Source organism: Rhizobium sp. 01T437 (assembly GCF_056398505.1).
The window spans coordinates 1-43,198 of the sequence record NZ_JBFTPM010000032.1 but is presented as its reverse complement, the minus strand read 5'-3'; the positions used below and the strand labels follow the sequence as shown (position 1 = coordinate 43,198).

Here is a 43,198-nt window from a genome sequence, read left to right as displayed (position 1 = left end):
GAGTTGACGTTCTTGATTTCGCAACGCGTGCCGAAGGGCTCGCCCGGACGGCGCACGGAGACGTTGACGTCGGCGCGCATGGAGCCTTCGTCCATGTTGCCGTCGCAGGTGCCGAGGTAGCGTACGATGGAGCGCAGCTTCGTCATGTAGGCCTTGGCCTCATCGGAGGTGCGCATATCCGGCTTGGAGACGATTTCCATCAGCGCGACGCCGGAACGGTTCAGGTCCACATAGGACATCGTCGGATGCTGGTCGTGCATCGACTTGCCGGCGTCCTGTTCCAGGTGCAGGCGCTCGATGCCGATCTCGATGTCCTCGAACTGGCCCTGACGGTCCGGGCCGAGGGAGATGACGATCTTGCCCTCGCCGACGATCGGGTCCTTGTACTGGGAGATTTGATAGCCCTGCGGCAGATCTGGATAGAAATAGTTCTTGCGGTCGAAGAGCGAGCGCTTGTTGATCGCAGCCTTCAGGCCGAGGCCGGTGCGCACCGCCTGCTTGACGCATTCCTCGTTGATGACGGGCAGCATGCCGGGCATGGCCGCATCGACGAGCGAGACGTTCGAATTCTGCGGCTTGCCGAACTCCGTCGAAGCGCCGGAGAAAAGCTTGGAATTGGAGAGCACCTGGGCATGGACTTCCAAGCCGATGATGACTTCCCAATCGCCGGTGGCGCCGGGGATATAACGTTTCGGATCAGGCGTGCGAACGTCGACAATGGTCATGAGATGCTCTTCGAAGGCTGTTCTTTTCAACAGGTGAGGTAAAGGAAATGGCCTGCCGGTGCAAGGCTTTCGGCAGCCTAGAAACCCGGGCCGTAGCCTTCCGGCTCCTGCGGGCCGAGATGCTTGCTGAGACCGACTGATGGCACGTCGCGGTCGAGCTTCGGATTATAAGCAACCGAAAGCCAGTGGATCGCGTAGCCATGCTTCTGGAAGAAGGAGATCGCCTCTGTATTTCCAGAATGGGTCTGCATCGCCGCCTCCTCGAAGCCCTGCTCGAAAATATCAGACTCGATATGCTCCAGAAGTGCGGTGCCGAGCCCCTGACGATTGAAGCTCGGATCGATCCAGAAGTCAGAAATGGTCTCGTCCAGTCCTTCGCGCGCGGCCCAGCCGGCAACCTGCCCATTCTGTTCGACGACAGTAATGGTGAGCCAGTTATTATCCACGAACGTTCGGAAGGCGGTGCGGGCTCCATCCGTCATGGCGTCCGATTCGCCGATCAATGCCATCGCTCTTTGCCAGGCTCGCAAGCCGATTTCGCTCAAGAGCGCCGTGTCGCCTTCGCGGGCATTGCGAATGTGGATCAATGGCACCTCCGCGTTACTACAGAGTAGTAGACCATTGAGTCGGGCAATTTTCCAGTCCCTGCAATGAGATGAAGAAGCGAAAGCAATATTATTGGCGGCTTTTTTGTTCCGCTACGCCTGCTTGACCGGATTGTGGTTGCTGATAAAAAGCCCGTCAGAGGTGTTTTATGTCTAACTTGCCTGAGACCCGGTAAAGGCCCCTGCCCGCAAGCACAGCCTCGCGCGCATGGGCCCGAAAAACGAAGCCGCGGCGTATCGGCTAAACCCGAACGCCAAATCGTTTTCGTGCGCCTTCCTGAAGGCGCGTTTCCGGATCAACAGCAATGGACATCTCGCGCGCAGAACAGCGCATCCTGCACCTTATGGCCCAGGGCGGCCGTATCGAAATCACCCGAGACGACAATAAAAAAATCGAAACGGTAAGTTGCTTCACTCGCGACGGCTGGGTCTATCCCGGCTTCGGCATGGAGCTTTTTCGCAAGCTGAAACGGCTGAAGGCAATCAAATCTTCCACCGGCCAGCCCTATCGGATCACCGAAAGAGGACTGAAGCTCGTCAGGTCGCAGCTCGATAACAGATAGGTCTGACAAAGCCTGGCCGTGCGGCGCCGTCGTCGCGCGGCCAGGAACGTTTCAGAGCTTTTCAGAAAGCTCCGGGCGCATTGCCGCCCATTCTTCGGCAATCGTGCCTGCTCCAATCGTCTTGCCGGCGCGGCGATACCAGTAACCGGCGTTCCAATCGTCGCCTTCGACGCGGTGGCAAAGGGCATGGCCCCAGTCGAAAACCTGTTCACCCTCGTGGTTCTGGCAGATTTCGTGAACCGCCTCCCACTCTGCGCCCAATTTAAAGCCGCTGGCAGCGAGGCGATCAAAGGCCCCGATCAACCGCGCAAGATCCTGTTTCGGCATGAGGCCCTCCTCGCAAAGACCTCCCTCTATAACAGGCGCCGCCTCGAAATCCGAGACGGCGCCTGCCTTTCTTCAGGCTTGTCGCACTAGTCCTCGGCTAGTTGCTTCTGCAAATGTACCTTTTCGAGCGGGACGCCCATGCTCTTTGCAAACTCGATACCGTGCCAGATGATCTTGAAACCGCAGCGCTCGTAAAGACGGATTGCACCACTGTTCTTCGCATGCGTGTCAACCCGCGCCGTTTCCAGGCCGTCGCCTTTCATCAGCTCGCAGAGATGAAGCAGCAGCGCTTTGCCGATGCCTTTGCCCTGATGATCGGGATGCACCCAAAGGTCGGAAATATAGTTTGGCGCGTTCGCCCGTGCGCCCCAGCCGACGATTCCTCCGTCAAGCTCAGCAACAAAGATCTCGCCCGTCGTCTCATCCGGAAAAATCGCGAATTCCTGCTTCACCCGATTGATGACAGCGGGATCCCGATAGCTGTCTTCAAAGGCATTGCTTGCCGCCCATGCGGCAAAACCAACAACGCCGACCATTTTGTGGTCGGCGTCTGCAATCTTTCGTATCGTTAGACCGATTACCACCACTTGGCTGGCGTGAACTTACCGGCGGCCTGTTCGATGACATGGGCGGTCTTGAAGAGGGTTTCCTCGTCGAAGGCCTTGCCGATGAGCTGCAGGCCGAGTGGCAGGCCCTTGTGGTCGAGGCCGGCGGGAACGGCGATGCCCGGCAGGCCGGCCATGTTTACCGTTACCGTGAAGATGTCGTTCAGGTACATTTTGACCGGATCGGCAGCGAGGTTCTCGTCGGCAACGCCGAAGGCAGACGACGGGGTGGCCGGCGTCAGGATGGCGTCGACGCCGGCATCGAAGGCGAGTTCGAAGTCGCGCTTGATGAGCGTGCGGACCTTCTGGGCGCGCAGGTAGTAGGCGTCGTAATAACCGGCCGACAGCACGTAGGTGCCAATCATGATGCGGCGCTTGACTTCCTGGCCGAAGCCGGCGGCACGCGTCTTCTCGTACATGTCGAGGATATCCTTGCCGTCGACGCGCAGGCCGTAGCGTACGCCGTCGTAACGGGCGAGGTTCGAAGAGGCTTCAGCGGGTGCGACGATGTAATAGGCCGGCAGGGCGTATTTGGTATGGGGCAGCGAGATGTTGACGATCTCCGCACCTGCATCCTTCAGCCAGGAGATGCCCTGCTGCCAGATGGCTTCGATCTCGTCGGGCATGCCATCGACGCGATATTCGTTCGGAATGCCGATCTTCATGCCCTTCAGCGACTGGCCAATGGCAGCTTCGTAATCCGGCACCGGCAGGTCGACGGAAGTGGTGTCCTTGGCATCGACGCTTGCCATCGACTTCAGCAGGATCGCCGCATCGCGGACGTCGCGGGCGATCGGGCCGGCCTGATCGAGCGAAGAGGCAAAGGCAACCGTGCCCCAACGCGAGCAGCGACCGTAGGTCGGCTTGATGCCAACCGTGCCGGTGAAGGCTGCAGGCTGGCGGATCGAGCCGCCGGTGTCGGTTGCGGTAGCACCGGCGCAGAGATGCGCGGCAACCGCTGAAGCCGAACCGCCAGACGAGCCGCCCGGAACGAGCTGCTGGTTGGAGCCTGCAGCGCGCCAGGGATTGATGACTGCGCCATAATGCGAGGTCTCATTGGAGGAGCCCATCGCGAATTCGTCCATGTTGAGCTTGCCCAGCATGACGGCGCCATCATCCCAGAGGTTCTGGGTTACGGTCGATTCATAACGCGGCTCGAAACCGTCGAGAATATGGCTGCAGGCCTGCGTGTGCACGCCGACGGTCGCGAAGAGGTCCTTGATGCCGAGCGGAATGCCTTCGAGATCACCTGCCTTGCCGGCAGCGATGCGCTCGTCGGAATTCTTCGCCATGACACGGGCGAGATCCGGCGTGACCTTGATATAGGCATTGAGCTGGCCATTGGCCGCATCGATCGCCGTGATATAGGCCTCAGTCAGTTCGGTCGCGGTAATTTCCTTGGCGCGCAGCTTCTGGCGGGCTTCGGCAATGGTCAGGCTGGTGAGTTCGCTCATCGTGTTTTCGCTTCAGATCTGGAAATGGCAACAGGGTCGGAAAGAGGCGGTCAAAGCCTTATTCGACGACTTTCGGCACCAGGAAGAAATTGTGGTCGGTGATCGGCGCATTGGCAACGATATCGGCGGCCTTATTGCCGTCATTGACGACATCGGTGCGCTTCTTCATGTCCATCGGCGTCACCGAGGTCATGGCCTCGACGCCTTCGACGTCAACTTCGGAAAGCTGCTCGACGAAGCCGAGGATGCCATTCAATTCGCCGACCATGCGATTTGCCTCTTCTTCCGAGACGGCAATACGGGCAAGGCGCGCAACGCGCTTAACGGTGGCGAGATCGACGGACATGGCATTCTCCGGATAGGAATTTTCCTATCGCTATAAAGACCATGTCCGTCCTGTGCAACGGGTTTGCCTTTTCCGCAATGCAGAATTCCTGCCCTCAAACCCACCGGGATTTGAGGGCTTATGCATCAGAACGACAGGCTTTCGCCAGGCTTCGGCGCCTTCACTTGCGTCTTCGACGCTTCCATACCGGCAACGAATTTTTCCGGCGTCTGGTCGATGATCGGGAAGGTGCCGTAGTGGCAGGGAATGGCCGTCTTGAAGTTGAAGTAGCGCTGGCAGGCAAGAGCCGCCACCGCACCGCCCATGGTGAAGCGGTCGCCGATCGGCACGATACCGATATCCGGCTGATGCAGCTCGTTGATCAGCGCCATGTCGGAGAAGATATCCGTGTCGCCCATGTGGAAGAGGCTCGGCTCGTCGTCGAAATGCAGCATGAGGCCGTTCGCGCTGCCGAGCGAATGGGAAACGCCGTCTTCAGTGGTCTGTGCGGAAGAATGCAGCGCATTGGTGAAGGTGGCGGTGAAGCTGCCGAGCGGGACGGTGCCGCCGGTATTGCCCATTTCGAGTTTATCGACACCTTTGGTGCCGAGCCAGGAGGCAAGGTCTGCATTGGCGAGAACGATGGCGCCAGTTTCCTTGGCGATCTCTACGGTATCGCCGACATGGTCGCCATGGCCGTGGGTCAGCAGGATATGGGTGATGCCGTTGGTCACTTCCTTGATATCCTGTCCGGAGAAGGACGAATTATAAGTCAGGAAGGGATCGATCAGGATTTTGGCGGCTTTCGTCTCTATCCGGAAAGCAGAATGGCCGAGCCAGGTGATCTTCATGAAAAGTCTCCTTTATTACATGATGCAAAAGCGATTTCCGGACCAGAACGGTTTAAAGCAATTCCGGTCGGAAAACCGTTTCGCACTTTTTCTGGAATTGCTCTAAGGACATAGCCGATATGGCCGCAAAGAAAAGCGGTGGGAACTTCAATTTCTTTTGACAGGATGACACGGCAATGACGGTGCTTACGATCGAGGAACTGGCCGGAGCGCTCGGTCCCGGACAGGCAATCGCCGGCCTCGATCTCGGCACCAAGACGATCGGTCTTGCCATGTCCGATCTCGGACGCCGCTTTGCGACGCCGCGCCCGGTCCTCAAGCGTGAGAAATTTACCATCGACGCCGAGACGCTGCTGAGTTTCGCGGCAAAGGAGAAGGTCGCGGCTTTCGTCATCGGCCTGCCGATGAATATGGACGGATCGGCAGGACCGCGCGTGCAGGCTACGCGGGCTTTCGTGCGCAACATGGAGCAGAAGACCGCCATTCCCTTCGTTTATTGGGATGAGCGGCTATCGACGGTGGCTGCCGAACGTGCCCTGCTGGAAATGGATGTTTCGCGGGCAAAACGCGCCGAACGGATCGATTCGGCTGCGGCTAGCTTCATCCTTCAGGGAGCGCTCGACAGGCTTTCCTTGCTGGCGAGATCTGCCGACGATACGGAGGYGTGACGCGCCTTCCACCAGCCGGCGATCTGGCGGCGCTTGCGGAAGCCCATGATGGCGAAGACGACGAGACTATCGACGGCAATCGCGCGGGCGACGAGCGGAGGGATTTCCTGCGGCGGCAGGCCGAGCGCCTTGCCGTAAATCTGGAAGGTCAGGTCATGGACCTGCCGCGTCAGCATGAAGATGCCGAAGTTCAGATCGTAATAAGAAAGCCAGTACCATCCCGCCAGGAAGACGATCGGACCGGCCCAGAAGATCAGAAACCACTTCATGCGGCCTCTCCTTCGTGCTTGCGTAGGACCGGCATATCAAGGGAAACGAGCCAGACCGACGATGCCATGATGCAGAGTACGAGCGTGGGCACGGCAATATCCAGCGCCAGCACGGCGAAAAACATCATCGCCGCGACAAGCAACGCGGTTCTGGCTGCTCTGGTTCCCATCACTGAACTCGGGTCCACAATTGTTACATTTCTAATGTGGACCACACTGGCGGGTTAACCAGCGTCACGCAATGTAAACCAATTGTTAAGGTTAACGGCCGGGCGTGGGCTGTGGATTGTTCAGCCGTAGACGCCGCGCACCAGCCGCTTTAGCGCGGTGGCGGCCTTCTCCCAGTCCTTGCCGTTCTTCAAAACCAGACCTGCGCACTGACCGCCGGCGGCCGCCGACAGCACAAGATGCTGGATCGAGGCGAAGATCAGCGCATTGACGGCTGCCGTATCGATGCCCTTAGGCGGCGTCAGCGAGCCGCGCATGCGATCTAGCCACAGTCCGAGCGCCTTTGAGCGCGCCTCGGAAAGACGCCTTACCTGCTCGGTATTTTCCGAGATCTCCCAGGCGACGATGCGGCGCATCAAGGCATCGTTGCGCAGCGCTTCCAGGAAGAGCAGCGACAGCCGCTCCATGAGGTCACCATAGGTCAAGAGGAACATGCCGCCGGTATCTTCGGGGATGCGGTCCTTGACCCAGTTGCCGAGATCGGCGCCGATCGCCTCGACGAGGCCGTCGAGACCACCATAATAACGGTAGATGAGCTGCTTATCGCAGCCGGCGCGGCGGGCGACGGCATTGATGCCGAAATTCTGGAAACCCTCTTCGGCCAGCAGGTTTTTGGCGGCTTTCAGGATAGCGCGTTCCGTAGCGCTTCTGTCGCGGATACGTTTTTCAGGCTCGGTGGCACCCGTCTGTTCGAGCGCGGCCATGGCAGTTTCATTCAGCATTCGGTCAACCCCGGTCTGTCACCAATCGGTGAGTAACAGTGGAATTTTCCGTCTACAATCCTATCTTATTGAGAAGACTGTGGATATTGATGGTCCGCAGCTCTGCTGACGCTGGTGGGCGGGCCGGCGGCATTTTTTCACCCGGTACAACGCGCCCGAGAAATCTTGCCCATGCGGTTGATCGCGATGGACGAACCCGGCATAGCTGCATTATGAAAAGAGACGACAATTTCTGCTAAGGCCTTGCAATGGTGAATTATATCGAAGCCTCCTCCGCGCCGCCGAAGAATACCGGCGCCATCAGGCTTTATGGCCCTGAAGCATTCGAGGGAATGCGCAACGCGTGCCAGCTGACCGCGCGCTGCCTCGATGCGCTTGCCGATATCGTCAAGCCGGGCCTTGCAACCAATGAAATCGACCGCTTCGTTTTCGAATTCGGCATGGATAACGGCGCCTATCCGGCGACGCTGAACTATCGTGGCTATACAAAGTCCACCTGCACTTCGATCAATCATGTGGTCTGCCACGGCATTCCCGATGACAAGCCGCTGCGCGAAGGCGATATCGTCAATATCGACGTGACCTTCGTCGTCGACGGCTGGCATGGGGATTCGAGCCGCATGTATCCGGTCGGCCAGGTCAAGCGCGCCGCCGAGCGGCTGCTCGAAGTGACCTATGAGTCGCTGATGCGCGGCATCGCCGCCGTTCATCCCGGCGCGCGCACCGGCGCGATCGGCGAAGCGATCCAGACCTACGCCGAAGCCGAGCGCTGCTCCGTCGTGCGCGATTTCTGCGGCCATGGTGTCGGCCGCCTCTTCCACGATTCGCCGAACATCCTGCATTATGGCCGCGCCAATGAAGGGCCGGAACTGCGCGAGGGCATGATCTTCACCATCGAACCGATGATCAATCTCGGACGCCCGCATGTGAAGGTGTTGGCGGACGGCTGGACCGCCGTGACGCGCGACCGGTCGCTGTCAGCGCAGTACGAACACACGGTCGGCGTGACCGCCAATGGCTGCGAGATCTTCACGCTCTCGCCCGCCGGTCTCGACCGGCCGGGCCTGCCGCCGCTCAACGGGTAACGCTCGCCATGGCGAAAGGTCCCGTTCCGCAGGCTGGCGATGACGAACTGCCTTTCGACGTGGACGAGGATATCGCTGTGGACGAACGGGCGTTTTTCGGACAGCCGTCAAAGGCGGCAGCTTCCGCCAAAAAAGCCACGCTGCCCGCCAAGGAAGAGCATTATCACGGCCATCGCGAGAGGCTGCGCAATCGCTTCCACGACCATGGCGATACGGCGCTTGCCGATTATGAAATCCTTGAACTTCTGCTTTTCCGGCTGATCCCGCGCCGCGACACGAAACCTATCGCCAAGGCACTGATCGATCGCTTCGGGTCGCTTGCCGGCGTCTTCGGCGCACCGGCAGCACTGCTGCAGGAGGTCAAGGGCGTCGGAGAGGCGGTGGCGCTGGATCTGAAGCTGATATCCACCATTAGCCATCGCACGTTGAAGAGCGAACTCAAGGGCAAGCAGGTGCTTTCCTCGTGGTCGTCGGTCATCCAGTATTGTCATGCGGCCATGGCGCATGAGACGCGCGAGCAGTTCCGCATTCTCTTCCTCGACAAGCGCAATGCGCTGATTGCCGACGAGGTGCAGGGGCGCGGAACCGTGGACCACACACCTGTCTATCCGCGTGAGGTGGTGAGGCGGGCGCTCGAGCTTTCGGCAACGGCGCTTATTCTCGTGCACAATCATCCCTCGGGCGACCCGACACCATCGCGCGCGGATATCGACATGACGAAGATGATCATCGATGCTGCAAAGCCGCTCGGTATTGCCATCCACGATCACATCATCATCGGCAAAGACGGACAAGCAAGCCTCAAGGGCCTGCGCTTGATATAAGACTGCGGCTAAGGCATGAAAAAGCCATCTTGGCGTTCTCCAAGCTGAATGACTGTCAACAGGATGGGAATTATGGGCATTTCTCCTGGTCGCTTGTACGCGCCGCCGAGCCTTCGATCGCTGATACGGCTGACACTTCTGCTGTTTGTCGTAACCGGTCTCTATCTCGGATACCTGCAGCTTTCGACCAATGTTCATGCGGTCGTCGATGGCCAGGTCTASCGCTCCGCCCAGCCCTCCCCCGCGAAGCTTGGCGAACTCGTCAAGGAGTACGGCATCAAATCCGTACTGAACTTGCGCGGCGACAGCAGCGGCGAGGCCTGGTACGACAACGAAGTCGCCGCAGCAAAGGGCCTCAATGTCCAGCATATCGATTTCCGCATGTCGGCGACGAAGGAACTCTCCATCGAGGAAGGGCGCCAGCTGATGGCGATCATGGCCGCCGCGCCCAAGCCGATGCTCATCCACTGCAAGGCCGGCGCCGACCGTACGGGACTGGCTTCAGCCATCTACGTCGCCGGCGTTGCCAAGGAAGGAGAGATTGCGGCGGAGTCGCAGATCTCGCTGACATACGGCCATCTGTCGCTTTTCTTCATCGGCGCCTATGCGATGGACCGCACATTCGAGCGGCTTGAGCCAATGTTCGGCTTTTTGAACTCCTAAACTGCGCCGGAATACAAACTGTAACATTGACCGGCTACCGATGAACGCGCGACATTTCGCGTTGCAATATGATTCCAATTCCAGTTCGGGGCTAAAGATGTTCCAGTACGATCTCGTGGTAGTCGGCAGCGGTCCGGCAGGGCGCCGCGGCGCAATCCAGGCTGCAAAACTCGGCAAGAAAGTGCTGGTCATCGAGCAGGGAAAACGTGTCGGCGGCGTGTCCGTCCATACCGGCACGATCCCTTCCAAGACGTTGCGCGAAACCGCACTCAATCTTTCCGGCTGGCGCGAGCGCGGCTTTTACGGCCGCAGCTACCGCGTCAAGCAGGAGATCAGCGCTGAAGACCTGCGCCGTCGCCTGCTGATCACGCTGGATCATGAAGTGGAAGTGCTCGAACATCAGTTCGCCCGCAACCGCGTCCAGCACATCCGTGGCAAGGCAAGCTTCGTCGATACTAATACCCTGCAGATCATCAAGGACGACGGCGACACAATGACGGTGACTGGCGCCAGCGTCCTGCTCGCCGTGGGCACCAAGCCGTTTCGGCCTGATTACATGCCCTTCGACAACAAGACCGTGCTCGACAGCGACGAGCTGCTCGATATCGAGGAGCTGCCACGCAGCATGGTCGTCATCGGCGCCGGCGTCATCGGCATCGAATATGCAACGATCTTTTCGGCGCTGGATACGGCCGTGACCGTCATCGATCCAAAGTCGACCATGCTCGACTTCATCGACAAGGAAATCATCGAGGATTTCACCTATCAGCTGCGCGACCGCAATATGAAGCTGCTGCTCGGCGCGAAGGCCGAGAAGGTCGAGCGGCTTGAGACAGGCAAGGTGCAGCTGACACTCGACAGCGGCCGGCATCTCGTGACCGACATGGTGCTTTTTGCCGCCGGGCGCATGGGCGCCACCGATACGCTCAACCTGGATGCCATCGGTCTTGAGGCGGACAGCCGCGGACGCCTGAAGGTCAATCCCGAGACGTTCCAGACGTCCGTGCCTAATATCTATGCCGCCGGCGACGTTGTCGGCTTCCCGAGCCTTGCCTCGACCTCGATGGAACAGGGCCGCATTGCTGCGCGCGTTGCAATCGGCGCCGTTGCCAAGGAACCGCAGAAATATTTCCCCTATGGCATCTATGCCGTGCCCGAAATCTCCACCTGCGGCCTGACCGAAGAGGAAATGAAGGAGCGTGGCATTCCCTATGAGTGCGGTATTGCCCGTTTCCGGGAGACATCACGCGGCCACATCATGGGCCTCGATACAGGGCTTCTGAAGCTCATCTTCTCGTTAAAGACGCGCCGCTTGCTCGGCGTACACATCGTCGGCGAAGGTGCTACCGAGCTCGTGCATATCGGCCAGGCTGTGCTCAACCTGAAGGGTACTGTTGAATATTTCGTAGAAAATACCTTCAACTACCCGACGCTTGCCGAAGCCTATAAAATCGCCGGCCTCGATGCGTGGAACCGCATGGGCGACATAAAATCTGAACTTTGAAGAGCGAGGGAACACCCCTCGCCTTTCCAGGCTAGAGCACGTAAGCCACTGATCCTAAAGTCTTATTTTACTACAGCACGCCTCATTGCACGCTGTTGGTGACTGCCTGTGGTCTGCGGCAACTGCCTATATCCTATGTCAAAAGATATTGGTAAGGTCAGGGTGTTCGCGCCTTGCATTGTTCTATTGCGTTTTGCTTATCGCCTTCCCAAATATGGGGCGCGCCTTTCGACAGCCTGAAATCCGTGTCTTAGACTGGCCTGCAGTACCACCAAGTCCAGCTATGCAGACCACAACGAAAGATAGTTATTTTGCCCGATATTTCAGAGGCTGCTCGCAGACGGTTTCAGCTCGTCCTGATAAAGCCGTCGCATTATGACGATGACGGCTACGTGATCCGATGGTGGCGGGCAATGATCCCCTCCAACTCGCTGGCAGCGATCTTTGGGATTGCCGCCGAGTGCGCGGAGCGGCAGGTGCTTGGGGCCGACACCGCCATCGACATCACTGTCATCGATGAGACCAATACGCGGATCGATTTTGCGGCGCTGATCTCCCAGTTCAAACGCAATGACAACTTCGGGATGATCGCGCTTATCGGCGTCCAGTCCAACCAGTATCCTCGTGCGCTCGATATCGCCCGACCCTTCCGCGATGCCGGACTGCAGGTTTCGATGGGCGGCTTCCATATCTCCGGCTGCCTGTCGATGCTAAGTGGCGACGCGATCGGGCTCGACGAATGCCGTAAGATGGGGGTTTCCATGTTTGCGGGCGAGGCTGAAGGACGACTGGAGATGGTGCTGCGCGATGCAGCCGCCGGCGAACTGAAACCGCTCTACAATTTTATGAACGACCTTCCCGGCATCGGCGGCACGCCGGTGCCTTTCCTGCCGAAAAATAATATCCAGCGCACGCTTGGCCTCAGCACCAGTTTCGATGCGGGCCGCGGCTGCCCCTATCAATGTTCGTTCTGCACGATCATCAACGTGCAGGGCCGCAAATCCCGCTTCCGCTCGGCCGACGATGTCGAGAAGCTGGTGCGCATGAACTGGGCGCAGGGCATCCATAAATTCTTCATCACCGACGATAATTTCGCCCGCAACAAGGACTGGGAAGCGATCTTCGACCGGCTGATCGAACTTCGCGAAAAAGATGGTATTCCGCTCGGCCTGATGATCCAGGTGGACACGCTCTGCCACAAGATCCCGAACTTCATCGAAAAATCGAAGCGCGCCGGCGTCACACGCGTCTTCATCGGCCTCGAGAACGTCAATCCGGACAATCTGACAGCCGCCAAGAAGAACCAGAACAAGATCACCGAATATCGAAAGATGCTGCTGGCCTGGAAGGCACAGGGCATCATGACGCTTGCCGGCTACATTCTGGGCTTCCCTGCAGACACGCCGGAATCGATCCGCCGCGACATCAAGATCATTCAGGAAGAGCTGCCGCTCGACGTCATCGAATTCTTCGTTCTGACACCGCTGCCCGGCTCCGAGGACCATCAGGTTCTCTGGAAGAAGGGCATCGAAATGGATGCCGATCTCAACATCTACGACGTCGAGCATGTCTGCACGGCGCATCCGAAGATGAGCAAGCAGGAGTGGGAGAGCATCTACCAGGAAGCCTGGTCGCTCTATTACTCGCCTGAGCATATGAAGACCCTGCTGCGCCGCGCTGTGGCGACCGGCATCAAGCTGAGCAGTCTCGTCAAGGTCCTGGTCTCGTTTGCGACCACCGTACCGCTGGAGAATGTCCATCCGTTGCAGAGCGGCCTTCTGCGCCTGAAGCATCCCTCGGAGCGGCGTCCTGGCCTGAAGCGCGAACATCCGCTGCTGTTCTGGCCGCGTTTTGCCTTCGATACCGCCCGCAAGCACGTATCGCTCGCCGGCACGATCATCGGCCTCAGCGTCTCGGCTTTCCTGATTGCGCGCGATGCCGGCGCCAAAAGCTACATGGACAAGGCTTTGACACCGGTCGCCGAGGACGACGAAGACGTTCTCGACCTCTTCACCAAGACCGCCGGGGGCACCGCTGCCGTCAGCCACATCAAGAAGGTTGCCGAACTGACCCACGCCCGCAAAGCCGTGTAGAACGCCCTGCGTCCACCTGGACGCATCAAGGACGCTCTAACTCTTTGAATCACTCTATCCGACATCCGAAAATCGATTCCGATTTTCGGATGGTGCTGCAGGCGCATTTGTTGAGGGACCAAGAGAGAACGGCCACGTGATCTCGTGGCGGCGACGTGACGTCAATCTGCCGCCCGACCCCATTCTTAAGTTAATGGCGGTCGCGTCCTGTCACAGCCTCTATATCATCCAATTGTCAAAGCAAAGCAGGACGATCAATCGTCCCGTCTCTCGTCGCTCCAGCCAAGCTCTGGAGCATGTACGCTTGATCGAACCCGGCCTCGGTTCTCGATCCTGTGTCGTGGCACCGCGTTGGCGTGGCTTCGCGTCTTGGCCGTGGGTCACGCCGGTCTGAGCACGATCAGTCTGATTTCAGCGCATCAACAAAAAAGCCCTGCCGCAAGCGGCAGGGCTTTTTGAATTTCAGCTTGAAAAACCGATTACTCGGCGCTGTCCTCGGAAGCCTTCTTCTTCGGAGCGGCCTTCTTCTTCGGAGCGGCTTCTTCGCCTCCGGCAGCTTCTTCAGAAGCTTCGGCCTTGGCAGCAGCCTTCTTCTTCGGAGCAGCCTTCTTGGTGTCGGCCTTTTCAGCGCCTTCGCCTTCTTCGTCGGCGAGCAGCTCTTCCTTGGTCACCTTCTTGTCGGTGACGGCGATTTCGGTCAGCAGGTGGTCAATGACCTTTTCTTCGAAGATCGGAGCGCGGATCGAAGCGGCGGCACCCGGCTGGCTGCGGAAGAACTCGAGGATCTGCTTTTCCTGGCCCGGATACTGGCGCAGCTGTTCGTAGATCGCGCGCTGCATTTCGTCTTCGCTGACTTCGACGCCGGCCTTTTCGCCGATCTCGGAGAGAACGAGACCGAGGCGGACGCGGCGCTCGGCGAGCTTCTGGTACTCTTCGCGCGCCTGTTCTTCCGTGGTGTCCTCATCCTCGAAGGTCTTGCCGGACTGAGCGAGGTCGTTGCTGACCTGGCTCCAGATGCCGTTATATTCGGCTTCGACAAGCTTGGACGGGGTCTCGAACTTGTACAGTTCGTCGAGCTGGTCGAGAATCTGGCGCTTCAGCTTCTGGCGCGTCAGCGAACCGTACTGGGATTCGATCTGGCCACGGACGATTTCCTTGAGGCGGTCGGCAGATTCGAGGCCGAGCTTCTTGGCGAGTTCGTCGTTGATTTCGACATCAGCCGGAGCAGCAACTTCCTTGACGGTGACGTCGAAGGTGGCTTCCTGGCCAGCGAGGTTCTTGGCCGGATAGTCGGCCGGGAAGGTCACAGTGATGGTCTTCTCATCGCCAGCCTTGAGACCAACCAGCTGCTCTTCGAAGCCGGGGATGAAACGGCCGGAGCCGAGAACCAGTTCGGCATCCTGATCGGTGCCGCCGTCGAAGGCAACGCCATCGACCTTGCCGAGATAGTCCATCTTGACGCGGTCGCCGTTGGCAGCCTTGCCCTTCTTTTCGGCGTAGTCGCGGGCGCTTTCAGCGACCTTGAGAACCTGCTCGTTGACTTCGTCATCGGAGATGTCGACGACTTCGCGCGTGACCTTGATGCCCGCGTTGGACTTCAGCTCGATCGGCGGGAGAATTTCATAAGACAGGGTGAATTCGAAATCCTGCTCGGCGGCGAGGATCTTGTCTGCCTCGTCCTTGTCTTCCGTCATGTTGATTTCCGGCTGGGTAGCCGACTTTTCGCCACGGCTGGACAGGATCTGGGTCGGCTGGTCGCGAACGATCTCGTTGACGAGATCGGCCATGATGGACTTGCCATACAGCTTCTTGACGTGGGCAGCCGGAACCTTGCCCGGACGGAAGCCGTTGATGCGAACCTTGTCCTTCACGTCGGCAAGGCGCTCGTTCAGCTTGTTTTCCATGTCCTTGGCCGGGATAACGACCTTGATTTCGCGCTTCAGCCCTTCAGCGAGCGTTTCGATAACCTGCATGTCTTCCTACCTTCATTTCCGTGGCGGCCGTGCCCAGACGCCGTTCGTTTCGGTGAGCACGACGCCGGCCAACTGCCGCGCGTGGCTTTTTCTCAATTCCTGTTCGTTCCGTTCGAGACGGAACCGCACTCGCTTTCCGGGTATCCGGGACAACTAAGTTCCAGTCCTCCCGCCCTGCAAGGCAGCTTGGTGCGGGTAGAGAGACTTGAACTCCCACGCCTTGCGGCACCAGAACCTAAATCTGGCGTGTCTACCAATTTCACCATACCCGCGTTCGCAAAACCGCATGCATATGCCTGCACATGAGGCCTTCCGGAGCGCGGCGTCTCTATATCACCCGATTTAGAACAGGCAAAGGAAAAATGAACGGCAAATGACAGGGATTTGCGGGCAAAAGCGCTCCGTTCTCGTCAGCCACCCCGGCTCTCAATAGAGAGGCTCCTCATAGGCCGGTTTGCCGTCCACAACGAGGCTGCGGATCTGCGCGGCACCGGAGGAGGAAACGCTGGCAGCGATCGAAACGACGCCCTCGTTGCGGGCCTCCTCCAGCGGCCTGCCTTCGCCTTCCGGCACGTAATAGCGCTCTATCCCGTATTCGACCCGGATGGTTTCGCCACTACTAGGACCATAGCTATAGAAAGGCTGACTGCGCAGTACGACCGTATCTGATGCTGACGGCAATTCCTTGAATGACGATTCGACAATGTTCCAGAAGCCATCCTGCTGGCGCTTGAGGCGTACCCACAGGGTCTGCTCGCCGGCTTCTGCCGGAATGCCGCCGGTGACTGTCGAGACCGGGACCGACGATATATCGTAGTTCAGCACCACGTAGTCGCCACGCAGGAAATCGCGCGGATCAACCGGAGCCGTCTTCAGCAATACTTCGGTGCCGCTTGCCAGGATAGAAGCACGGCTCTGGATGAGGTAACCGAGGATCAGCGTCTGCAAGCTGGCGACGAGGATCGCGGCAACAATATAGAAGCGGCCGGCCTGCGGTTTTGCGAAGGCAAAGCTCATGCGCGTTCCTCCCCTGCCTCAACTGATCCCGGTCCGGCCGCGAAGCGTCTTTCGAGGCGGATGACGACCCAGGCGACGGCTGCGACCACCAGGCCGGAGAACAGGAAAAGGCTCGACGTGCCCAAGATCGTGCCGACCGTCACCGAGGCCAGATAGAGCATCTCGGCGGCGAAGGCGCCATAGGCCAGATAGCGTACCGCTCCATTGTCCCGACCATGCAGCACGATCGCTACAACGGCGGCGGCAAGCGTCAGCAGGCCGATCACGACCATACGCCCGCCTTCGTCCATTTCGGTGTGAAGCAGGAACAACCCGATGATGGCGACGAGGAAACTATAGAATGCCGGGGCGGCACCTGCGGTTCCGACGAGCGTGGAAATCGGGCGGACGGGCAAGGCGGTCAGCAGGACAGCCACCATGCCGAGGACGGCGAAGGCGATCGCCACGGAGATCTCTTCAGTCAGCACATAGAGCCAAGCGAGCCAGCCGACCACCAGCAGATAGGCGAGATGGCGCGCCCGGTCGGCACCGGTAAAGCGCACGAGCCCGATGACAACAGCCGCCATGACAAGCGGCGCATAGGGACCGGAGCCGAACCAGCGCGTATCGAAATTCTCGAGGTAGACTGCAAAGGAGGCCCAGGAGAGGAAGCCGGCGACAACAGTCACCGCAGCCGAGCGGAAAAGGATTGCCGAAACGGTCGCCACGGCAAACCAGAGATACATGACCGTCTGCTCGTCGCCCGAGAGATGATACATCTGGCCGATGAGCGAGATGGCGCCGCCGAAGCTCAGCGTGCCGACGATGAGCAGACCGCCGGCGGTGGCAAGCGCGCCGCGCATAAGAAGAAGTGCAGCGCCGATGTGAACCGCCCAGATGAGCGCCAGCATCAGGCCGACGCGGACAAGGCGTGGGATATACTCCCAGTTCGAAGCGACGAGAAGCAGCAGGGCGGCCCCGAGCAACACGGCCGCCAATCCCATCAGCACGCGGCCGAGGCTGAAGCTTGCCGGGCGCGTGTCGTATTCGGCCAGCAGCGTCTTCGCCGTCCCTTCCTCAAGAAGTCCCTTCTCCACCCAGAGCGAGAGATCCCGCCCCAACCTGCCGCGATACATGCCCTACCCCGCATTGATCCGCCATCTTCGGCTTCTGCATTTATAGCGCAGGATCGGCGCGCGGGAACGCCGGTATTTGAAATATGCAAATTCCTCACTGGTCTTAATTGGGTCAGCCGTTAACGAAACACTAACCGCATCATTGCTAATATATAATCACCGCACAGAAGGCATGCATAAACCGCATAGCCCTCATGAATATATTGCACTGCAAAACAATCAAAAGTCATACTATTTAACTCCTATCGAAGCACGGGGATGGCGCCCCGGCCCGGTTTTCCGGAAGCCTGCGGATGATATGTCCGTGACGAGATTCGCAGACGCGCACTCCTCCTCCCAGCGCCCTGCGATAGACTGGCAACACTCCTCCTCCCAGTTGCCAGTCACCATCATGACGCCCACCGGATCCTCCCCCGGTGGGCGTTTTGCTTAACAGGTGGTTAAACGATTAGCATGCTGCCCTTTCGGGCTTTCGCGCGAATCAGGGTGAAGCAATCGTTAAGCCGCAACGGACAGCCGGGAGAGCGCTTCAGTGCACGAGGCCCGATGCTCTTCACCGAGATGCATCGGAAAATGCACCGTCAGGAAAAAGACTATTCGCGGACGCCCCGGCCGGCCAAATATCCATCTGCGAATATGGCAGCCTGTGAAAAAATCATTCTGCCTATTCGTTGACCAGAAAATGGCCAAAGCATGTAAATAACCACCCGAGCCTTGCGAATCACGCATGGGTGGCTTGAAATCTTGGCTCTGTTAGTTCTTCGCGGCGCAACATATATTCTGGTCATCAAATAGAGGTCAGCGCCGAAGACAGGCTGCTGGCAGGATCAAGCCCTAGGAAAGGGGATTAACATGAACTTCTCTCGCTCTTTCAATAACTGGCGCAAGTATCGTCAGACCGTTACTGAACTCGGCCGCATGACCAACCGCGAATTGCATGACCTCGGCATTGACCGTTCGGACATCCATCGCGTTGCTCGCGAAGCTTCCGCCCGCTAAGTACAGGTAATCGCTGCTCCTCCCAAGCAGATTGCCTTCCCAAAACGCCTGCTGCCTCCGCAGCGGGCGTTTTCTTTTTGCCTATCGGCCAGACTGCCGCAAAAGTTGCGGAAGTGTTAATTCCTGGCCCGCTCAAAAATCGTGCTCTGCATAATTAGCGGGCATCAGACTGCACAATTGCATAGCAGACGCCTTTTATTTGCACTGCACAATATCGGGGATCTCCACTATATGGATGTCAACCGCAGACACGGCGATCCCGCCGGTCGCGCAAGACATCCGAGGAAAAGATCATGAACCCGATCCGCATTGCAAAGAGCTGGATTAGCTACCGCCGCACGCTCAACGAACTGGGCAACCTGTCCAACCAGACCCTGTCCGATATCGGCGTCAGCCGTTACGACATCCGCAGCATCGCATCCCGCTCGTTCCGCTAATATAGCGAGCACCATTCCCCAAGACGGCGCCATCAGGCGCCGTTTTCGTTTTTGGCTTTGCTTCGCCTTATCGGAACCCTGGGGCTTTCCGGCAGTTCTCCTTGTCGAAAGGAGACCATCTCATGGCAAACCAACTCAATGCAGGCTTCACCGGCCGACCCGCCAACAAGCCAGAGGGCATCCGCAAGGCTGCTTCGGATACTGCCTCCGCAGTCAGGCGTGAGGTACAGGCCGTTGCGACAGGCGCTGCCGATCATCCTCACATGGCAAGCTCTGTCGTCGTCGGCATCGGCGTCCTCGCCTTCAGCATCGGCTATCTGCTTGGGCGCCAATCCGCCGCGCCGGACCGCTTCTGGAGGTGAGATGATGGCCAGGACCCTCCCCGAAAGGCAAATAAGAGCACCCGGTCGCCAAAAGGCGAAATCGATACGCGCAACGAACATGCGCCGGAAACAACTCCGGACGACGTCCTAACCTTGCTGCGCGACTTGAAGCGGCAAGGGAACATAGTGACGCCTATGTTGTCGATGCCGATCTCGAAGATGCCGACCAGCGCGAGGCGTCGCCCGGAACACGAGAGCAGAGCTAGTACCCTTGCGGCGCCAGGAGGCGCCGTTTTCGATTCTGCTGTTGGATCGCGTTCCCCGCCGTGATATCAGCCGCCAATGACCAAGAACTCCTCCTACTCCCCTATCCATGTCATCGGCGGCGGACTGGCCGGCTCTGAAGCTGCATGGCAGATCGCCAATGCCGGCGTTCCTGTGATCCTGCATGAAATGCGCGGCGTGCGCGGCACGGATGCGCACAAGACCGATGGACTTGCCGAGCTTGTCTGCTCCAACTCCTTCCGCTCGGATGATGCCACCAGCAATGCCGTTGGCGTCATCCATGCGGAAATGCGCATGGCCGGTTCGCTGATCATGGCATCGGCCGACAAACATCAGGTGCCGGCAGGCGGCGCGCTGGCCGTCGACCGCGATGGCTTCTCTGATGCCGTGACCAAGGCGATCCACGAGCATCCGCTGATCACGGTCGTGCGCGAGGAAATCTCCGGCCTGCCGCCGAAGGAATGGGATCTGGCTGTTATCGCCACCGGTCCGCTGACGGCGCCGTCGCTTGCGAGCGCCATCCAGGCGGAAACGGGTGAGGATTCTCTTGCCTTCTTCGATGCCATCGCGCCGATCGTCTATCGCGACAGCATCGACATGGATATCTGCTGGTATCAGTCGCGTTACGACAAGGTCGGTCCCGGCGGCACCGGCAAGGACTATATCAACTGCCCGATGACCGAAGAGCAGTACAATGCCTTCGTCGATGCCCTCATTGCCGGCGACACGGTCGGTTTCAAAGAGTGGGAGGGCACGCCCTATTTCGACGGCTGCCTGCCGATCGAGGTCATGGCCGAGCGCGGGCGCGAGACGCTGCGCCATGGGCCAATGAAGCCGATGGGCCTCACCAATGCGCATAATCCGACCGTGAAGGCCTATGCCGTCGTGCAGCTTCGCCAGGACAATGCGCTCGGCACGCTCTACAACATGGTCGGCTTCCAGACSAAGCTGAAATATGGCGCGCAAGCCGATATCTTCCGTATGATCCCAGGGCTTGAGAATGCCGAATTCGCCCGGCTCGGCGGCCTGCACCGCAACACCTACATCAACTCGCCCACCCTGCTCGATCCGTCGCTCATGCTGAAGTCGCGGCCGGGCCTGCGTTTTGCCGGCCAGATCACCGGCTGCGAAGGTTATGTGGAAAGCGCAAGCGTGGGTCTGCTGGCCGGCCGCTTTGCCGCTGCGGAACGCAAGGGAGAGCCAGTTTCGCCTCCTCCTGCAACAACGGCGCTCGGCTCGCTGCTCGGCCACATCACCGGCGGTCATATCGTCACCGATGAGGAGCCCGGCAAACGCTCATTCCAGCCGATGAACATCAATTTCGGTCTGTTTCCGGAGCTTCAGCCCGGCTCTATCGTCAAGCCTGAAGGCGTCAAGCGCTTCCGTGGCAAGGACAAGACGGTCATGAAGCGGCAATTGATTGCCAAACGAGCGCTTGCAGATTGCGCCGCTTGGCTGGGTCAGGACGTCAAGTTCGCCGAAAGCGCCTGATATAGGGCATTTCCGTTTTTCTTCGGTTCGCGGGAATGCCCTATGCTTTGTTTTGACTAATGGCCGTTTGCGGCGGACGAATTCGGCGCAGATAATTCCTTATCCGGCTCGGCAATATAGTTGCCGAGCAGCCAGAGCGACACTTCCGACGCCTCCTTGGCCGAAGCAAACTCGTAAGTGCCGTTGTGATGGGGCGCATTGACAAATTCGATGCTCAGCCCCCTGCCGGTTTCAGAAGCCAAAACCCGCACCGTACCGGGCTCGATCAGATGGCAGGCGAAGTGGCGCGACATGTTGCGCATGAAGCCGGCCTTGTTGTCATGCAGACGCACGAAGACGGCCTGACCGTCAACAGTCGCCTGAAGCTGGCGGATCGCTTCATTGGGGAATGCGCGCCCGAACTCGATGATGGCAAGGCCCGTGTCATGCAGGCCATCTTCCTTGTTCTGAGCAGCCATGCGCGTCGCCACGAAGGCGAAGAAGATGACGATGGCGAAAAGAACGCACCAGACGATAATGCCCACGCGGATTCTCCGTTTAGAATGGGGTTATGCCTGACATAACGCGCGAGACTTGCGCGAGTTTGACCGTTGTCAGATTTTCTTGCGCATGCCGGCAAATGCCATGCGCATCTGACGGCGCCATTGCGGCTCTTGCAGCGAGGTATCCAGAACAGCTGCACCGCGCTTCTGCGCCTTCACCAGCACCGGTTCGGCAAGCGCAACCGGCAGGAAGGCGGGCAGCACCGATGGCGGCAGGGCAGACGCCCTCGCCTTGGCAAGGTGATCGCGGCCGAGCCCGGCAAACGCTTCGATGGCTGCAGAGATGCGCGGCTTGTCCGTACCAGCCAGGAAGGTCTCCCTGTCGAGGCCCGTTGCCGAGAGAATTTCGAGCGGGATATAGACCTGGCCACGGCGTTGATGGAGCGGCATCAGCAACAGCATGCCGGAAATGGCCTGCGCCACGCCGGCATGACCGGCCGCATCTGCGGATTTCATCGCCTCTTCCGAAGAAAGGATGAGGCCCGCGAGCTGGATGAGCGCCGAGGCGGTCTCACCCGCATAGCCTTCCAGCGCGGTTCGGCTTTCCATCGGGTCGTCGTAGAGATCGAATATCCGCGCTTCGATCATATTGACGAGCGTCTGGCGTGGAAGCCGATGCGTCTCGACGGCCGAAAGAAGGGCTGCCGCGAGCGGATTGGCCTCCGTCGAACCGTGTGCATTGCCTTCCAGAAGGTCGCGCCAATATTGCATGCGGATTTCGCCGGGCAGCGGCTCGTGCACGAGATCGCGGATACGCGCGAGCTCGGCATTGAAGGCATAGAGGGCGGCGAGCGCACCGCGCTTGTCATCAGGCGACAGCAGGCAGGCAAGGTAGCGATCGCGATCGATGTCGCGCAGCGTCGCCAGGCTGATCTCCTGGTTCGTCTTCGGATCGGCCATGTTCAGACCGCGATCAGGGCGGCGGCAACGGCACGCTGTTCGGCAAGCATGATGTTGAAGGTGCGCACGGCAGCACCCGTGCTCATCGGATCGGAAGAGATGCCGCGTGCCTTGAGGGCGGCACGCAATTCCGGGGGCAGACGGCGAAGCTCCGTGCCCGTGCCGACGAGCAGCACTTCGATATCGGCGGCTTCATCAAGCACACGGCGGAAATTTTCCACCGACAGCGGCTTCGTCATGTCCATGTCCCAGCCGTGGATGCCCGAGGGCAGGCAGAGGATCGAGCCGCGATGCGACATATCCGCAAAGCGAAAGCCGCCGTTGCCATAGGTGTCGATGGGAGCGCGGCCCGGGAAATGGGCGTCGCGGATTTCAATGCCTTTTGCCATGTACCTATACCGCCGGCTTGCCGGATTTCATGCTGATGTCGCCCTCGTCCTCGCCGCCAGTCTCCCGTCGCAGCCGGAAGATGATGAGGACAGGCGCTGCTATATAGATGGAGGAGAATGTTCCAAGCGCAACGCCGAAGAGCATGGTGAAGGTGAAGGAGCGGATGACGGCGCCGCCGAAAATATAGAGCGCAAAAAGCGCCAACAGCGTCGTGGCCGCCGTCAGAATGGTGCGAGAGAGTGTCTGGTTGATCGCCGCATCGATCAGGATCGGCAGTGGCATCTTCCTATAGCGCTTGAGGTTTTCGCGCATGCGGTCGTAAACGACGACGGTATCGTTCAGCGAATAGCCGACAACGGTCAGGAGTGCTGCAACGCTCGTCAGATTGAATTCCATGCCCGTCAGAACGAAGAGGCCGAGCATGATGATAACATCGTGCAGCGTCGCAACAATTGCGCCGACCGCAAACTGCCACTCGAAGCGGATCCAGATATAGACCAGGATGGCGAATAGCGAAGCAAGGATGCCAATCGTCGCCAGCATGGTCAGTTCGCCGGAGACGGCCGGGCCGACGACCTCGACGCGGCGGAAATCGTAATCCTCGGCCAGTTCGCCACGAATGAATGTTGCGACCGACTGCTCGGCATTTTCGCCGCCATCCTGCGAGCCAACACGGATCAGGGCGTTGGTGGCATCGCCGATGCGCTCAACGCGCACCGGTCCGAGGTTCAGTTCGTTGAGACGGGCGCTCAGATCGGCAATATCGGCATTGCCCTGCTTCGCCTTGACCTCGACCAGCGAACCGCCGGTAAAGTCGATACCGAGCTGCAGGCCCACTGTTGCGAAGGCGAGCATGGCGGCGATGCAAAGTGCTGCCGATGCCGTGAAGACATAGCGGCGAATGCCCATGAAGCGGATATTGGCATGCTCGAACAGGCTGGTCAGCGCGCTCTTCGGCAGATGGCGGGGATGGCGTCTTGCGAGCCAGGCAGCCACGAAGCCGCGCGTCAGCGTGAAAGCCGTCAGGATCGTCGTGAGGATGCCGACGGCCAGCGTCACCGCAAAGCCGCGGATGGATTCACTGCCGACAAAGAACAGAATGACAGCGGCGATGAAGATCGTGACGTTGGCATCGACGATGGTAGCGAAAGCCCGCGAAAAGCCACGCTCGACCGCCTGGGCGAAGGTCGTATGCGGCACCCTCTCCTCTTCGCGGATGCGCTCATAGATCAGCACATTGGAATCCACGGCCATGCCGACGATCAGCACGAGGCCGGCAATGCCTGGAAGCGTCAATATCGCACCCGCAAGGCTCAGCACCGCGACGATCAGCACCAGATTGAAGGCTAGCGACACGACGGCGATGATGCCGAGCATGCGGTAGAGCGCAATCATCAGCGTTGCGACGAGCACGACAGCGACAATGCCGGCGACAAGACCGGAGAAAACGGATTCCGAGCCGAAGACCGGGCTGACGGTGCGCTCTTCCACTGATGTCAGCGTCGCAGGCAGTGCGCCGGCCCGCAACATGACGACCAGATCCTGAACGCCCTCTTCGGAGAAATTGGCTGATATCTCGCCGCTACCATCTGTGATCGGCGCTTCGATGACAGGGTTCGCCATGACTTGATCATCAAAGACAATGGCAAGATGTTTTCCCACATTGGCGGTCGTTGCCTGCGCCAGACGCTTTGCCGCCTCGGCATTCAGCCGGTAGACGATCGCGCTGTCCTGCGTTTGCGGATCGGTCTTCGTATCGACTTCGGCAAAATCAGCGCCTGTCGCTATCGCCGTGCGATCGACGAGATAGGGAACCGGCGGATCATCCAGCGAATAAAGCACCTGCGATGTCGCGGGCCAGCGGCCGGCAAGCGCCTGCTGGCCGGTCATGCTCTCATCAATGAGGTGGAGGGAGAGTGCAGCGGGTTCGTTCAGCAGGTTCTTCAGCCGTTCGGCATCGACGGAGCCCAGAACCTGTACGGCGATACGATCATCCCCGTCAGGACGAACGGTGAAATTCTCTTTGCCGAAACCGGCGATGCGGCGGGCGACAATATCGAGTGAGCGGGTCTGCGCAGCAACAGTGTCGGCATCGATCGCCTTGTCGGAGATCTGCAGCGTCAACTGGCCGTCATTGCTCTGCTGGAGCGAGACATTGGCTGAGGTCAGTGATTTCAGGAGATCGGTCGCCGCCTGAAGCTGCGCCGTATCGGTAACCTTGACCGTCACCGTCTGTGCAGTTCCGGTAAGTCCCGTATAGCGGATACTGGCTCTACGGAGCGTATCACGAACGCTGGCAACCGTTGCCTCGAGCCGGTCCCTGATAATGTCGGAGCGTTCGAGACGGAGTACGATATGAGAGCCGCCCTGCAGATCGAGACCGAGGGTGACACGATCCTGCCGGATCCAGCTTGGCAAGGAGGAGAGCTGCGCCTGGCTCAGGAGATTGGGCGCAGCGACGATAAATGCGGCAATCGCGACCAACCAGATCAGAAGTGTTTTCAAGCGGGAAAAATGGTGCATTCTCTCGACTATCTTCCGATCCGGCGGGTGTTGCTATCGCATGTTAAGCAGCGTCGGCCTTGACCGGCTCGCCCTTTACGCGGACTTCGGAAATGCCGGTGCGGACGATGCGCACGCGCACGCCTTCGGCGATTTCGACTTCGACTTCCTTCTCGTCGACAACCTTCGTGACCTTGCCAACGAGGCCGCCGCCGGTAACGATCTGGTCGCCGCGACGGATCGCCTTCAAGGTCTCCTCACGCTTCTTGGCCTGCGCGCGCTGCGGGCGGATGAGCAGGAAATACCAGACCACCATCAGCGGCACGAACAGGATGATCATTTCGAGGCCTGAGCCGCCGAAAGCACTCGTGGCGTCAGTTGCGCTCTGGGCAAATGCCGGGGTGATAAACATGCTAAGCTCCTCAGGCTATGGGCGGCGGAACCCCGCCTCTCTTTTCAAGTCGCCGGACTATAGTTGCAGCCTTTATGAATGCAACAAAAACAGCCGGAAAGCGTACCGATTCCGCTGCCTCATAACCTTTCCGCTGTGGAAAGGCCATGCTACCCGGCATCAAAAAAGCGAAAGCGGATTATCGCTGCAATCTATGAAGGAGGCACCCGATGGCCGAAGAAATCAATAGCGTTCTGCTTCAGGAGCTGAAGAGGCTTGCGGATGCGGTCGAACGGCTGGCGGGACCGGCGCCCGCTGCCAATGACTGGAACGCCGCCGACTGTTTCGTCTGGTCCCCCGCTCGCCATTATCTACAGCCCATCAGGCGCCCCAATCGCGTGGCGCTAAAGCTCATTCGCGGCGTCGATCATGTGCGCGACATCCTGCACGAAAATACCGTGCGTTTTGCCGAGGGCTATGCAGCCAACAACGTGCTGCTCTGGGGCGCGCGTGGCATGGGCAAGTCCTCGCTGGTCAAGGCCRTGCATGAAGACGTGCGCCGCGAGAGCAGCGCATCGTTGAAACTCGTCGAAGTGCATCGCGAAGATATAGCCAGCCTGCCGACGCTCCTCGACCTCCTCAAGGATACACCGCATCGCGTCATCGTCTTCTGCGACGACCTCTCCTTCGACCACGACGATACCGCTTATAAGTCGCTCAAGGCGGCGCTTGATGGCGGCGTGGAAGGGCGCCCGGACAATGTGCTGTTCTATGCCACGTCCAACCGGCGCCACCTGCTGCCGCGTCACATGATGGAGAACGAGCAGTCGACGGCAATCAATCCGTCAGAAGCCGTCGAGGAGAAGGTGTCACTCTCCGACCGCTTCGGCCTGTGGCTCGGCTTCCACAAATGCAGCCAGGAAGATTATCTGACAATGATCGACGGCTACGCCGAACACTTCAAGCTCGGCCTTGAGCGCGAGAAGATGCATGCCGAGGCGCTGGAATGGGCAACGACCCGCGGCGCCCGCTCCGGTCGTGTCGCCTGGCAATATATCCAGGACCTGGCCGGCCGCATGCGTGTCCATCTCGACCGCGCTTAAGCATTTCCTCACGCGTGTCGTTATAGCAAAACCACTGCAGACTTTTGGGCGACACGCTTTAAAACGACAAAAGCCCGGCTGCTGGCCGGGCTTTTGCACTTTCCTGAGACGCTCTACCTGCTCAGAAATGTCACCTATTCAAGAAATGTCATGGGGTTGACTGGGGACGCATCCTTGCGAACCTCAAAGTGAACCTGCGGCTGCTTGACGTTGCCGCTCATGCCCGACATGGCGACCGTCTGGCCACGCTGGATCTTCTGGCCGCGGGTGACGCTCAGCGTATCGGCATTGCCGTAGACGGTGACGGTGCCGTCGTCGTGACGGACGAGAACCGTGTTGCCTAGCTCCTTCAGGCCGTTACCGGCATAGATGACCACGCCGTTTTCAGCAGCCTTGATCGCGGTGCCCTGCGGAACCGAAATATCGATGCCATCATTGCGGCTGCCGTTGACGTTGGCGCCATAGGCAGCAATCACCTGGCCGCGAACCGGCCAGCGATATTTGCCGATGCCGGTGGCTTCCGGAGCCGCAGCGCTGACATCGGACTTCTTCTCGACATCATCGACCGTCTGCGTGGCGGCGGGGGCCTTGTAGGGCGCTGGCTGTGCGGAGGCCGTCTGGACCGGAGCGCTCGCCGGCTGGGCAGGCTTGACCTGCTCGACCTTCTGCGCCGGGATGGAGGCCGTCTTGATCGTGTCAGCGGAAGTCCCCCCGTTCGGGATCTTCAACTCCTGGCCGATGCGGATCGAGCTCGCCGACAGTTTGTTGGCTGCCTTGATATCGTCGATGTTGGCACCCGTCGCCTTGGCGATCTTGGCAAGCGAGTCACCCTGCTTGACGGTGTAGGTTCCCGCAGCACCATTCGGATTCTTGCCACCTGCCGGAGGAGCTTTGCCCGTCGGATCTGCACTTGCGACAGTCTTGTCGCGAGCCGAATTGGCGCCCGGAACGACAGCAACCTTCTGCTCCTGGCCCTTCGTCGGCTGCGGCAGGTCGCCGGGCTTGGAAAGATCGGCGGACTGGGCTGCAGCCTTGGCTGCGTTGTTGCCGCCGTTGAAGGTCGGGATAAGGATCGCCTGGCCGGGCTGCGCCGCGGAAGCCGTCTTCAGATTGTTGACACGCAGGATTTCCTTTTCCGGAACGCCATAGCGGCGGGAAAGGACAGCGATGTTTTCACCCGGACGCAGCGTGACCGACGGAGCATTGGTCCCCGACCAGCCCGAAACCTTCGGCGTCGTGCCCGTCGTCAGCGTATCGGGAGCAACTCTCGGCGCATTCATGCCCGCCGGAGCGATGCGATCGGGCTTCGGAGCGGTCGGAAACGGCTGGGCAAGAGCAACGTCTCTTTCCCGCTGACGGGGAGAAACGGACCCTGCGCTCGGCGGCGCGAGTTCGGTGCGCTGAACGGAAACCGGTGCGGATGCCATCCGTGCGGCGGAGCCGGAGGTGGCAACAGGATCATAGCTCGGGCGGCCCGGATAGGGCTGGCCCATCGTATTATTCTGAGCGTAAGACGGCTGCATGGCCGAACCACCAAGATCGGCGCGCGGCACCGGGTCGCCCTGCGGCCCGTTGAAACCCCTGCGCGGGATCGAATTCGTCGTCACCTGATCCTGCCCGGAGGAAGAAAACAGACTGCCGAAACGTGTTACATCGGAGCTGCAGCCTGTTGCTGCACTCGCCAGTAAGGCGACGACCAGAAAATTGCCGGCCGATTTCCCGAACTTCGGCGAAAGACTGAAACGCATGACTCGACCCACTTAGAACGCAACCATTTGTGAATCTATTAAAGCGCGTTAGTGTTACCATGCGGTTAAGGCGCTGGAATCAGTGCTATATTTTTGAGAACTTGATAACCATAAGTTTGCGGGCGAAAAATCATAGCCCGCCGGGCCTTACGGGCTGCCGGTCTAGAGCTGCGAAGCAAGCCTTGAAACAATCGGCAGATAGGGAGCGTCGAAGAGCTCTTCCCGCTCGAAGCGGCTGCCGGTCTTTGTCAGCCGCACCATGCGGCATTCATTCTCGGAGATCATCAGCGGCGCAATCATGGAACCGCCGGAAACCAGCTGATCGGCATAGAAGCGCGGCATGGAATTGAAAGCAGCCGTAACGAGGATGCGGTCAAATGTGCCCTCGCCCTGCATGCCGCCGCTGCCATCGGCCTGGCGGATGATGACGCTGCGTAGGCTGAGCGTTTCCATGCGACGCTGGGCCGAAAGCGTCAGCGTCTTGTAGCGATCGACCGTCAGCACGCGTTCTGCAATGCGACCGATAACCGCCGCGGTAAAGCCGCTGCCCGTGCCGATTTCGAGTACGCGCTGACCGGGGCGGACCTTCAGGTGATGCAAAAGACGAACGGCGAAATCGACGCCCTCCAGAAAGGAACCGCACTCGATCGGGATCGTGCGGCTGGAATAGGCGTTCTCGGTAAATTGCGGCGGGACGAAAAGCGAGCGCGGCGTCTGCTCGACAGCCGTCAGCAAATCGATGTCGGAAATGCCTTCCGCGCGCAATCTCAAGACCAGCGCTGCGAAGCCTTCCTTCTCGGCCAGTTTTGCCGTCAACCCTTTACTCCGTGTCCGAGGGCCCGCGCCACGCGGTCCGTCACGGAATAATCGGTCAGATCAAGTTTCAAAGGTGTTACCGAAATCTTATTATGCTTGAGGGCGTGAATATCGCTGCCCTCGGTAAAGGCGCCGGCGCGTTCGCCGAATTTCAGCCAGTAATAGGGAAAGCCGCGGCCATCCGTGCGCGCATCGACCTGCAGGTTGAAGGCAAGCTTGCCTTGTGCGGTCACTTCAACGCCCTCGACTTCATCAGGACGACAGTTCGGGAAGTTGAGGTTCAGGAAGGTGCCCTCAGGAAGATCGACCGTCATCAGCTTTTCGAGCAGCGCCGGAGCGTGGGCCTCACACACCTCCCAGGGCAGGATCCGGGCACCGTCATCATAAATATAAGCCTGACTGAGGGCGAAGGAGCGCACGCCCTGCATCGTTCCTTCGATGGCGCCGGCTATGGTGCCGGAATAGGTCACGTCGTCGGCGACATTGGAGCCGGAGTTAACGCCGGACAAAACGAGGTCCGGCTTGATATCCAGCACCCGCTTGATGCCCATGATGACGCAATCGGTCGGCGTGCCGCGCAGCGCATAGTGCTTGTCGGAAATCTTCCGGAGCCGCAACGGCTCCGAAAGGCTGAGCGAATGCGCAAGGCCGCTCTGGTCGGTTTCGGGGGCGACAATCCAGACATCGTCAGAAAGCGCCCTTGCGATCCGTTCCAGCGCACCCAAGCCTTCGGCATGGATACCGTCGTCATTCGTCAGCAGGATGCGCATGGTCTCAAGCCGCCCGTTCGATCTTCGTCAGGCCGCCCATATAGGGCTGCAAAACGTCCGGAATCGTGACCGAACCATCCTCGTTCAGATAATTTTCCAAGACCGCGATCAGGCAGCGGCCGACAGCCGTACCGGAGCCGTTCAGCGTATGAACGAATTTCGTCGACTTGTCGTCCTTGCCGCGATAGCGGGCATTCATGCGCCGTGCCTGGAAATCGCCGCAGACAGAGCAGGACGAGATCTCGCGGAAAGTGTTCTGACCCGGCAGCCAGACTTCGAGGTCATAGGTCTTGCGCGAGCCGAAGCCCATGTCGCCCGTGCAAAGCGTCATCGTGCGGAAATGCAGACCCAGGCGCTTCAACACTTCTTCGGCGTAGGCCGTCATGCGCTCATGTTCGGCGAGCGAGCTCTCGGCGTCAGTAATCGAGACAAGCTCGCACTTCCAGAACTGGTGCTGGCGCAGCATGCCGCGGGTATCGCGGCCGGCAGATCCCGCCTCCGAACGGAAGGACGGCGTGAGAGCGGTGAAGCGCAGCGGCAGCTTTTCCTGATCGAGGATTTCCTCGCGAACCAGGTTGGTCAGCGTCACTTCCGCCGTCGGGATGAGGTACCGGCCGTCCGTCGTCTTGAAGAGATCTTCCTCGAACTTCGGCAGGTTGCCGGTGCCGAACAACGCCTCGCCCCGCACCATCAACGGCGAAGACACTTCGGTATAGCCGTGTTCGGTCGTGTGGAGGTCGATCATGAACTGGCCGAGCGCCCGTTCCAGCTTGGCGAGCGGGCCGGTCAGCACCGTGAAGCGCGAACCGGAGAGCTTGGTGGCACGTTCGAAATCCATATAGCCGAGGGCTTCGCCGATTTCGAAATGCTCCTTCGGCGCGTGGTTCCAGCGCGGCCTTTCGCCGACGATACGCGTCACGACATTGTCGTGCTCGTCCCTGCCGACAGGCACCTCATCGAGCGGCACGTTAGGGATGCGCGAGAGCTGGTCGGTGAGCTCGGCGGAAAGCGCACGCTCTTCCTCTTCGGCAGCCGGCAGCGTTTCCTTGATCTCGGCGACCTCGCCCTTCAGCTTGTCGGCAAGCTCGGCGTTCTTCTGCGCCATGGCCGCGCCGATCTCCTTGGAGGCGGCGTTGCGGCGGGAGAGCAGGTCCTGCGCCTTCTGCACGGCGGAGCGGCGCTTTTCGTCAAGGGCGATGAGAGATTGCGACAGAGGCTCCGCTCCCCGCTTTGCAAGGGCGGCATCGAGAGCCTCGGGATTCTCACGGATCCATTTGATATCGAGCATCGTCGTTCCAGATCGTTTCAACAGAAATGAACCGGTCGGAGGAAACCCCGACCGGATGGGAAACGGCAGAACTCAGTGAAATGTCCTGATGCGCTCAGACGCTGTCCGTCTTGGCGACGTCAGAGGATTCGTTGGCCTCGTCAAGCGCCTGTTTGGAACGCTGACGCTCCACGAGTCGTGCCGCGTAGATGGAAATCTCGTAGAGAAGGATCGTCGGCAGCGCAAGGCCGATCTGGGACATGGGATCGGGCGGCGTCAGCACCGCCGCCACGACGAAGGCAAGCACAATCGCAAACTTGCGCTTTTCGGCGAGCCATTGCGACGTCAGAAGACCGACGCGGGCCAGAAGCGTGGTGATGACCGGCAGCTGGAAGACAAGGCCGAAGGAGAAGACCAGCGTCATGATGAGGCTCAGATATTCCGAGACCTTCGGCAGGAGCGAGATCGCCACTTCGTCATGGCCCGGCGCCTGCTGCATCGACAGGAAGAACCACATGACCATCGGCGTGAAGAAGAAATAGACCAGCGCGCCCCCCATGAGGAACAGGATCGGCGATGCGATCAGGAACGGCAGGAAAGCCTGGCGTTCGTTCTTGTAGAGGCCGGGAGCGACGAACTTGTAGATCTGCGCGGCGATGATCGGGAAGGCGATCACAAGACCGCCGAACATGGCGACCTTGACCTGTGTGAAGAAGAATTCCTGCGGCGCCGTATAGATCAGCTGCGCCTTCTCGACATCGAGATGGGCCCAGCTGACAGCAAGCTTGTAGGGATAGACGAGGTAATTGAAGATGTGCTTGGCGAAGATGAAGCACGCGATGAAGGCGATGAAGAAGGCGGCAATCGACCAGATCAGCCGCGTGCGCAGCTCCATCAGGTGCTCGATCAACGGCTGCGGCTTGTCTTGTGTATCACCGCTCATGCCTCATCCTTCTTCTTTTTGGCGGCCGGCTTTGCGACAGCGGCCGGCTTCTTTGTAGCGGCAGCGCGCTTCGGCTTCTCGACCGGTGCCGCGACCAACGCAACGGCATCAGCCTTGTCTGCAGCCTTCACGCGCGGCTTGCGCACGGCCTTCGGCTTTTCGGCCACGGCGACCGGAGCAACGGTGGCGGCAGCGACCGGCTGCGGCGCAGGAACGACCGGCGGTGTTTCCGGCAGGCTCATGGACGGCGCCGGCACGGAAACTTCCGCAGGCGGCACTTCCGTCGCAGTCTCGGCGCCCTGCTCTAGCGGGCGCTGTTCTGCCGGCTTCTCGACCTTCGTCGAATTCTGCAGGTCGGCCTTGATCTCGTTGCCCATTTGGCGCAGCGGGTTCATCGCCTCGCGCAGGCTGTTGACCGGGTTGAGCTTCTGGGCGTCGCTGATCGTGCTACGCACGTCGTCAAGCTCGGCTTCGCGCAGCGCTTCGTCGAACTGGGCACGAAACTCGCCCGCGACCTTGCGGGCACGTGCCGTCATCTTGCCGAAAGCGCGCAGCATCGGTGGCAGATCCTTGGGACCGACAACCACGATCAAAACGACCGCGATAACCAAAAGTTCGGTCCAGCCAATATCGAACATGCAAGGCTCCTGAACGGGCGGCGCGGGGGCAGCGCCCTTTCCCGTACGTGATTACTTCGTTTCGTCGGCCTTGTGATCGACGGTCTTTGCTGCTTCCGGCGCGTCTTCGTCCGTCATGCCCTTCTTGAAGCTCTTGATGCCCTTGGCAACGTCGCCCATCAGTTCCGGGATCTTGCCGCGACCGAACAACAAAAGCACGATGGCTAGAACGATCAGCCAGTGCCACATGCTAAAAGAACCCATTACCCATACTCCCTGTTGCGATGTTCCCTCGATGTAAGAATTTCCAATACGGTTTCCAACATCAATCCTTCTGGATTGAGCTTAATGTCACGGTATCGGCCTTTGTGACAAGTCATTCATCCATCGAAAAGTCGTGATTGACATTGTTTTGCGCGGGCGTGGCAAAAGCAAGACCAAGCTTCGTTATTCCTCGGACGCGCCGCCGGGGGCCAGCAGTCCGAGTTCCTCGAGATCCATCTGGGTGATCGGATCCTCATCCTCGGTCAGTTCGTCATTCATGAGGGGCGAAGGAATATTGAAATTAGCGGGGATGCGGCCGGACAGGAGGCCGGCACCCTTCAGCTCTTCAAGGCCCGGCAGGTCGCGCAATTCCTCGAGGCCGAAATGGTCGAGAAAATCTCGCGTCGTGCCGAGCGTAACAGGCCGGCCTGGCGTGCGGCGGCGGCCACGGAAACGCACCCAGCCCGCCTCCATCAGCACGTCGAGAGTGCCGCGGGAGGTCTGGACGCCTCTGATGTCTTCGATCTCGGCGCGCGTCACCGGCTGGTGATAGGCAATGATCGCGAGCACTTCGAGTGCTGCACGGGAGAGTTTCTTGACCTCGTTCTCCTCGCGACGGATGACGAAGGAAAGATCAGCCGCCGTGCGGAAGGCCCACGCACTGTCGACCTGCACGAGATTGACACCGCGCGGCGCGTACTGCTCCTTCAGGCGCAGCATGATCTCATGCGCGCTAAATCCCTTCGGCAGACGTTCGGTGATGAAGCCTTCGGATACCGGCTGGGCGGAGGCGAAAACCAACGCTTCAGCTATGCGCTCCGCCTCTATTTCAGCCTGCAGATCGCGGACAATGCCCTCGCCTTCCCCGTCTTCGCCTTCAAAATCATCGTCTTGCGCGTCGATCAATCCGACTGCTCCTGTTCGACCACTTGCAAGGTGGCATGTTTCGGGCCGCGGCGCATATAGATCGGCTGGAAGGCGCCGTCCTGGCGTATTTCGAGCTTCCCTTCGCGCACCAGCTCCAGCGAGGCGGCAAATGCGCTGGCTACGGCAGTAACGCGCTCGGCGGGACTTGCGAGATAACGCAGCAGATATTGTTCGAGCGCCGTCCAGTCGACGATATCGCCGATCAGCTGGGTCAGCAGTTCACGGGCATCGGTAAGCGACCAGACATTGCGGCGCTCGATCGTCACCTGGGTGATCGCGTGACGCTGGCGCAACGCCGCATAGGCGCTCAGGAGATCGTAGAGATTGGCAACATAATCGGACTGCTGGCGATCCGGGATATGCTCCGGCGCGCCGCGGACAAAAATATCCCGGCCGAGCCGGTTGCGGTTGACAAGACCGTCGGCCACCTGGCGCATCGCTTCCAACCGCTTCAGGCGGAAGGCGAGCGTTGCAGCCATCTCCTCACCTGAAGGGCCGTCGTCCTTGATCTGCTGCGGGATCAGCAGTCGCGATTTCAGGTAAGCGAGCCAGGCCGCCATGACGAGATAATCGGCGGCAAGCTCGATACGGATACGCCGCGCGCTTTCGACGAACTGCAGATACTGCTCGGCAAGGGCCAGGACGGAAATGCGCGACAGATCGACCTTCTGGTTGCGAGCCAGATAGAGCAGGAGATCGAGCGGGCCTTCGAAGCCGGCGACGTCGATCACGAGTGCCGGCTCATGAGTAGCGCGCTCGGCGCCATTCTCCTGCCACAGCTTGTCCATCGGCGTTGACGCCGCCTGAGATCGCTCCGTACCCTTGATCGTGTTCACCCTACCCTGCCTTTCCGGCCCCTGCTCATGCTGTCGCAAACATCGCGTCGAATTCTGCTCTTATCGTTGCCTCATCCGTAGCATCGGCCGTCGGGAAACCTTCCTCGACCAGTCGTGCCCGCTCGCGCGCAAGACCTGTCAGCGGCGGAACATTTGCCACGACCTCGCGCATCTCGTCCATATGACCGTTGCAGTGCAGCACGATATCACAGCCGCCTGCAATGATATTCGCCGCTCGTTCGCCAATCGTACCGGCAAGCGCGTTCATCGAGGTATCGTCCGACAACAGCAGTCCCTTGAAGCCGATCTCTGTGCGGATTACCTCATCGATCACCTTGCGGGAGGTGGTCGCCGGATTATCCGGGTCGATGGCCGTGAAGACGACATGGCAGGTCATCGCCATCAATTCGTCATTCATGGCAACAAAAGGCGGGAAGTCGTGGGCTTCCAGCTCCTCGCGCGACACCGTTACAACGGGCAGCTCCAGATGTGAATCCGCAAAGCCGCGCCCATGCCCTGGCATGTGCTTCATGACCGGCAGCAGACCGCCGGCTTTCAGCCCCTCGGCGGCAGCCTGGCCCATTTCCGTGACGGTGAGGGGATCGCCGCCATAGGCTCTGTTGCCGATGACATTGCTGCTGCCTTCGACCGGTACGTCCAGCACCGGCAGGCAATCGACATTGATGCCGAACCTCTGGAGATCGAAGGCATGCAGGCGCGACATCAGCCAGGCGGCGCGCAGCCCAAGCGCCCGGTCGCGGCGATAGAGATCGCCAAGCGCCTGCCCCGGCGGATAGTGCTGCAGGATCGGCGGACGGATGCGCTGAACGCGGCCGCCTTCCTGATCGATCAGCACAGGCGCATGGCAGCCGACGCATTCACGCAGCTCGGCAACGAGATCGCTGATCTGCTGCGCTTCGGAAATATTTCGCCCGAAGAGGATGAAGCCCCAGGGGCGTTCAGCCTTGTAGAAGGCTTTCTCTTCGTCGGTCAGCTTGAGGCCGCTGCAGCCGAGGATCATTGCTTTTGATTCGGTCATACTCGAATCATAAGGGTCGCCCCGTGAATTGCGAGCAAGGTCAAGCGCGATCCCACAAAAAAGAACGGCGGGACAAGCCCGCCGTTCCGATAAGATCATTCAGAAAGCTTAGCGCGAGATCAGGCAGCTTCCGCCGGCGGAGCGATACTGTTCGCAAAGGGCGGCAGCTTCATCCTTCGAGCCGGCCGGGATGCGGACGCGGTAGAAAGTGCCCTTGCCGGCAATATCGGCCTTGCGGATTTCGTAAGCGCGGCCACCGAGCACGCCAGCGAACTTCTTCGACAGACTGGCGTAGGACTTCTTTGCCTCATCCTCTGACGGCAGCGATGCGATCTGGATGCCGTAGCCACCGCTTGCGGCGGCCGGAGCCTGCTGTGTCGGCGGGGCAGCGGCTGCTGCCGGTGCAGAAGCGACCTGTGTCGGCTTCTGTTGAGCCGTCGGGCGGACATTGCCGTTTTCGGTTACCGTGCCGACGACATTGACCGGCTGTTCGGCCGGGCGAGCCGTCGGGACGGGCGCCGTATCGGTCGGCACAGCCGACGCTGTATCGGTGACCGGTGTCGTCTTGACTGCGCGAACCGGCGGGTCAACCTGATTTGCGTTGGCGGCATCCACCTCAGCCACCTTGGCCGTCTGAGCCGGCTGGGCTGCAGACGCCGTTCCGACAGGCGGAAGAGCGGCGGACGCAACCTGATTGCCGTTGCTTGCCGGGAAGCTTGCAGCAGACGGCGTCGCGGCCGGCTGGGCTGCGGGCGTTGCCGATGCCACCTCATTGGCCGGTGCGGATTGCTCGGCAGGTGTCGGCTCTTCGCGGGCAACGAGAGTGCCGTCCGGCTTGACGATCATCGTGCGGACCTTGCGCGGCGAGACGGACGGCGTTGCCTCGTCATCGGCAGCGGACGCATCCGCGGTCGCGTTGTGGTCGGGCAGCAGGCGCGCATCCTGCGTCTCGCCGACGGCAGTCGGCAGCACGGAATCGCCATTGCCTTCATCGTCATCAGGCGAGACTTCGGGCGTCAGCGTGCGCTGGACGACATCGACCGGCTGTTCGTCGGAGGAGACCAGAGCCTTCTGCTTCGGCTCTTCGGCGGCACCTGCAACACGATCATAGACGGCCTTGTCCTGGTTCGGCACGGTCTTGCCGCCCGGATTTTCGGGAGCGACCTTCACCGGGTCCTTGTCGGCAGTAATGACGCGCGGCTCGCCGGAGCCGGCGATGCTGAGGCCGGCACCGTTCGACACCCAGCTGTAGACGCCGTAAGCGCCACCGGCAAAAACGACCAGCATGGCAGCTGCCGCCAGCAGGCGGCGCATGGAGCGGGCGCGGTTGAAATCGGCAGTCTGGCTTGCGGATTCGATATGGACTTCGGAAACGTTCTCGCGGCGCTCGACCGGCTCGCGCACACTGCGGCGGAAGTCCTCTTCCAACGCGCGTTCGAAATCATCAAGACCGTCGGCGAAGGCGGTGCTTGCCGGCTTGGCCGCAGCGGTGACCGTTGCAGCAGCGGCCGGGGGCGCCCAGGCAGGGGTGACCGGCGCCTTTTCCTGGCGCTTGGCTGGCTCGAAGAAGCTCGCGATCTCGGCATCGAGATCGAAATCGAAGTCGGCGGTCTTGGCGACCGGCTCCGTATGCTCGACAGACGGCAGGGTCGGAACATGCATGTCCTCGACCGTCTCGGGGCGTTCTTCCGGATCGGAGATCATCGAGGGATCGAAGGGCAGATCGTCGGTGGATTCGCTTGCCGGCGCCGGCTTGGCGTAGCTCACCGGAGCAGGCTGCGGCTCCGGCACGAAAACCGGTGCGGACTGCGGCTGCGGACGCGGCGCAGGCTGCGCTGCTACCACGGGCGCTGCACGCACGGGCTCGGGCTTCGGCTGCGGAGCCGACGGCTCGGAGAAATCGAGATCGGCGAGCTCCAGCTCGATGCCGGCGAGATCCAACTCGAAATCGTGGCCGGCAAAGGGATCTTCGGCCTCCAGTTCCGGCTGACGCGCGACGACCGGTGCTGGCGCGATAGGCTGCGAGACCGGCTCTATCGGCTCCCGAACAACCGGCTTCGGCGCTTCGGGCTGACGAAGAACGGGCGTCGCACGGCTCATCGGCACGGGCGCAATCACCGTCGGCTGAGCCGGTACACGAGCAACGGGCGCTTCGAAGACAGGTGCTTCGAAGATAGGGGCCTCAAAGACGGGGGCCTGGAAAACAGGTGCGACAGGAGCCGAGACCGGCTGCGGCGCCGGTGGCGTGGCAACAGGCTCAGGCGCCGCAACAACAGGCTCGGACACGACAGGGGCTGCAGCACGCTGCGGCACCGGATAACGGGAAACATCCGCCAGGAGATCGTCGAGATCAAAGGCATCCGTATCGAAGGCCGACTCCGGCGGCGCTTCCGTCAAGGCTGCATCGGCATGGACGTCGCCTTCGGCGGCAGCAATCAGATCGAAACCGGCATTGTCGGGCTCTGTCGGCTCTTCGAAGGCAGCAACATCTTCGAACGTTGCGACGGGCTCTTCATGTAGGGCGACTTCTTCGTGGCGATCGATCTCGGCCGGAAAACCGAAGGAGGCCGCAACCGGCTCGAAATCTGCCGCTTCAACCGCGGCGACCGCCAGAGGCTCTTCAATTACCTCAGGAGCAACCACTTCGGGTTCGACCGTCAATTCCGGTTCGGCAATAAACTCGGGCTCGTCGACGAAGGCTTCAACCGGAGCCTGAGCCGGCTCAACAACAGGTGTATCGACAATCGGCGCGTCGCCGACCGGCTCGGAAAGAGCCGGTTCTTCGCGTCGCGGCGCGTGAAAATTGGCGAGCGGCAGACGAATGCTGGCAGCCGACCACTGCGGCGCCTTCGCCGGCGGCTGAACGGCCGGAGCGACAGGAAGAGCGCCGCCGATCGAAAGCTCAAGCTCTTCGATCAGATCGCGGGCGCCACCATAGGCCGTGAAGGTAACCGGAGGTTCTGCGGAAACAGCGACAGGCTTCGACGGAGCGGGAGCCCAGTCGGCGGCGACAGGCGCTTCCCATTCGGCTGCGACCGATTCAGGCGCGGCCATTTCGGGAGCTACGGCAGCTTCCGCAGGAAATTCGGGCTCGACGACAGGCGTCTCGAAATCGGACATAACCGACGGGGCGAGCTCTTCGCCGATGGAGGGCACGTCCTCATGGACCGGCTCGACATAGTCGTAGGTTTCGACTTCCTGAGCAATTGACTCGGCTGGATGATCGAGATCAGCCAGGGGACGCGGAGCATCGTAACGCTCGAACTCACGGAGAAGCTCGTCCTCGAGATCGAGGAGCGGCTCCTGCCGCTGAGGCTCATCTACAGTATTGGCCGCAATTCGAGGTTCAAAGCCGACGATACGAGCAAGTTCAGCCAACGGATCATCGTCGGCAAACATATCGTCTTTACCGCGCGTGTCATACGCAAGTCGTTTATCAGCCATGCCCATCCCACTCAAAAAACGCAAACACTTCAATGCCAGCGCATTGTGGGGAAATGGTGACGTTATCGCATTTCGTCCGGTGCGGCAGTACCTGTAATGGCAAGTCCCGACTTCAAAACCGACGCGACAGCGTACACCAGCCCAAGTCTGGCAATACTTGATTCTCGGTTCTTATCGTTAACAAATCGTAATTCAGTCTGATCTTTACCTTTGTTCCAGTGGGCATGGAAAGCGCTGGCAAGATCATAGAGGTAAAATGCGATGCGATGCGGCTCCTGAGACTGGGCTGCACTTTCGACGATACGCGGGAATTCTGCAGCCTTGGCAATCAGCTGCAATTCGGCAGAATCCGTAATGCCTGCAACGGATTGCGCCAAAAGCTCCGGTGTCGGGGCGAGACCCGGGAAGGCTTCCCTCGCCTGCCGGAAGACGGACATGCAGCGGGCATGCGCATACTGCACGTAGAAGACCGGATTATCTTTGGATTGCTCCGTTACTTTGGCAAAATCGAAGTCCAACGGCTCCGAGTTCTTGCGGTAAAGCATCATGAAGCGGACCGAATCACGCCCGACTTCTTCGACGACATCGCGCAATGTGACAAAATCGCCCGAGCGCTTCGACATCTTCACCGGCTCACCGTCGCGGTAGAGCTTGACGAGCTGGCAGAGCAGCACCGTCAGCTTCGCCTTACCATCGGAAACGCCACGCGCAACCGCCTCGAGACGCTTGACGTAGCCGCCATGATCGGCGCCGAGCACATAGATCATCTCGTCGAAGCCGCGGTCGAACTTGTTCTTGAAGTAGGCGAGGTCGGCAGCGAAATAGGTATAGGAACCGTCCGACTTGATCAGCGCACGGTCGATATCGTCACCGACTTCGGTCGAGCGGAAGAGAGTCTGTTCGCGGTCTTCCCAGTCTTCGGGAAGCTGGCCCTTCGGTGGCGGCAGCGTACCCTTGTAGACATAGCCCTTGAAGGTCAGGTCGTTGATCGCAGTGCGGATTGCCGCTGCGCCATTGGCATGCAGCGTGCGTTCCGAGAAGAAGATATCATGATGGACGTTGAGAGCGGCCAGATCCTCGCGGATCATCACCATCATCATCTCGATGGCGCGATCCTTGACGATCGGCATCCATTGCTCTTCCGGCATGTTGTGCAGGCGCACGCCATATTCGGCAGCGAGCGATTCTCCGACCGGGACCAGATAGTCGCCGGGATAGAGACCGGAGGGAATCTCGCCGATCTTCTCGCCGAGCGCCTCGCGGTAACGCAGGAAGACGGAACGAGCGAGCACGTCGATCTGCGAGCCGGCATCGTTGATGTAATATTCCTTGACGACATTGTAGCCGGCAAAGGCAAGCAGGTTTGCCAGCGCGTCGCCGACGACGGCGCCGCGGCAGTGGCCGACATGCATCGGGCCGGTGGGGTTGGCCGAGACATATTCGACGTTGACCTTCTTGCCCTGCCCCAGTCCCGAGCGGCCGTAGCCGGTGCCTGACTGGATCATCGAGGCAAGCAGGCGCTGCCAGTAGCCGACTGAGAGCCTGATATTGATGAAGCCCGGGCCGGCAACCGAAACCTCGGCAACGTCGGTGTCTTCCTGCAGCTTGGCAATGATGATCTCGGCAAGCGCGCGCGGATTGGTACCAAGCGGCTTGGCAAGCACCATGGCGGCGTTGGTCGCCACATCGCCGTGGCTCGCATCACGCGGCGGCTCGACTGCAATGCGACCGAAATCGAGCTCGGATCGCTTTTCCTTGACCAGATCGAGCTGTTCAAGGGCGTTTTTAATCCTGGCTTCAAAATCGGTAAAAAGGTTCATCGCATTCTTCCATGCACAGGCTGTGCCAACAAGTTTGCCGGCGGCTGCCGGGCGCCCGCTGCCTATCGCAAATCCGGAGTGTGGTCAAACAATCGCCTGTGGGCACTGATGGCATAAGTATCCGTCATGCCGGCCAGATAATCGCCGACATGCCGCGCTTTCGGCGCATCGGAAAGGCCGGCGATATGGTCGACCCAATAATGGCTCTGCATCTCCTTGGGATTGGCCATGTAGGCGCCGAAGAGATCCTTGACGATCTGGGCGGCACCGGCGCGGATGCGCATAATATCGGCATTCCGGTAGATGCGCTTGAAGAGCATCGCCTTGATCTGCCTGTCGGTCTCGGCCATCTCATCCGAAAAGGTTGCAAGCACATGATCGGCCTTGCGGATATCATCGGCACTCTGCGGGTTCAGCTCTGCCAGGCGCTTCTGCGCCACACCGATGACATCCTCGACCATACGTGTGATCTGGCGGCGCATGATTTCATGGGTGAAGCGGCTCGGCTCCAGATGCGGGTAGCGCTCCCTTACCTCGGCCATTAGCCCGGCAAGGAACGGAATTTCCTCCAGCATCTCGAAGTTCAGGTAGCCCGAGCGCAGACCGTCATCGATGTCATGGGTGTTGTAGGCGATATCGTCGGCAATCGCTGCGGCCTGGGCTTCCAGGCTCGCATAGCTCGCAAGTTCCAGATCGTGCAGTTCGCAATAGTCCAGAATCGGCTGCGGCACCGGTCCACGCGTGCCGACGCCATCGGCCGTCAGCAGCGGACCATTGTGCTTGACGAGGCCTTCGAGGCTTTCCCAGGTCAGATTGATGCCGTCGAATTCGGCATAACGCCGCTCGAGTTTGGTGACGATGCGCAAGGATTGGGCATTGTGATCGAATCCGCCATAGGGCAGCAGTTCCTCATGCAGCGCATCCTCGCCTGTATGGCCGAAGGGCGTATGGCCGAAATCGTGGACGAGCGCCACGCCCTCGGCCAAGTCCTCGTCAGCCTTCAGGGCGCGGGCAAGCGCGCGGGCAATCTGTGCTACCTCTATCGTGTGTGTCAGGCGCGTTCGGTAATGGTCGCCGTCCTGGGCGATGAAAACCTGCGTCTTATGTTTTAGCCGGCGAAAGGCGGTCGTATGGATGATGCGATCGCGGTCTCGCTGGAAATCGGAACGCGTCGGGCTGCCACTCTCGTGATAGAGACGCCCGCGCGAGTTCCATGGATCTGCCGCATAGACCGCCCGTTCGCCATAACCGAAACCCAATGCATGCCTGTCGAAGCTCATTCTTCACCGTCACTAACGCGTTGTAGCCTTGCCCATTGACGCCGCTATCCGCTCTTCATACCTATAGCTTATAGAAACGGCAAAGAGGCGCTTTGTCGACCGCTTTGCCAGATCCTGTCCTTTACAGGAGGATCATGATAAGTTTCTTTGATATCATGCGTTTGAACATCAAACGTCCAAATGAGATTCTCTCCGGATCTTGACCCCGGCAGGAGGAATGATGACTGAAGCGAATGTAACCCTTTCCGATGCCGCGGCAAAGCGTATTGCCGCTATCGTCGGCAGCGATCCCGGCAAGAGCGCGCTGCGCGTCTCCGTCGAAGGTGGCGGCTGTTCCGGCTTTTCCTACAAATTCGATCTTGTGGATGGCGCAGCCGACGACGATATCGTCGTCGAGAAGAATGATGCCAAGGTGCTGATCGACAGTCTCTCGCTACAGTCTCTCGCT

General features: G+C 59.9%; 44 protein-coding genes, 1 tRNA gene and 1 pseudogene. 14 read left to right on the top strand and 32 right to left on the bottom strand.

From position 1 onward, the window contains the following. Together AC1DM5_RS33790 and AC1DM5_RS33785 are read right to left on the bottom strand one after the other, a co-directional pair. On the bottom strand, window positions 1–725 hold a 725-nt coding region (locus AC1DM5_RS33790; protein WP_477976737.1), incomplete at its 3' end, for an Asp-tRNA(Asn)/Glu-tRNA(Gln) amidotransferase subunit GatB. A gap of 77 nt (window positions 726–802) precedes the next feature. Further along, window positions 803–1,312 carry a GNAT family N-acetyltransferase gene (locus AC1DM5_RS33785; protein WP_310383223.1) on the bottom strand — a complete coding sequence of 170 codons (510 nt, stop codon included), beginning with the start codon at window positions 1,310–1,312 and terminating at the stop codon, window positions 803–805. A 323-nt stretch (window positions 1,313–1,635) separates the two neighbouring features. Here AC1DM5_RS33785 and AC1DM5_RS33780 point away from each other — a divergent pair, with 323 nt between their 5' ends. Next, on the top strand, window positions 1,636–1,893 hold the full coding sequence (locus AC1DM5_RS33780) for a YjhX family toxin (RefSeq protein ID WP_477821043.1): 258 nt from the start codon (window positions 1,636–1,638) through the stop codon (window positions 1,891–1,893). Window positions 1,894–1,944: 51 nt separating this feature from the next. On the opposite strand, the gene AC1DM5_RS33775 is transcribed toward AC1DM5_RS33780, so the two are convergent. From AC1DM5_RS33775 to AC1DM5_RS33755, 5 genes are all read right to left on the bottom strand, one after another. Further along, window positions 1,945–2,220: a hypothetical protein gene (locus AC1DM5_RS33775; RefSeq protein ID WP_007825228.1), complete on the bottom strand. Its 276-nt coding sequence runs from the start codon at window positions 2,218–2,220 to the stop codon at window positions 1,945–1,947. An 86-nt stretch (window positions 2,221–2,306) separates the two neighbouring features. Beyond that, window positions 2,307–2,807, bottom strand: coding sequence for an N-acetyltransferase family protein (locus AC1DM5_RS33770; protein ID WP_477821042.1), 501 nt, complete (start codon window positions 2,805–2,807; stop codon window positions 2,307–2,309). Beyond that, window positions 2,798–4,279, bottom strand: a complete 1,482-nt coding sequence (gatA, locus tag AC1DM5_RS33765; protein WP_477976735.1) for an Asp-tRNA(Asn)/Glu-tRNA(Gln) amidotransferase subunit GatA — start codon at window positions 4,277–4,279, stop codon at window positions 2,798–2,800. Before gatA ends, AC1DM5_RS33770 begins: the two co-directional genes overlap by 10 nt. Before the next feature lie 58 nt (window positions 4,280–4,337). After that, entirely contained in the window at window positions 4,338–4,625 is a 288-nt protein-coding gene (gene gatC / locus AC1DM5_RS33760; protein WP_007813531.1) for an Asp-tRNA(Asn)/Glu-tRNA(Gln) amidotransferase subunit GatC, read from the bottom strand. Window positions 4,626–4,750: 125 nt separating this feature from the next. Then, a complete protein-coding gene (locus tag AC1DM5_RS33755; protein WP_477821040.1) occupies window positions 4,751–5,455 on the bottom strand; it encodes a metal-dependent hydrolase in 705 nt (234 codons plus the stop codon). A gap of 176 nt (window positions 5,456–5,631) precedes the next feature. On the opposite strand from AC1DM5_RS33755, the gene ruvX reads away from it, so the two are divergent. After that, window positions 5,632–6,123 carry a Holliday junction resolvase RuvX gene (ruvX, locus tag AC1DM5_RS33750; protein WP_477976733.1) on the top strand — a complete coding sequence of 164 codons (492 nt, stop codon included), beginning with the start codon at window positions 5,632–5,634 and terminating at the stop codon, window positions 6,121–6,123. On the opposite strand, the gene AC1DM5_RS33745 is transcribed toward ruvX, so the two are convergent. From AC1DM5_RS33745 to AC1DM5_RS33735, 3 genes are all read right to left on the bottom strand, one after another. After that, a complete protein-coding gene (locus tag AC1DM5_RS33745) occupies window positions 6,063–6,392 on the bottom strand; it encodes a DUF6105 family protein (RefSeq protein ID WP_477976731.1) in 330 nt (109 codons plus the stop codon). The two genes, ruvX and AC1DM5_RS33745, sit on opposite strands and share 61 nt — an antisense overlap. Further along, window positions 6,389–6,562 (bottom strand): hypothetical protein, encoded by a 174-nt coding sequence (locus AC1DM5_RS33740; protein ID WP_007813540.1) that lies wholly within the window; start codon window positions 6,560–6,562, stop codon window positions 6,389–6,391. Before AC1DM5_RS33740 ends, AC1DM5_RS33745 begins: the two co-directional genes overlap by 4 nt. A gap of 120 nt (window positions 6,563–6,682) precedes the next feature. Beyond that, on the bottom strand, window positions 6,683–7,342 hold the full coding sequence (locus AC1DM5_RS33735) for a TetR/AcrR family transcriptional regulator (RefSeq protein ID WP_477821037.1): 660 nt from the start codon (window positions 7,340–7,342) through the stop codon (window positions 6,683–6,685). Window positions 7,343–7,590: 248 nt separating this feature from the next. Here AC1DM5_RS33735 and map point away from each other — a divergent pair, with 248 nt between their 5' ends. The 5 genes from map (at window position 7,591) to AC1DM5_RS33710 (ending at window position 13,511) form a co-directional block, all read left to right on the top strand. Then, window positions 7,591–8,427: a type I methionyl aminopeptidase gene (map, locus tag AC1DM5_RS33730; protein WP_007813543.1), complete on the top strand. Its 837-nt coding sequence runs from the start codon at window positions 7,591–7,593 to the stop codon at window positions 8,425–8,427. 8 nt (window positions 8,428–8,435) lie between these two features. Next, entirely contained in the window at window positions 8,436–9,251 is an 816-nt protein-coding gene (gene radC / locus AC1DM5_RS33725) for a RadC family protein (protein WP_477821036.1), read from the top strand. Between the two features lie 72 nt (window positions 9,252–9,323). Then, the gene (locus AC1DM5_RS33720; protein ID WP_477976729.1) at window positions 9,324–9,914 is read left to right on the top strand and encodes a dual specificity protein phosphatase family protein; all 591 of its coding nucleotides are present in this window, start codon (window positions 9,324–9,326) and stop codon (window positions 9,912–9,914) included. Between the two features lie 97 nt (window positions 9,915–10,011). Beyond that, window positions 10,012–11,418, top strand: coding sequence for a Si-specific NAD(P)(+) transhydrogenase (sthA, locus tag AC1DM5_RS33715; RefSeq protein ID WP_477821034.1), 1,407 nt, complete (start codon window positions 10,012–10,014; stop codon window positions 11,416–11,418). A 311-nt stretch (window positions 11,419–11,729) separates the two neighbouring features. Then, window positions 11,730–13,511 (top strand): B12-binding domain-containing radical SAM protein, encoded by a 1,782-nt coding sequence (locus AC1DM5_RS33710; protein ID WP_477976727.1) that lies wholly within the window; start codon window positions 11,730–11,732, stop codon window positions 13,509–13,511. 479 nt (window positions 13,512–13,990) lie between these two features. Here the strand turns inward: AC1DM5_RS33710 and tig are convergent, their stop codons facing one another. The 4 genes from tig to AC1DM5_RS33690 all read right to left on the bottom strand — a co-directional run bounded on the left by tig (window position 13,991) and on the right by AC1DM5_RS33690 (window position 17,616). Then, window positions 13,991–15,484: a trigger factor gene (gene tig / locus AC1DM5_RS33705; protein WP_477821032.1), complete on the bottom strand. Its 1,494-nt coding sequence runs from the start codon at window positions 15,482–15,484 to the stop codon at window positions 13,991–13,993. A 187-nt stretch (window positions 15,485–15,671) separates the two neighbouring features. Continuing rightward, window positions 15,672–15,756, bottom strand: a tRNA-Leu gene (locus tag AC1DM5_RS33700). A gap of 154 nt (window positions 15,757–15,910) precedes the next feature. Then, a complete protein-coding gene (locus tag AC1DM5_RS33695; RefSeq protein WP_477821031.1) occupies window positions 15,911–16,501 on the bottom strand; it encodes a GDYXXLXY domain-containing protein in 591 nt (196 codons plus the stop codon). After that, window positions 16,498–17,616 (bottom strand): DUF2157 domain-containing protein, encoded by a 1,119-nt coding sequence (locus tag AC1DM5_RS33690; protein WP_477821030.1) that lies wholly within the window; start codon window positions 17,614–17,616, stop codon window positions 16,498–16,500. The genes AC1DM5_RS33695 and AC1DM5_RS33690 overlap by 4 nt, the downstream gene beginning before the upstream one ends. 852 nt (window positions 17,617–18,468) lie before the next feature. Between AC1DM5_RS33690 and AC1DM5_RS33685 the strand changes: the two genes are divergently transcribed. The 5 genes and pseudogenes from AC1DM5_RS33685 (at window position 18,469) to trmFO (ending at window position 21,151) form a co-directional block, all read left to right on the top strand. Further along, window positions 18,469–18,615 (top strand): DUF1127 domain-containing protein, encoded by a 147-nt coding sequence (locus tag AC1DM5_RS33685; protein WP_003558908.1) that lies wholly within the window; start codon window positions 18,469–18,471, stop codon window positions 18,613–18,615. Between the two features lie 293 nt (window positions 18,616–18,908). Continuing rightward, on the top strand, window positions 18,909–19,052 hold the full coding sequence (locus AC1DM5_RS33680) for a DUF1127 domain-containing protein (RefSeq protein ID WP_007813564.1): 144 nt from the start codon (window positions 18,909–18,911) through the stop codon (window positions 19,050–19,052). Window positions 19,053–19,174: 122 nt separating this feature from the next. After that, a complete protein-coding gene (locus AC1DM5_RS33675) occupies window positions 19,175–19,414 on the top strand; it encodes a hypothetical protein (protein ID WP_007813566.1) in 240 nt (79 codons plus the stop codon). Window positions 19,415–19,521: 107 nt separating this feature from the next. Beyond that, window positions 19,522–19,641: pseudogene (locus AC1DM5_RS33670) on the top strand (DUF2934 domain-containing protein); the annotation flags it as partial. A 76-nt stretch (window positions 19,642–19,717) separates the two neighbouring features. Beyond that, window positions 19,718–21,151, top strand: a complete 1,434-nt coding sequence (gene trmFO, locus AC1DM5_RS33665) for a methylenetetrahydrofolate--tRNA-(uracil(54)-C(5))-methyltransferase (FADH(2)-oxidizing) TrmFO (RefSeq protein WP_477821028.1) — start codon at window positions 19,718–19,720, stop codon at window positions 21,149–21,151. A 56-nt stretch (window positions 21,152–21,207) separates the two neighbouring features. Here the strand turns inward: trmFO and AC1DM5_RS33660 are convergent, their stop codons facing one another. The 5 genes from AC1DM5_RS33660 to yajC form a co-directional block, all read right to left on the bottom strand. After that, window positions 21,208–21,675: a hypothetical protein gene (locus AC1DM5_RS33660; RefSeq protein WP_477821027.1), complete on the bottom strand. Its 468-nt coding sequence runs from the start codon at window positions 21,673–21,675 to the stop codon at window positions 21,208–21,210. A 69-nt stretch (window positions 21,676–21,744) separates the two neighbouring features. Beyond that, window positions 21,745–22,599: a phytoene/squalene synthase family protein gene (locus AC1DM5_RS33655; RefSeq protein ID WP_477821046.1), complete on the bottom strand. Its 855-nt coding sequence runs from the start codon at window positions 22,597–22,599 to the stop codon at window positions 21,745–21,747. Next, window positions 22,596–22,982 carry an Mth938-like domain-containing protein gene (locus AC1DM5_RS33650; RefSeq protein ID WP_477821026.1) on the bottom strand — a complete coding sequence of 129 codons (387 nt, stop codon included), beginning with the start codon at window positions 22,980–22,982 and terminating at the stop codon, window positions 22,596–22,598. The genes AC1DM5_RS33655 and AC1DM5_RS33650 overlap by 4 nt, the downstream gene beginning before the upstream one ends. A 4-nt stretch (window positions 22,983–22,986) precedes the next feature. Beyond that, window positions 22,987–25,506 carry a protein translocase subunit SecDF gene (secDF, locus tag AC1DM5_RS33645; RefSeq protein ID WP_477821025.1) on the bottom strand — a complete coding sequence of 840 codons (2,520 nt, stop codon included), beginning with the start codon at window positions 25,504–25,506 and terminating at the stop codon, window positions 22,987–22,989. Window positions 25,507–25,549: 43 nt separating this feature from the next. Continuing rightward, window positions 25,550–25,897 carry a preprotein translocase subunit YajC gene (gene yajC / locus AC1DM5_RS33640; RefSeq protein ID WP_007813582.1) on the bottom strand — a complete coding sequence of 116 codons (348 nt, stop codon included), beginning with the start codon at window positions 25,895–25,897 and terminating at the stop codon, window positions 25,550–25,552. Window positions 25,898–26,106: 209 nt separating this feature from the next. On the opposite strand from yajC, the gene AC1DM5_RS33635 reads away from it, so the two are divergent. Continuing rightward, window positions 26,107–26,979, top strand: coding sequence for an ATP-binding protein (locus AC1DM5_RS33635; RefSeq protein WP_477976725.1), 873 nt, complete (start codon window positions 26,107–26,109; stop codon window positions 26,977–26,979). 134 nt (window positions 26,980–27,113) lie between these two features. Here the strand turns inward: AC1DM5_RS33635 and AC1DM5_RS33630 are convergent, their stop codons facing one another. The 13 genes from AC1DM5_RS33630 to AC1DM5_RS33570 form a co-directional block, all read right to left on the bottom strand. Then, window positions 27,114–28,727 carry a peptidoglycan DD-metalloendopeptidase family protein gene (locus tag AC1DM5_RS33630; protein WP_477976723.1) on the bottom strand — a complete coding sequence of 538 codons (1,614 nt, stop codon included), beginning with the start codon at window positions 28,725–28,727 and terminating at the stop codon, window positions 27,114–27,116. A 162-nt stretch (window positions 28,728–28,889) separates the two neighbouring features. Beyond that, entirely contained in the window at window positions 28,890–29,543 is a 654-nt protein-coding gene (locus tag AC1DM5_RS33625; protein WP_477821022.1) for a protein-L-isoaspartate(D-aspartate) O-methyltransferase, read from the bottom strand. After that, complete coding sequence (surE, locus tag AC1DM5_RS33620; protein WP_477821021.1) at window positions 29,540–30,313, bottom strand: 5'/3'-nucleotidase SurE; 774 nt, start codon at window positions 30,311–30,313, stop codon at window positions 29,540–29,542. The genes AC1DM5_RS33625 and surE overlap by 4 nt, the downstream gene beginning before the upstream one ends. A gap of 4 nt (window positions 30,314–30,317) precedes the next feature. After that, the gene (gene serS / locus AC1DM5_RS33615; RefSeq protein WP_477821020.1) at window positions 30,318–31,601 is read right to left on the bottom strand and encodes a serine--tRNA ligase; all 1,284 of its coding nucleotides are present in this window, start codon (window positions 31,599–31,601) and stop codon (window positions 30,318–30,320) included. Between the two features lie 94 nt (window positions 31,602–31,695). Further along, entirely contained in the window at window positions 31,696–32,523 is an 828-nt protein-coding gene (tatC, locus tag AC1DM5_RS33610) for a twin-arginine translocase subunit TatC (RefSeq protein ID WP_477821019.1), read from the bottom strand. Continuing rightward, window positions 32,520–33,161, bottom strand: a complete 642-nt coding sequence (gene tatB, locus AC1DM5_RS33605; RefSeq protein WP_007813594.1) for a Sec-independent protein translocase protein TatB — start codon at window positions 33,159–33,161, stop codon at window positions 32,520–32,522. The genes tatC and tatB overlap by 4 nt, the downstream gene beginning before the upstream one ends. A 51-nt stretch (window positions 33,162–33,212) precedes the next feature. Continuing rightward, on the bottom strand, window positions 33,213–33,404 hold the full coding sequence (locus AC1DM5_RS33600; protein ID WP_007813596.1) for a twin-arginine translocase TatA/TatE family subunit: 192 nt from the start codon (window positions 33,402–33,404) through the stop codon (window positions 33,213–33,215). A gap of 183 nt (window positions 33,405–33,587) precedes the next feature. Continuing rightward, on the bottom strand, window positions 33,588–34,310 hold the full coding sequence (gene scpB, locus AC1DM5_RS33595; RefSeq protein ID WP_477821018.1) for an SMC-Scp complex subunit ScpB: 723 nt from the start codon (window positions 34,308–34,310) through the stop codon (window positions 33,588–33,590). Further along, on the bottom strand, window positions 34,307–35,167 hold the full coding sequence (locus AC1DM5_RS33590) for a segregation and condensation protein A (protein ID WP_477821017.1): 861 nt from the start codon (window positions 35,165–35,167) through the stop codon (window positions 34,307–34,309). Before AC1DM5_RS33590 ends, scpB begins: the two co-directional genes overlap by 4 nt. 25 nt (window positions 35,168–35,192) lie before the next feature. Then, window positions 35,193–36,206 carry a beta-N-acetylhexosaminidase gene (gene nagZ, locus AC1DM5_RS33585; protein WP_477976721.1) on the bottom strand — a complete coding sequence of 338 codons (1,014 nt, stop codon included), beginning with the start codon at window positions 36,204–36,206 and terminating at the stop codon, window positions 35,193–35,195. Between the two features lie 108 nt (window positions 36,207–36,314). After that, a complete protein-coding gene (locus AC1DM5_RS33580) occupies window positions 36,315–39,650 on the bottom strand; it encodes an SPOR domain-containing protein (RefSeq protein WP_477821015.1) in 3,336 nt (1,111 codons plus the stop codon). A 62-nt stretch (window positions 39,651–39,712) separates the two neighbouring features. Next, the gene (gene argS / locus AC1DM5_RS33575) at window positions 39,713–41,470 is read right to left on the bottom strand and encodes an arginine--tRNA ligase (protein WP_477821014.1); all 1,758 of its coding nucleotides are present in this window, start codon (window positions 41,468–41,470) and stop codon (window positions 39,713–39,715) included. A gap of 62 nt (window positions 41,471–41,532) precedes the next feature. Further along, entirely contained in the window at window positions 41,533–42,750 is a 1,218-nt protein-coding gene (locus tag AC1DM5_RS33570; protein WP_477821013.1) for a deoxyguanosinetriphosphate triphosphohydrolase, read from the bottom strand. Between the two features lie 220 nt (window positions 42,751–42,970). Between AC1DM5_RS33570 and AC1DM5_RS33565 the strand changes: the two genes are divergently transcribed. Further along, window positions 42,971–43,198 (top strand): HesB/IscA family protein (locus AC1DM5_RS33565; protein WP_477976719.1); only part of this gene is annotated, 228 nt, incomplete at its 3' end.

What these genes read in the sequence shown, in the direction of transcription:
- AC1DM5_RS33780 (WP_477821043.1), top strand. Translation starts at nt 1,636, where the DNA reads ATGGACATCTCGCGCGCAGAACAGCGCATCCTGCACCTTATGGCCCAG.
- AC1DM5_RS33775 (WP_007825228.1), bottom strand. Translation starts at nt 2,220, where the DNA reads ATGCCGAAACAGGATCTTGCGCGGTTGATCGGGGCCTTTGATCGCCTC.
- gatA (WP_477976735.1), bottom strand. Translation starts at nt 4,279, where the DNA reads ATGAGCGAACTCACCAGCCTGACCATTGCCGAAGCCCGCCAGAAGCTG.
- gatC (WP_007813531.1), bottom strand. Translation starts at nt 4,625, where the DNA reads ATGTCCGTCGATCTCGCCACCGTTAAGCGCGTTGCGCGCCTTGCCCGT.
- AC1DM5_RS33755 (WP_477821040.1), bottom strand. Translation starts at nt 5,455, where the DNA reads ATGAAGATCACCTGGCTCGGCCATTCTGCTTTCCGGATAGAGACGAAA.
- AC1DM5_RS33740 (WP_007813540.1), bottom strand. Translation starts at nt 6,562, where the DNA reads ATGGGAACCAGAGCAGCCAGAACCGCGTTGCTTGTCGCGGCGATGATG.
- AC1DM5_RS33735 (WP_477821037.1), bottom strand. Translation starts at nt 7,342, where the DNA reads ATGCTGAATGAAACTGCCATGGCCGCGCTCGAACAGACGGGTGCCACC.
- map (WP_007813543.1), top strand. Translation starts at nt 7,591, where the DNA reads ATGGTGAATTATATCGAAGCCTCCTCCGCGCCGCCGAAGAATACCGGC.
- radC (WP_477821036.1), top strand. Translation starts at nt 8,436, where the DNA reads ATGGCGAAAGGTCCCGTTCCGCAGGCTGGCGATGACGAACTGCCTTTC.
- sthA (WP_477821034.1), top strand. Translation starts at nt 10,012, where the DNA reads ATGTTCCAGTACGATCTCGTGGTAGTCGGCAGCGGTCCGGCAGGGCGC.
- tig (WP_477821032.1), bottom strand. Translation starts at nt 15,484, where the DNA reads ATGCAGGTTATCGAAACGCTCGCTGAAGGGCTGAAGCGCGAAATCAAG.
- AC1DM5_RS33695 (WP_477821031.1), bottom strand. Translation starts at nt 16,501, where the DNA reads ATGAGCTTTGCCTTCGCAAAACCGCAGGCCGGCCGCTTCTATATTGTT.
- AC1DM5_RS33690 (WP_477821030.1), bottom strand. Translation starts at nt 17,616, where the DNA reads ATGTATCGCGGCAGGTTGGGGCGGGATCTCTCGCTCTGGGTGGAGAAG.
- AC1DM5_RS33685 (WP_003558908.1), top strand. Translation starts at nt 18,469, where the DNA reads ATGAACTTCTCTCGCTCTTTCAATAACTGGCGCAAGTATCGTCAGACC.
- AC1DM5_RS33680 (WP_007813564.1), top strand. Translation starts at nt 18,909, where the DNA reads ATGAACCCGATCCGCATTGCAAAGAGCTGGATTAGCTACCGCCGCACG.
- AC1DM5_RS33675 (WP_007813566.1), top strand. Translation starts at nt 19,175, where the DNA reads ATGGCAAACCAACTCAATGCAGGCTTCACCGGCCGACCCGCCAACAAG.
- AC1DM5_RS33650 (WP_477821026.1), bottom strand. Translation starts at nt 22,982, where the DNA reads ATGGCAAAAGGCATTGAAATCCGCGACGCCCATTTCCCGGGCCGCGCT.
- secDF (WP_477821025.1), bottom strand. Translation starts at nt 25,506, where the DNA reads ATGCACCATTTTTCCCGCTTGAAAACACTTCTGATCTGGTTGGTCGCG.
- yajC (WP_007813582.1), bottom strand. Translation starts at nt 25,897, where the DNA reads ATGTTTATCACCCCGGCATTTGCCCAGAGCGCAACTGACGCCACGAGT.
- AC1DM5_RS33630 (WP_477976723.1), bottom strand. Translation starts at nt 28,727, where the DNA reads ATGCGTTTCAGTCTTTCGCCGAAGTTCGGGAAATCGGCCGGCAATTTT.
- surE (WP_477821021.1), bottom strand. Translation starts at nt 30,313, where the DNA reads ATGCGCATCCTGCTGACGAATGACGACGGTATCCATGCCGAAGGCTTG.
- serS (WP_477821020.1), bottom strand. Translation starts at nt 31,601, where the DNA reads ATGCTCGATATCAAATGGATCCGTGAGAATCCCGAGGCTCTCGATGCC.
- tatC (WP_477821019.1), bottom strand. Translation starts at nt 32,523, where the DNA reads ATGAGCGGTGATACACAAGACAAGCCGCAGCCGTTGATCGAGCACCTG.
- tatB (WP_007813594.1), bottom strand. Translation starts at nt 33,161, where the DNA reads ATGTTCGATATTGGCTGGACCGAACTTTTGGTTATCGCGGTCGTTTTG.
- AC1DM5_RS33600 (WP_007813596.1), bottom strand. Translation starts at nt 33,404, where the DNA reads ATGGGTTCTTTTAGCATGTGGCACTGGCTGATCGTTCTAGCCATCGTG.
- nagZ (WP_477976721.1), bottom strand. Translation starts at nt 36,206, where the DNA reads ATGACCGAATCAAAAGCAATGATCCTCGGCTGCAGCGGCCTCAAGCTG.
- AC1DM5_RS33580 (WP_477821015.1), bottom strand. Translation starts at nt 39,650, where the DNA reads ATGGCTGATAAACGACTTGCGTATGACACGCGCGGTAAAGACGATATG.
- argS (WP_477821014.1), bottom strand. Translation starts at nt 41,470, where the DNA reads ATGAACCTTTTTACCGATTTTGAAGCCAGGATTAAAAACGCCCTTGAA.
- AC1DM5_RS33570 (WP_477821013.1), bottom strand. Translation starts at nt 42,750, where the DNA reads ATGAGCTTCGACAGGCATGCATTGGGTTTCGGTTATGGCGAACGGGCG.